The following is a 57,671-nucleotide window of genomic DNA, read 5'->3' as shown; positions in this document are numbered from 1 at the left end:
TACAGCGTCGACCGCATCCGCGACGGGCGGTCCTTCACCACCCGCCGCGTCGTCGCCGTCCAGCACGGGCAGCCGATCTTCCACCTCTCCGCCTCCTTCCAGAGTCACGAGGAGGGCATGGAGCACCAGGCGCCGATGCCCGCCGCGCCCGACCCGGAGACCCTGCCGACGGCCGCCGAGATGCTGCCCCGGTACGCCGACCGCTTCAGCGATCCGGAGGTCGTGGACCGGCTGATCGAGGCGCGGGCCGCGGTGGACCTGCGGTACGTGGACGCGCCGCCGTTCGGCACGGTGGGCGAGGCGCGCGAACCCCGGTCCCAGGTGTGGTTCCGCACGAACGGCAAGCTCGCGGACGACCCGCTGCTGCACGTCTGCCTGGCGACGTACGTCTCCGACATGACCCTGCTCGACTCGGTGCTCCTCGCCCATGGGCGGGGCGGCTGGGCGGTCGGGGACGTGGTCGGCGCGAGCCTGGACCACGCGATGTGGTTCCACCGGCCGTTCCGGGCGGACGAGTGGCTGCTGTACGACCAGGAGTCGCCCTCAGCCTCCGGCGGTCGCGGGCTGGGCCAGGCCCGCATCCACACCGCCGACGGACGCCTCGCGATCACGGTCATCCAGGAAGGCGTCGTCCGTGTTCCCCGGGGGTGACGCGTCCCGGGGAGTACGGGCCCGGGAGGCTCCGGGGATGTCGCGTCCCCCGGGATGAGCGCCAACTGAAGCGCCATTTCGGACATACTCCCCACCATGAGTGACGTGGAAGCGGGCAGTTCGACCGATGGCGGGGATGGCGGGGAGTCCACGTTCACGGTGATCGTGGCGGCCGTCGCCAACCTCGGCATCGCCGTGGCGAAGGCCGTCGCCGGGCTGATCAGCGGCTCCAGCGCGATGCTCTCCGAGGCGGCCCACTCGGTCGCCGACACCGTCACCGAGGTCATGCTCCTCGCCGCGCTCAAGCGGAGCGAGAAGCCGGCCGACGAGGAGCACCCGCTCGGTCACGGCCCCGAGCGCTACATCTGGGCGATGCTCGCCTCCATCGCCACCTTCGTCGGCGGAGCCGTCTTCTCCCTCTACGACGGCATCCACACCCTGGTCGAGGGCGAGGAGCTGGGCGACCCGCTCGTCTCCTACCTCGTCCTCGGCGTCGCCTTCCTCCTGGAGGGCTACTCGCTGCGCACCGGGGTCAAGCAGGTGCGGCGTGAGGCGTCACGGCTGCGGGTGCCGGACGCGTACTACCTGCGCCACACCCCGGACACGGCGGTGAAGGCCGTCGTGATGGAGGACTCGGCGGCCCTGATCGGGCTGCTGCTGGCGGCGGGCGGACTGCTCGGCGGGCAGCTTTCGGGCTCGGGCGTCTGGGACGGGATCGCGTCCTGCCTGATCGGCCTGCTGCTCGTGTACGTGGCCTGGGTGCTCGGCCGCACCAACGCGCAGCTGCTCATCGGGCGGCCGCTGCCCCCGGCGATGCGGTCCGGGGTGCGCGAGGAGCTGCTGTCGGTGCCGCACATCGTGGACGTACTGGAGCTGACCACGCTCATCCAGGGGCCGTCCGAGATCCTGATCGCCGCGAAGATCGACTTCCGGGACATGGCCACCGCCACGGAGGTCGAGTGGGCCTGCGAGGAGGCGGAGGCGCAGTTGCGCGAGCGGTTCCCGTCGGTGCGGCGGGTCTATCTGGACCCGACGCCGGGGCGGGCGCAGCGGCTGCGGCGGCAGCACCCCGGCGCCTGAGGCTTGCGCCGTCGGCGCCTGAGGCCGGTGGCATCGGCTCCTGCCGCTTGCGGCGTGGGCGCCCGAGGCCGGCAGCACCCCGGCTCCTGACGCTTGCGGCATCGGCTGCGCCACCCGCCCTGCTCCCTACGGCGTCAGCTCCGCCACCGTCTTCGCGATCCGCCGCTCCCGCGTCTCCCGCGCCTTCGCTCCCTCGACGGACGTGACGTACGCCTTCTGCCGGCCGGGCGAGAGCGCGGCGAACGCATCCGCCGCCCCGGGGGCCGCGACCAGCGCCGCCGCCAGGTCCTCGGGCGGCTCCACCGTGCGGGACGCGGTGTCGAGGGTCAGCTCCACCTCGATGGCGTCCCCGCCGCCGATGCCGGTCTCCGCGCGCTTGTCGGCGCTGAACGGGATGAGGTACCGCCCGCCCATCGGGGCGATCGTCGAGCGGTAGGCGTACCCGTTGACCGTGACGTTCACCGGGGGGCGCTTTCCCTCGCCGAGGGCCTCGACCACGGCCTCCGGCACCTCGATGCCCGTGTTGTTCCCGGTCCGGAACATCGTCGTGCTGAACTTCATGGCCTGCCCCTTACGTCTGCTCACGCCTGCGGTCGTGTCAGTGAAGACGCCCGCCGGGCCCGAAACTCATCGCCGGACACGCCCTCGCCGCCCCCCTACGCGGCGGGCTCCTCCGCGGGCTCCACGGACTCCACCGGCTCCTCCTCCAGCAGCCCCGCCGCGTGCAGCAGGTAGTCCGTCATCGGGTCGTAGAAGCGCGGGTCGGTGACGTGGTCGTCCAGCGGGACCGTGACCTGGAGGGTGCCCTCCGCCTCGCCGAGGAACAGGGCCGGGTCGTTGCAGTCCGCGTAACCGATCGCGTCCAGCCCCCGCTGTCCGGCGCAGCCCGCCCAGCCGTGGTCGGCGACGACCAGGTCGGGGAGCGGGCGGCCGAGGTGGGCCATGGCGTCCAGGATGGCGGCCATCGGGGCCGGGGAGTGGGTGTGCCAGAGGGTCGCCCCGCGTTCCAGCATCGCGACATCGGCGAACTGGAAGACCATGCCCTCGTCCGCCATCAGCCCGGACGGGATACGGACGATCTCGCAACCCGCGCGGCGCAGCGCGTCCGCCGTCTGCCGGTGCACGTCCAGCATGCCGCCGGGGTGCCCGGTGGCGAACAGGACGCGCTCGCGGCCGTCCGCGGCCTTGCGCAGCCGGGCCGCCATCCGCTCCAGGGCGTCGACCGTCAGCTCCGGGTCGATGGTGTCCTGGCCCTGCCGGTGCGCCGGGTCGTCGTTGACGCCGCAGCGCTCGGCCATCACGGCGAGCACGTCCTGCTCGTCGGTCCAGCGGTCGCCCAGCTCCAGGCCCAGCCAGTAGTGGCGGTCGCCGTTGGCGAGCTTGCGGTAGTGGGAGAGGTTGTTGTCGCGTGGCGTGGCGACGTCCCCCGCGATACGCGTACGGACGAGGTGGTCGACGAGGACGGCGCGGCTGGGTATCGGCATGGACCCATTGTGCCGTCCGGTGTGCGGGGTGTGCCCGGTGTCTTGCCCGACGGACGGATGTGCCGGGTGTTCCGTCCGGCGGAGGGTCCGCTTCCGGCCGGACGTGCGGGCCGACAGCCGTTCACGCGTCCGGCCCGCACGTCCGGCCCGGCAAGTCTTCGGGGACTGTTCACCCCCGCGTGACCTGCTTCTTCCCTCGCCGGGCGGGCGTCGGGCTCGAATGGAACCACCCAGAGGTCTGGACCAATTGAGTCGCGCCAAAGCGGTGTCCGATTCTCTCCGTCGGGACGCTCTCGGATAAGTGGTCTATACCTTTGGCATTAGGGTGGGCCACCTGAAACGGGCACATACACAGCCGTGGGGGGCTTTATGACCGTGCATCACCTTCCGCAACCTCCGTCCGACGACGAGCTCTACTGGTACTTCGGGCCGCAACGCCGGTGGGTGCTGGTGAGCAGTTCGCTGGCCTTCGTCTTCACGGCGGCCACGATGTTCACCTTCGCGTTACGGACCCCCGCACTGTGGGCCTTCCTCGCGATCCTCGGGCTGAACGTCGTGGCCCTGCTGCTCTCCTCCGTGAACAGCCTCCGTCAGCGCCGGCTGACCCGGGCCTCGCACGAGGTGCTCGTCCGCGCCTGGCGGCCCGCCGGGCTGCCGGGCGTGGACCTCTATCTGCCGACCTGCGGCGAGCCGCTGCCCGTGCTCGCCAACGCCTACCGCGCGGTCGCCGCCCTCGACTGGCCCGACGCGCTCACCGTCTGGGTGCTGGACGACGCCGCCCGGGCCGAGGTGGCGGCCCTGGCGGCCGAGCACGGCTACCGGTACGTCGTACGCCCCGACCGGGGCCACCTGAAGAAGGCGGGGAACCTCAACCACGCGCTCACGCTGTCCGGGGCCGAGTACATCGCGATCCTGGACGCGGACTTCGCGCCCCGGCCGGACTTCCTGCGCCATCTGGTCCCGTACCTCGCGGACCCGGCCGTCGGCATCGTGCAGAGCCCGCAGTGCTTCGACACCGACGCGGGCATGGACTGGATCCAGCGCGCCGCCGGGGCCGCGCAGGAGTGGTTCTTCCGCTGGATCCAGCCCTCGCGGGACGCCAGCGACGCGGCGATCTGCTGCGGCAGCAACGCCGTCTACCGCCGCTCCGCGATCGACCTGGCGGGCGGCTTCGCCCGGCTCGACCACAGCGAGGACCTCTACACCGGACTCGCCCTGCACGAACGGGGGTTCCGTACCCAGTACGTCCCCGTCCTGGTCGCCAAGGGCACCTCGCCCGACACCGTCACCTCGTTCGTCAACCAGCAGTACCGGTGGGCGATGGGCAACCTGCACCTCCTCGGCACCCCCGTCCTCAAGCGCATGGGCGCGCCATGGCGGATGCGGCTCTGCTTCTACGAGGGCGTCGTCGGCTACCTGACCACGGCCGTGAACACCTTCGCCGCCCCGCTGCCGCCGCTGGTGATGATGTTCTGGTACCCGGACCACATCCGCCCCTGGCACGTGCTGCCGCTGCTCGCCCCGCTGTGGCTGTGGCATGTGCTGCTGCCCCGGATCAGCCGCACCCGGTGGCGGGTCGAGGTCATCCGCGCCAACGTCCTCACCAGTGTGGCCGCCGCCACCGCGTTCTGGCACACCCTGCGGGGCCGCAGCGCCGCCTGGGTGCCCACGGGCGTGCGGAGCAGGGGGAGTTCGGGTTCGATGGCCCGCCGGGTCGTGGGCGTCTCGCTGGTCTGGCTGATCCTGTCCAACGGGGCCGCCGCCGGGGGCCTCGCGCTGGTGGTGGCCCGCAACGGCTGGGAGCCCGCCTGGGGCCTCGGCCTCTACCTGGTGGTCCAGCTCCAGATCAATGTCCCCCTGATCCGGGACCTGCTGACCGAACTGCGGCCGGACGGCCGGGCACCCGCCGAGGCCGTCGACGTCGGGTCGCCCGCCGGCCACCGTTCGCTGACCGGGCCCCGGACTCGGACCCGGCCCCGGGCGGGTGTGCTGCCCCGCCGCTGGCCCGAGGCCCTCGCCGCCTCCGCAGTCCTCCTGCTCACCGGCCTGCTCGCCTCCGGGTGGGTCGACCCCATGCTCCCGTGGCTGAGTTGAGCCGCACCGAAAGGCGCCACCCGATGCCGTTCCTCCTCGCCCACGGCCCTCGCCGGAAGCGGTCCGCTCCCCAGCCGCCATCGGCCACGCCCCCGCGCCCGGGGACCCCCATCGGTTCGGGCAACTCGGGCAACCCGGGCAGCTCGGGCAGCGAGTCCGGGCCCAGTCCGCACCGGTCCACGTTCCGCCCCGACATCGAGGGGCTGCGCGCCGTCGCCGTCCTCGCGGTCCTCGCCTTCCACGCGCAGATACCCGGGACGGCGGGCGGCTTCGTCGGGGTGGACGTCTTCTTCGTCATCTCCGGCTATCTGATCACCGGGCTCCTGGTCCGGGAGGCGATCGCCACCGGCCGGATCCGGCTCGGCGACTTCTTCTCCCGCCGGGCCCGCCGACTGCTGCCGTCGGCCGCCGTCGTCCTCGCCGCCGTCGCGGTGGCCGGGGCGTGGCTGACCGTACCGCTGCTCCGCGCCGACCTGGAGCAGGACGTCCTCGCGGCGGCGCTGTCCGTCGCCAACTGGCGGTTCGTCTCCCAGCAGACCGACTACCTGGCCGCCGGGCACGACCAGAGTCCGCTGCTGCACTTCTGGTCGCTGGCCGTCGAGGAGCAGTTCTACCTGTTCTGGGCCCCGCTGCTGGCGGTGATCGTGCTCGTCGCCGCCCGTGCGGTCCGCCGGGGCCGGGCCGTGCGCGCGGTCGTGGCGCTCGCAACAGTTGCGGTGGCGCTCGCCTCGTTCGCGCTGTCCCTGCACTGGACGCGGGACTCCGTCTCGCTGGCGTATCTCGGAACCCCCTCGCGGGTCTGGCAGTTCGCCGTCGGCGCGCTGCTGGCGCTGCTGCCCTGGCACCTGCTGCGCGGGCCGCGCCCGCTGCGGCGGGTCTGCGGGTGGGCGGGGGCCGCGGCGATCGTCTGGTGCGTCGTGTCGTACGACGCGTCGACCCCGTACCCCGGCTACGCGGCGCTCGTTCCCACCCTGGGCACGGCCGCCGTGATCCTCGCCGCGATCCCGGGCCGGGGCGAGCGCGAGGCCCAAGGGGCCTACGGTGTCGGGCGGTTGCTGAGCGGCCGGGCCCCTCGGGCGGTCGGGCGGCTCTCCTACAACCTCTACCTGTGGCACTGGCCGGTACTCGTCCTCGCCGAGGCTCGCCTCGGGGCGCTCGGCTGGCCCGCGAAGACGGCGCTGACACTGGCCGCCGCGCTGCCCGCCCTCGCCACGATGCGCTGGGTCGAGCAGCCGCTGCGCCGCAGCCGTACGGTCTCCGAACTTCCGCGCCGGGGACTGGCGGTGGGGGTCTCCGCCATCGTCCTGCCGGTGGTGCTCGCGCTGGTCGTCGGCACGACGACCCTGCACCTGATGGGCCCGGCCACCCCCGTCGACGCCAAGGGCCTCCCGCCGGGCGCGGCCGCCGGTCCCTCGCTGCTCGCCCGGGCCGACGGCTCCCCGCTCGCGGACGGCCCGCTGGTGCCGGGGCCGGCCCAGGCGCGCAAGGACTTCCCGCCGGACGGGGCCTGCCAGGTCGCCCCGGCGGTGACCCGCAGCCCGAAGTGCCTGTTCGGGGCGGTGGACAGCCCCGACCGCGTCGTCCTGCTCGGCGACTCGCACGCCGGGCAGTGGTTCTCCCCGCTGCTCGCGCTGGCCTCCCAGCGCGGCTGGGCGCTCCAGGAGCTGGTGAAGCAGGGCTGCCCGCTACCGGAACTGACCGTGAAGAACCCCCAGTTGGGGCGCGAGTACCGGGAGTGCGACACCTGGCGGGCCGACGCCCTGGACCGGTTGCGTACGGGGCCGAAGCCCCGGCTGATCGTGATCGCCTCGCTCAACCGGTACATCGCCGACCGCGAACTCCTCGCCGCCGCCTGGGAGAAGACGCTGAAGCCGCTGCGGGCGACCGGCGCGCCGATCGTGTACATCGAGGACACCCCCGTACCGGGTACGGACATTCCCGCGTGCGTGTCCGGCGCTCCGGACTCCACTGCCGCCTGCGCGTTCAGCCGGGCGGAGGCGGTCCCGGCGGACGAACTGGCACGGCGGATCGCGGCGGGTGCGGTGCCGGGCGTGCGGTCCGTCGGCGTGAACCAGGTGCTGTGCCCGGGGGACGGCCCGACGTGCCCGGCGGTGCGGGACCGGGTCCTGCTCTACCGGGACGACGCCCATCTGACGAACGTGGCGGCCATCGTGCTGGCCCCCCGGCTGGAGCGGCTGCTGACGGAGTCGGGCGCGCTGCCCCCGGTCGGTGCCCCCGCGCCCGTGCCTTCCGCCGCGCCCGGGGCGGGCGGCTGGACCGAGCTGCTGCGGGACGACTTCGACGGGCCGGCGAACAGCCGCCCCTCCCCCGCGAACTGGAGTCACGACCTCGGCACCTGCTATCCCGGCTGCCCGGCGCCGCGTTGGGGCACCGGCGAGATCGAGACCATGACCGACTCGACCGACAACGTGCGCCTGGACGGGAGGGGCGCCCTGGAGATCGTGCCCACCAGGCGGGGTGGGCAGTGGAGCTCGGGCCGGATCACGACCGTGCGGTCCGACTTCGCGCCGCCGCCCGGCGGGGTACTGCGGATCGAGGCGTCGATCGCGCTGCCGGACGTGGCGGGGCCGAAGGCGGCGGGCTACTGGCCGGCGTTCTGGACCCTGGGAGCGCCCCTGCGCGACGGGTACACCGGCTGGCCCGGGGTCGGCGAGCTGGACGTGATGGAGTCGGTCAACGGCCGGGACGCCTTCTTCGGCTCGATGCACTGCGGGGTCCTGGAGGGCGGGCCGTGCGAGGAGCCCGTGGGGCTGACGTCGGGACCGCAGGCGTGCGCGGACTGCCGTGGGGCGTTCCGCACGTACGCCGTCGAGGTCGACCTCTCCCCCGGGGCGGAGGAGGTGCGCTGGTATCTGGACGACCGGGTGTACCACCGGGTGCGGGCCGACGCGATGGACGCCGGGACCTGGAAGCGGGCCGTGGACCACGGGGTGTTCCTGATCCTGAACGTGGCGGTCGGCGGCAAGCTGCCGGAGGCCGACGGGGCGACGGTGGGCCCCGCGACCGAGCCGGGTCACCCGATGCGGGTCGACCTGGTCAGGGTCTCGGTCAAGGGCCGGGCCGGCTGACCGGGGGCCGCCTCTCGCCCCGGCCCGTCAGAGGCTGGCCGGCTGACGGGCCGGGACGGGGCAAGGCCAGGGCCGGGCGGGACGGGCCCGAACGGGGCGAGCCGACCACGTCCGGGGCTCGGTCAGAGCCCGGGCCGGCTGACCGAAGGCGCCCCGCCGCCCGGCCTTCACGGGCTGGGGCTGAGGCCTTCGACCGCGAGCGTGAAGAGGCGGTCGGCCTGGACCGAGGGTTCGGCGTAGTGCTCGGTGGCCAGGGCGATGCCGACGACCAGGGTGATCAGGTCGTGGAAGGTGACGCCCGGCCTGACCGTCCCGTCCCGCAGCGCGCGCCGGAGCAGGGGGGCGGCCGCGCTGTCGAGCACCGCGCCGCAGGAGTGCGGCGCGTCACCGGCAGGCGCATCACCGGCGGGCGCTTCACCGGCAGGCGCGTCACCGGCAGGCGCGTCGGTCGGCGGCTCGTAGGTCAGTGCGTCCGCGAACCCCCGGGCGGAGACGGCGTACTCCACGAAGGCGCGCAGCCAGTCCAGCAGGGCGGCGCGGCTGTCCTCGGTCCGGCTCAGCTCTTCCGCGCGCCGGCCAAGGGCCTGGATGCGCTCCTGGAAGACCGCGTCCAGAAGGGCCTGGCGGGTGGGGAAGTGACGGCGCACGGTGGCGGAGCCGACGCCTGCCGTGCGGGCGACCTGTTCGAGGGAGGCGGCGGCTCCGTGCCGGGCGACCTCGGCCTCCGCCACGGCGAGGATGCGGCTGTAGTTGCGGCGGGCGTCCGCGCGCTGACCGGTCACGTTCTCACTCCAGTTGCTAAGTGGTGGGCCCCGCCATATCGTAGCCGGGAGGAAACGGCGGGCCCCGCCGTTTCGCGTTCCCCGGTTCGCGAGGAGACACCCCCATGGCATCACGTACCGCCCCTGTACTGGTCACCGGCGCCACCGGCCGCCAGGGCGGGGCCACCGCACGGGCCCTGCTGGCCGCCGGCATCCCGGTGCGCGCCCTCGTGCGCGACCCGCACACGCGGCGCGCGAAGGACGTCGAGGCGTTGGGGATCGAGCTGGTGACCGGGGACCTGGCCGACCGGTCCTCGCTGGACGCGGCCTGCGCGGGCGTCCGGGCCGTGTTCTCGGTGCAGATGCCGCCGATGAGCGAGAGCGGCGTCGACTTCGCCGGGGAGCTGGCGCAGGCGACGCACCTCATCGGGGCGGCGCGGGCCGCGGGCGTGCCGCAGTTCGTGCAGTCCTCGACCAGCGGGGTCGGCGTGCACACGGAGACGCCGGGCTGGGCGGAGGGCCGCTGGGCGGCGATGGAGCCCTACTTCGACACCAAGCAGGCCATCCTGGAGGCGGTGCGCGGGGCGGGCTTCGCCCGTTGGACCGTGGTCAAGCCCGCGTTCTTCATGGAGAACCTGCCCCAGCTGGCGCCGGACGGCCCCGGCGGCGGTCTCGCGACGGTGATCCGGCCGGACACGACCCTGGCGCTGGTGGCCTGCGAGGACATCGGCGCGGCCGTCGCCCACGCCGTACGGGAGCCCGACCGCTTCCACGGGGTGGAGCTGGAACTCGCGGGCGACCGGCTCACGATGGAGCAGGTGGCCGGGGCGCTGTCCACCGCGTGGGGCGTGCCGGTGGAGGCCCCTTCCATGGATCTCGACGAGGCCCTCGCTGCGGGGATGCCGGCCTGGGGCGCCGGCCACCTGTGGAGCAACGCCATCACGCAGCCTGCCCGCCCCGAACTCGCCACGGAGCTGGGGGTTCCGGTGACCTCGTTCGCCGCCTGGGCGGACCGGCACCTGACGGCTGCGCGGGCCTGACGGCCGCCTCGGGCCCGGGCGCTTCCCAAGGGGACCGGCACGGGCGCGGCGGGAATGCGGCCCGGATGCGGCGCCCAGGTGCGGCCCTACGTCACCACGGAGAGCACCGTCACCACGGTCACCGTGGAGATCGCCGCCTGGAGGTTGCGGATCGCCTCGCCCACGCTCACGCCCGCCCAGTGCCCTTCGGCGATGTGGGCCATGCGCGGCGCGACCTGCTTCTTCGGCAGGCCGGGGAAGGCCTGGGGGTGCATGCCCGTGGCGTGCAGCAGGGCGACGAGGGAGCTGGTGCGGGCGTCCGGCTCGGCCCCGTGCAGCACCGCGGCGGCCAGCCGGGCGCGCAGCTCCCGCTCGACGGTCCCGTCGGCCTCCGGGTAGCGGCGCACGGGGAAGACGCCGAGGGCCCGGTGCTTCTCCTCGGTCACCAGGCCGCGGGCGCAGAGGCTCTCCACGACGTCCTGCGAGCCCTTGGCGTGGTCCCGGGTCAGCCAGTCGGTGACCTTGCGGCTGCTGGACGCCCCGTGGACCCAGCGCGTCAGCCGGTCGAGCCGTCCGTCCAGGAGCGGATCGCCCGTGGGGGACGGGTCGAAGACCTCGACGCGGCCGCCCTTCACCGTGACGCGGCCCGCCATGACCAGCTCCAGGAGCATGCCTGCCGCCACGCCCCAGCGGGCGGCGGTCTCCCCCTTCGCCGCGCCGGTGGTGTCGTCCAGCGACAGCAGCATGATCTCTTCGCCCAGTGAGACGGCCATGGTGCGACTCCCCGCATCGTTAGGTGTCGACCGGACAGACGCGCGAGTACGGTCCGGGGTTGCTCAGGAGGCGAAACCGCTGCTCAGGATGGTTCCGCGGCGGCGAAGGCGCCCCGGGCCAGCCGGTGCAGCAGGGCGGCGGTCACTGCCCGGCCGGGCAGGGTCTCGGGGCGGGCCAGGTGCGGGGTGGAGTTCAGCAGGCCGAAGACGGCGTGCACGGTGACACGGGCCCGGTTCTCGGCCAGCGTCGGGTAGAGGGCGCGGACGACGCCGACCCAGACCTCGACGTACTCACGCTGGAGCCGGCGCACCCGCTTGCGGTCCGTGTCGCGCAGCCGGTCCAGCTCGCGGTCGTGGAGGGTGATCAGGGGGCGGTCGTCGAGGGCGAAGTCGATGTGGCCCTCGATGAGCGCGTCCAGGAGGGCCTCCGGGGAGCCGTCGCCCCGGGCGGCGTCCTCCGACACCCGCATACGGCCGCCCTCCAGCAGCCGTTCGCTGATGCCCACCAGGAGCTCGGCGAGCATCGCGTCCTTGCCGGGGAAATGACGGTAGAGACCGGGACCGCTGATCCCGACAGCGGCGCCTATCTCGTCGACGCCGACGCCGTGGAAGCCGCGCTCGGCGAAGAGGCGGGCGGCCTCCCGGAGGATCTGCTCGCGGCGGGTGGGGGCCGCGACGCGGGCGGCGGCATGGGTGCTCATGAGGATTCATTCTAGACAGGGTCGTTAGCGCTCGTTAACCTGAGGGAAACGCGTTAACGATCACTAACAGCAGTGCCGGCACCAACAGCAGTGCCAGCGCTGACAACAGTGTCAGCAGAGACAGCAGCGGTTGACTATCGCGGTACGGGCAAGGGGGCTCGACACGATGCAGCAGGCACCGGTCCTGGCGAGCGCGGCCGATCCCGCCTCGGAGGCCTGGCAGGCCAACGAGGCGGCTCATCGCGCGCTCTCCGACGAGCTGGCGGGACGCCTCGCCACGGCACGGCTGGGCGGGGGTGAGAAGGCGCGGGCCCGCCACGAGGCGCGCGGCAAGCTGCTCCCCCGGGACCGGGTGGACACCCTCCTCGACCCGGGTTCGCCGTTCCTGGAGCTGGCCCCGCTGGCCGCCGAGGGGCTGTACGGGGGCGCGGCCCCGGCCGCCGGCGTGATCGCCGGGATCGGCCGGGTCAGCGGCCGGGAGTGCGTGATCGTCGCCAATGACGCGACCGTCAAGGGCGGCACGTACTACCCGATGACCGTGAAGAAGCACCTGCGCGCCCAGGAAGTGGCGCTGGAGAACCGTCTCCCCTGCCTCTATCTGGTCGACTCGGGCGGCGCGTTCCTGCCGATGCAGGACGAGGTCTTCCCCGACCGGGACCACTTCGGGCGGATCTTCTACAACCAGGCCCGGATGTCGGGGGCCGGCATCCCGCAGATCGCGGCGGTGCTGGGCTCCTGCACGGCGGGCGGGGCGTACGTCCCGGCGATGAGCGACGAGGCCGTCATCGTCCGGAACCAGGGCACGATCTTCCTCGGCGGCCCGCCCCTGGTGAAGGCCGCCACCGGTGAGGTCGTCACGGCGGAGGAGCTGGGCGGCGGCGAGGTCCACTCCCGTACGTCGGGGGTCACCGACCACCTCGCGGAGGACGACGCGCACGCCCTGCGGATCGTCCGCAACATCGTCGCGACCCTCCCGGACCGCGCCCCGCTCCCCTGGTCGGTCGAGCCGGCCGAGGAGCCGAAGGTGGACCCGGCCGGGCTGTACGGCGCGGTCCCGGTGGACTCCCGGACGCCGTACGACGTACGCGAGGTCATCGCCCGGGTGGTGGACGGCTCCCGCTTCCAGGAGTTCAAGGCGGAGTACGGGCAGACGCTGATCACCGGCTTCGCCCGCGTCCACGGCCACCCGGTCGGGATCGTCGCGAACAACGGGATTCTGTTCTCCGAATCGGCCCAGAAGGGTGCGCACTTCATCGAGCTGTGCGACCAGCGGGGCATCCCGCTCGTCTTCCTCCAGAACATCTCCGGCTTCATGGTCGGCCGGGACTACGAGGCGGGCGGCATCGCCAAGCACGGCGCGAAGATGGTCACGGCCGTGGCCTGCACCCGCGTGCCGAAGCTGACGGTCGTGGTCGGCGGTTCGTACGGCGCGGGCAACTACTCGATGTGCGGCCGGGCCTACAGCCCCCGCTTCCTGTGGATGTGGCCGAACGCCAAGATCTCGGTGATGGGCGGCGAGCAGGCCGCCTCCGTGCTGGCCACCGTCAAGCGCGACCAGCTCGGCGACGACTGGCGCGCCGAGGACGAGGAGACGTTCAAGGCCCCGATCCGCGCCCAGTACGAGACCCAGGGCAACGCCTACTACGCGACCGCCCGGCTCTGGGACGACGGTGTGATCGACCCCGTGGACACCCGGCAGGTCCTGGGTCTCGCGCTCACGGCCTGCGCCAATGCCCCGCTGCCCCAGAAGGACCCGGCCGGGCCCGGCTTCGGCGTCTTCCGGATGTGAGGAACAGATGACGATGTTCGACACCGTTCTGGTCGCCAACCGCGGCGAGATCGCGGTCCGGGTGATCCGGACCCTGCGGGAGCAGGGCGTGCGTTCCGTCGCGGTCTTCAGCGACGCGGACGCGGACGCCCGGCATGTACGGGAGGCGGACACGGCGGTCCGGATCGGCCCGCCGCCCGCGTCCGAGAGCTATCTGAACGTGCCCGCGCTCCTGGAGGCGGCCCGCCGCACCGGCGCGCAGGCCGTGCACCCCGGGTACGGCTTCCTGGCGGAGAACGCCGGCTTCGCGCAGGCGTGCGCGGACGCGGGACTGGTCTTCATCGGCCCGCCCGCCTCCGCGATCTCCCTCATGGGCGACAAGATCCGGGCCAAGGAGACGGTCGCGGCGGCCGGGGTCCCGGTCGTGCCCGGCTCCGCCGGAAGCGGCCTGACCGACGCCCAACTGGAGGAAGCGGCACGGGAGATCGGCGTGCCGGTGCTGCTGAAGCCGAGCGCGGGCGGCGGCGGCAAGGGCATGCGCCTGGTCCGCGACGCGGCTGTGCTGGCGGAGGAGATCGCGGCGGCCCGCCGCGAGGCACGGGCCTCCTTCGGCGACGACACCCTCCTCGTGGAGCGGTGGATCGACCGGCCGCGCCACATCGAGATCCAGGTGCTGGCCGACACCCACGGCAACGTGATCCACCTCGGCGAGCGCGAGTGCTCGCTCCAGCGCCGCCACCAGAAGATCATCGAGGAGGCCCCCTCGGTCTTCCTCGACGAGGAGACCCGGGCGGCGATGGGCGAGGCGGCCGTGCAGGCGGCGCGCTCCTGCGGGTACGCGGGCGCGGGGACGGTGGAGTTCATCGTCCCGGGCGACGACCCGTCCTCGTACTACTTCATGGAGATGAACACCCGCCTCCAGGTCGAGCACCCGGTCACCGAGCTGATCACCGGTGTGGACCTGGTGGAGTGGCAGCTGCGGGTGGCGTCCGGCGAGCGACTGCCGTACGCGCAGGAGGACATCACCCTGACCGGCTGGGCGATCGAGGCCCGCGTCTGCGCCGAGGACCCGGCCCGGGGCTTCCTGCCCTCCGGCGGTACGGTGCTGGCGCTGCGCGAGCCGCAGGGCGGCGGGGTACGGACGGACTCGGGGCTCAGCGAGGGCGTGCCGGTGGGCAGCCTGTACGACCCGATGCTGTCGAAGGTCATCGCGTACGGCCCCGACCGCGCGAGCGCGCTGCGCAAACTGCGGGCGGCCCTCGCGGACACGGTGATCCTGGGCGTCCCGACCAACGCGGGCTTCCTGCGCCGTCTGCTGGCCCACCCGGACGTGGTCTCCGGCGACCTGGACACCGGGCTCGTGGAACGCGAGGCGGAGGGCCTGGTGCCGGACGGGGTGCCGGACGAGGTGTACGCGGCGGCGGCGGCGGTCCGCCGGGAGGCGCTGGAGCCCCGGCCGGACGCGGGCGGCTGGACGGACCCGTTCTCGGTGCCGAGCGGGTGGCGGACGGGGGGTGTGCCGGCGCCGCTGCTCTTCCCGCTGCGGGTGGCGGGCGCGGACCCGGTGACGTACGGCGCTCCGGCCTCCGCGACGGTCACGGCCGACCGGGTCACGGTCGAACTCGACGGCGCCGTGGGCCACTTCCACCGCTCCGGGGACTGGCTGGGCCGGGACGGCGACACCTGGCACGTCCAGGACCACGATCCGGTGAAGGCGTCCCTGAGCGGGGCGGGCCGGGGCGGGGCGGACACCCTGGCGGCCCCGATGCCGGGCACGGTCACGGTGGTGAAGGTCGCCGTCGGGGACGAGGTCGAGGCGGGACAGAGCCTGCTCGTGGTGGAGGCGATGAAGATGGAGCACGTGATCTCCGCCCCGCACGCGGGGACCGTCACCGAGCTGGACGTCACGGCGGGCGCGACGGTCGCGATGGACCAGATCCTGGCGGTGGTGGTCCCCGTGGCGGCTGCTTCGGTCGAGGAGGGCTCATGACCACGCGCCCGCTCCCCATGGAGGTCCCGGCCCCCGGGCTGCCGGCCCGGGTCCGTATCCACGAAGTAGGCGCGCGGGACGGCCTCCAGAACGAGAAGGAGACCGTCCCCACGGAGGTGAAGGCGGAGTTCATCCGCCGGCTGGCGGTGGCCGGTCTGACGACGATCGAGGCGACGAGCTTCGTGCACCCGAAGTGGGTGCCCCAACTGGCGGACGCGGAAGCCTTGTTCCCCCTCCTCGGGGAGATCGCGGACGTGGGCGACGTCGCTCTCCCTGTCCTCGTGCCGAACGAACGCGGACTGGACCGGGCGCTGGCGCTCGGAGCCCGGTCGATCGCGGTGTTCGGCTCGGCGACGGAGACGTTCGCCGCCCGCAACCTGAACCGGACCGTGGACGAGTCGCTGGCCATGTTCGAGCCGGTGGTGGCCCGCGCCAAGGCGGAGAAGGCGTATGTGCGCGGCTATCTGTCGATGTGCTTCGGTGACCCGTGGGAAGGCGCGGTGCCCGTGGCACAGGTGGTCCGGGTCGCGAAGGCGCTGATGGATCTGGGCTGCGACGAGCTGTCGCTGGGCGACACGATCGGGGTGGCGACGCCGGGCCACGTAACGGCCCTGCTGACAGCGCTGAACGAGGCGTCCGTCCCTACCGAATCCATCGGCGTCCACTTCCACGACACGTACGGCCAGGCGCTGTCCAACACCCTGGCGGCACTCCAGCACGGGGTGAGCACGGTCGACGCCTCGGCGGGCGGCCTGGGCGGCTGCCCGTACGCGAAGAGCGCCACGGGCAATCTCGCCACCGAGGACCTCGTGTGGATGCTCAACGGCCTCGGCATCGAAACGGGCGTCGACCTCGACGAGTTGACCGCCACCAGCGTCTGGCTCGCCGGACACCTGGGCCGACCGAGCCCATCCCGCACGGTCCGCGCCCTGACCCCTTCCTCTTCCTCCCCCTCCCACAAGGAGTGAGCCACACCATGTCCCTGGACCACCGGCTGACCGCCGAACACGAGGAACTGCGCCGCACGGTCGAGGCGTTCGCGCACGACGTGGTCGCGCCGAAGATCGGCGACTTCTACGAGCGCCACGAGTTCCCGTACGAGATCGTGCGCGAGATGGGCCGCATGGGCCTGTTCGGGCTGCCGTTCCCGGAGGAGTACGGCGGCATGGGCGGCGACTACCTGGCGCTCGGGATCGCCCTGGAGGAGCTGGCCCGGGTCGACTCCTCGGTGGCGATCACCCTGGAGGCCGGGGTCTCGCTGGGCGCGATGCCGCTGCACCTGTTCGGCACGGAGGAGCAGAAGCGGCAGTGGCTGCCGAAGCTCTGCGCGGGCGAGGCGCTGGGCGCGTTCGGCCTGACCGAGCCGGACGGCGGCTCGGACGCGGGCGGCACACGCACGACGGCCGTGCTGGACGAGGCGACGAACGAGTGGGTGATCAACGGCTCGAAGTGCTTCATCACCAACTCCGGTACGGGCATCACCGAGTTGGTCACGGTGACGGCGGTGACCGGCCGCAAGGAGGACGGCCGCCCCCGGATCTCCGCGATCATCGTCCCCTCCGGCACCCCGGGCTTCACGGTCGCCGCCCCCTACTCCAAGGTCGGCTGGAACGCCTCGGACACCCGGGAACTGTCCTTCGCCGACGTCCGCGTCCCGGCGGCCAACCTCCTGGGCGAGGAGGGCCGGGGCTACGCACAGTTCCTGCGCATCCTGGACGAGGGCCGGGTCGCGATCTCGGCACTGGCCACGGGCCTCGCGCAGGGCTGCGTGGACGAGTCGGTGAAGTACGCGGCCGAGCGCCACGCGTTCGGCCGGCCGATCGGCGCGAACCAGGCGATCCAGTTCAAGATCGCCGACATGGAGATGCGCGCCCACATGGCCCGGGTGGGCTGGCGCGACGCGGCCTCGCGGCTGGTGGCGGACGAACCGTTCAAGAAGGAGGCGGCGATCGCGAAGCTGTACTCCTCGACGGTGGCGGTGGACAACGCCCGGGAGGCGACGCAGATCCACGGCGGCTACGGCTTCATGAACGAGTACCCGGTGGCGCGGATGTGGCGGGACTCGAAGATCCTGGAGATCGGCGAGGGAACGAGCGAGGTACAGCGGATGCTGATCGCAAGGGAGTTGGGGCTGCCGGGCTGATCTGCCGCCTCCCGGTACTCGGGCTGCCGACCGGCCGCCGTGGAACATTCCATGGCGGCCGGTCAAGCCCGATATGCCTCATGGTCCATGTCACGGGTGCCATTCAGCACAGTCCGCTCAACACCCTGCGGCCCAATTTCCGCGACGCGGGAGCATCTACCGGCAGCCACGCAGCATCCGTGACTTCTTCGGTCTGAGCCATGCCGACGTCGGCCTCCTCCAACGCACGCGCCGCCAGGGCATAGGCACTGAGACACGGAGCGGCTGGACTGTCGTACCCAGCCTCTATGCTCTTCACTGTGGACGAAGCCGTCGTGTGTGAAGGCATCCCGGCCTGGCGGCCGGCCCGGGGTGCCCGATCAGGTGAGGCTGAAGAAGAGCGTGTCCTGCGTGTACCAGGAAACGTGCTTCGTCGCCGTCTCCCATTCGTCGTGCTCGACATCGAGCTTGTCGATGAGTTCCTGAACGTCGTAGCGCAGGTCCGGGTCCATGCGGTCGAGGACGGCACGGTAGGCATCGGCCGCAGGCTTGGCCCTGTCCAGCGGGAGATGGCCGATGGCCGGGTACCCGTCCACCGCGTGCGGGATGTGGGGGAAGCGCGCCGGCAGACCGCCGTACAGGTAGCCGTGGGGCAGCAGGTCCAGCGGAACGCCCAGGCGCCGCATCTCCTCGTCAACCAGGCTGAAGAAGGTCGACGGCTTCGAGTAGGTGCCCAAGTGCGACGGATCGGAGGCGTTGCGGTCGATGATGATCTGCAACGCCGCGGTGTATGAGTTGCCCGCGTACTCCGCCTCGGAGGAGGTGTGTCCCGCGACGAGGTGATCGAGAGCCTCCGGGATGGACAGCCCCCAGTCGATGCCCTCGTGGTCGAGACCATCCTGACGCGACTGCGCGAACTTCAGCATATTGCCAAGGCGCCGCTCCTGATCTGCGGTCAGCGAGCGGCTGTTGCCCAGGAAGGCCAGGACGTCGGCCTGGTCGGCAGTGGAGTAGGCAATGTTGTAACTCATGGGCGCAATGGTGCCAGCCGGGACTGACACACCCGTCGCGGATTGGCGGCGGCCAGGACGGCGGTTGCGCTCTGGTCTCCCTGGCCGAGGGTGATGTTCTCCCGGAGGGTGGCCCGGCCAGGGCGTCGCCGAGGAACTGGCGGCGGGCGGTGACCTGCTGGGACGGGTCGCCGAACAACACCTTCGATGAAATCCGGTCGATTTGGGCGCACCCGAAGGGATCATGGACGAGTGATGTCGACATCCGGTCGGCCAGCAGGAGGGCCTGCTCGATCTCTGTGTGACATGCGGGCTGCTGGGGTGGGGTGGAGGGGCGATGGCGTTGTGGCACGAAGCTCCGTGCAGCGCTTGGCCTCCGGTCATGACTGTGGATGCTGAACTGAGCACGCTGGCAGCCCAAGACGATCTCTCCCCTGATCTGGTGTGGCATCTGCTTCAGTGCCCGGAGCACCAAGTCGGAAGAGGCAAGAGGCAAGCGCCCGCCATCGCAAGTTGCTCGCCCTTCCGGCCTCAGCAGTGGCCCGGGCGTGCGTACACCGTGATCGCTGAACCATCGGCTGTGCGCACGCTGCATACCTCGAAGTGGTCAGCGAGCGTGTCCCGCTTCACGCGCGCCATGACGTCGTCTTCCACCGCGACGCCGGACGGCGAGTCGACGGCGACGATCCGGTAGCGCGTGAGCATCCGAGCGCGTAGTTCGTCGGGCGGCACCTCCGTGCCGTACAGGCTGTGCGAGGCGGCCGGGCCACGTGCCCGTGCAAGATCCACTCCGGCGCCGGGCCTGGAGTCGGCGAGTTCCCAGGCCCGGCGCTTTACCGACAGGTAGACCACGCCGGCATCGGGCCGGGTGGTCTCGCGCAGGGTTGCGGCGAGTGTGGTCATGTCGTCCGAGCGGCTCGCGGGGGTGCGCAGCTCAAGGGTGGCCGGCACCAATGCCACGCAGGCGACAACAGCCGCGATGACCGCACCCGCGCGGATGCCGGGCCCGAGCCGCAGCGCCTGGTCGAACGCGGCACCGAGGAGCAGCGCGAAGCCCGCGGCGCCGTAGACCACATATCGGTCCAGGTACAGCGGCTTGGCCAGGGACAACAGCATCAGGAGTCCGGTCGGCCCGAGGAAAAGGCTGAGGCCGAGGGCGATCAGCCGACTCTCGTGTGCGGTGCGGGTCCGCCGTGCCCATGCGAGCGCCGCCGCTGCCAGGGCCACGCCGGCCATGAGTGAGAAGCGGGCGTACTCGTCCGGCTTCGTGGCATCCAGCCAGCCCACCTGGCTGGACTGCCGCATGCTCACCAGCACAAGGGGGGCGAGCGCCACCACGACGGGCACAGCCGTCTCGGCGAAGATCCGGCGCCTCGCACGCGGCACGAACAGGGCGTGCGCGGCCAACGCGAGTACCGCGAACTCGTGCAGCAAACAGGCCGCGAGCAGCAGCCCCGCGTACGCCGCCCACATGCCCCGCCGGTCGCGCTCGACCGCTCGCACCAAGGTGTATGTCGCCCAGACAACAAGGGCGCACACCAGCGCGTACGAACGGCCCTCCTGCGCGTACCGCTGCACCCCGGGCAGCACGGCGAACACGATGCCCGCGCACAACCCGGCACGCGGCCCTGCCAGATGCACGGCGAGTGTCGCGACACCGGCCGTGGCCGCTGCCATCGCGAGCACGGAGGGCAGCCGCAGTACGACCACGTCGGTGCCGAAGACGTCGAAGAGGCAGTGCATCAACAGGTAGTAGAGACCGTGCACGGCGTCCACGCGTCCCAATGTCTGCCAGAGATCGGGCAGATCACGGCTCGCGAGCCCGATCGTCACGGCCTCGTCGTGCCATACGGCGTCACCGCGCCGAACGCCCCAGAGGCCGAGCGCGAGCGTGAGCAGCACCGGCACGACGACAACGCGTCGCCGACCGGGTGCCGCCGGCACGCGAGGGTCGGGCGCGGCGCAGGACGGTGCGGGGTGTCCGAGGACCTGAGAGGTGGCGATGACTGGCTCCTGTGTACCTCGACGGGTGGGGTAGGCCGAGTCCAGCCGCCGAGGAATTGATGCGCAGCCCCCGTCCCGAGCGCCAATCAATTCCCGGCAGGTCGCCGAGCAGCAGGAACGCCTGCCGATAGGGTCGTAGGGCTGATGGGGACGCGGCCGTGGCGGGAGAGGCGCGCATCACGTGATGGGGGAGTTACCGATGGGGCGCCACGAGAAGCCGCTCGACCCGGCTGCGGGCGCCGCCCCACGCCTCGCATACGAGTTGCGGAAATTGCGCGGGGAAGTCGGCACACCCACATATCGGGCGATGGCTGAGCACGTCGCGTTCTCGGCCCCGACCCTGTCCGCCGCTGCGTCTGGTGGACGGGTGCCGACTCTGCCCGTGCTCCTCGCCTATGTGCGTGCCTGCGGTGGCGACGAGGCGGAATGGGAAAGGCGATGGCGCACAGCCACGGCAGAGGCCGCCGAGGAAGCCGGGGCCATGGAGGAGGGGGCGGCCTCCCCCTACAAGGGCCTGGCACGGTTCGAGCCCGACGACCGGGACACCTACTTCGGGCGCGGTGAACTCGTCGCGGAACTGGCCGCCGCCGTCGCCCGCCACCGCGTCGTCGCGCTGGTGGGCGGCTCCGGCAGCGGCAAGTCCTCCTTGCTGCGCGCTGGGCTCGTCCCCGCCCTGCGCGGCGAACAGGATCCGCGGCGCAGGCCCGCCCTCGTCCGTGTCATCACCCCGTCGGAACACCCCGACCCCGCCCTGCTCTCACCGGTTGCCGCCGAGAAGGGCGACACGATCGTCCTGATCGACCAGTTCGAGGAGCTGTTCACGCTCTGCCAGGACAACTCCTCCCGCGCCCGGTTCGTCGAAGCGCTGCTCGCCGCCCGCGCACCCGGGAGCCGAGTACGCGTTGTCATCGCCGTGCGCGCCGACTTCTACGGCCGCTGTGCCGACCACGGTCCGCTCGCCGACGCCTTGCGATCCGCCACGCTCCTCGTCGGCCCGATGACGTCCGCCCAGCTCAGGGAGGCCATCATCGGGCCGGCCCAGCGCGATCGCCTTTTCGTGGAGAAGGCGTTGACCGCGCGCATCGTTGCCGACGTCGAGAGTCAGCCGGGTGGTCTGCCGCTGATGGCACACGCCCTTCTTGAGGTCTGGCGCCGGCGCCGGGGCAAGACCCTCACCGAGCAGGCGTACGACGCGATCGGGGGGATACACGGAGCCATCGCCCACACCGCGGAGGCGGTGTATGCCCGCTTCACCGACGAGCAGGCCGCCGTCGCCCGCCGGCTACTGCTGCGTCTGGTTTCGCCGGGCGACGGCACGCAGGACACCCGTCGGCCCGCGGACCGAGCCGAAATACCGTCGGCAATCGCGGAGACGGCCGTCCTGGAGGAGTTGGTGCGGGCCCGGTTGCTCACCGTCGACGGTGCCACGGTCGACCTCGCACACGAAGCCCTGCTCACCGCATGGCCACGGCTGCGAGGCTGGATCGAGGCTGACCGGGAACGGCTGCGTCTGCATCGTGCGCTGACGGAGGCCGCCCGTGTGTGGGAGGCACTGGACCGAGACCCCGGAGCCCTGTACCGGGGCGTACGGCTCTCGGCGGCTCGTGAGGCGTTTGGTGATCGGAACGACCGGGTCCGGGAGGACGCGGGCACTTCCGGCGAGCTGACGGCCTTGGAAGCCGACTTCCACCTCGCGAGCCTGGTCGCCCACGAGCAGGCGCTACGAACACGCACACGTGGTGCGCGCCGCCGCCGCTTTCTCCTGGCGGCCCTCGCGCTGCTGATGTGCCTGGCCGCGGTCGCCGGCACGGTGGCCTGGCAGCAGAGCCGTGTCAGCGACCGCCGCCACGACGAGGCCGAGGCCCGCCGTGTCGTCGCTGTCGCGACAGCCCTACGTGCCTCGGACCCGCGACTGGCCATGCGGCTGAGCGTGGCGTCCTGGCGGATCGCGGACCTGCCGGAAACCCGGGAGGCGGTGCGGGGTGCCGCTTCCCAGCGCGAGCAGTCGTCGTTCACACCGCGCGACGGCACGGGTGACCTGCAATCCCAGGGACGACTCAGTGCGGACGGCCGGATCCTGACAAAGGTCGGCAGGGACCGTGTGTATCGATGGGACTCACGCACCGGCCGCTCACTGGGCGAGGCCGAGATCCCGGGCGACGCCTTCGCGTCGGTTCTCGCCGTCAGCCGCAACGCCGGGCGGGTCGCGTATCTCGACAGCCGGGGTGCCGTCGTCGTGCGGGACCTGCACGACGGACAGCGGTCGCACCGACTCGGTCGCCTTCAGGGGGGCTATCCAGAAGCGGAGTTCGGCCCCGACGGGCGGCTGCTCCTCACCGAGGACGCCGACAAGGAGCAGAGCGGGTCCAGGGTTCAGGTGTGGGACGTGGAGACGGGTCGGCTCGTGTTCACAGCGGGATCACGCGAGGGCGACGGCCCCTTCGCCCAGCTGAGCCCCGACGGAAGGCTCTTGGCCGCCTGCGCATACGAGGGCGCCCGACTCTCGGTCTGGGACATCGAGTCGAAGCGCCGGATGCCCGCACCCTGGACCCGCGAGGCGGGCCGCGAACTGTGCGACGAGGGAGCCCGGTTCACGTTTTTGCCCGACAGCCGCGCCCTTGCCGTCGGCGTGGACGGCGGAGTCCGTACCTGGGATGTGCGGGACGGCCGGGAACGGCCCAGGATCAAGACGGGCGGAGAGGACAGGCCGGAAGCGTCTTTCAGCACCGACGGGGCGTACGCCGTCACCGCCCAGGGCCGTGACATAGCCCTGTGGCACGCCGCTCACCCGGACCGCCCGCTGACGACCTACACACCGGAAGGGCCCTACGTTGTCGAGCCACGGGTCGATCCGGGAGACGGGGTGCTGCGCTTCGTCGTCGGCGGGGCGAGCACCGTGAAGACGCTCGATGTTCGCGCCGTACTGGCGGCAACCGCATCCGGGCGGCAAGGACAGCGCTACCAGCAGGCCGAGTTCAGTGCGGACGGAGCCACGGCCGTGACGACGCGGCGGGACGGCCAGGACTGGGAGTTCCGGCTGCACGAACACGGTGGCAGGACGACCGCCCTGCCGGGCCGGGCCCGCAGGGACGCGGCACCGCACGTGGCCTTCTCGCCCGACGGCCGTACCGTCGCATACGGAGGCTCCGAGGTTCGCCTGTGGAACGTGGATCACCGGCGCGAGACCGCGCGGATCAAGGTGCCGGAACTGATCGAGACCATCGCCGTGGGCGCGGACGCCACGTCCCTGCTGTTCGCCACGTCCCGTCCGATCGGAGGGCAGAACGACGACCCGAGCGTCGTCGAGGTGTGGCGGGCCTCCGAGCAGGCCAGGAACCGCCTGCTGCGCACCCGGACCGAGACGTCCTCCGTCTTCCTGACACCGGACGCGACTGCTCTGCTCGCGTCGAACGGCGATCAGTACGACCTGGGCACCGGCCGCAGAGTCACCGGCCTGCACGGTCAGGAACCACTGCAGGCTGCGCGGTTCAGCCAGGACGGAGACCACCTGGCGGTCAGCACCCGTGATGGCCGGGTCACCCTCTGGGACACCCTCGGCCGGCACCGCAACGCGGTCCTCGCACAATCGGACCACGAGGCACGGAACGAACCGCTGCCCGTCACCTTCTCGGCCGACGGCGAGTTCGTCGCGGTCGGAACCCAGGACGGTTCCGTACGCGTCTGGGAAACCGCCTCTCCCGGCACCCCGGGCACCCTCATCCAGGTCGGCGCAGACCGGATCCTCGGCCTCGGATTCACCGACGGCAGCGACCACCTGCGCATCGCGACCCCGCACAGCGTGCACCGGGAGGTCGGTGTACTCGACCCGCGGCAGGCCGCGCGGGAGGTGTGCGAAAGGGCTGAGGGCGGGCTCGGGGCGGAACAGTGGGGCGCCTACCTGCCCGAGCTTTCCTACCGGCAGACCTGCTGAGGTAGCCAGACATCTGACGCAACTGCCCGGGGTACGTGGCTGCTCCTGGACTCTACTGACTTCCGTGGGCTTCCAAGGCCGTGGTCCGCAAGGAGTGGCTCTGCAACCGGACCGACGGCCACTACGAAAGCCCCCTCGCACCCCACGAGTTCGACACCCCGCGTAGAGCCCATAGGCCGGCCGCCGGCCCATCAATGGCTTGACCATCAAGGGGTTCGAGCACCTGTCCGGGGCGAGGTCGCGGAGGCCTCCGAACGGCTGGTCGGGGCCGGGTTCACGAGCCGGCTGATCCCGCCGCCTCCTCGATGAGGTCGGTGACCGGGCCGGGCTGTGAGGCGAGGGAGGCGTGACCGGCGTCCAGCTCGATCGTCCTGCGCGGCCGCATACGCTCGGCCATGCGGCGCTCGTTGTCGGGGTGGATCATGCGGTCGGCGGTGGAGACCTGGTACCACGTGGGCTTGGACCGCCAGGCCGGGGCGGTGACGTTGTCGCCGAAGGTGGAGGCCAGCGGCGCCTTCTGCGTCACCGCCATCACCAGTGCCTCCTCCTCGGAAAGGTCCTGGGCGAAGCTCTCGTGGAACTTGTCCTGCTTGATCCACAGGTAGCCGTCGGAGTCCGGAGCGAGGTTCTCGAACGCCGCGGGGGGCTTCTCCTGGCTGATCTGTCCGGGGCTCTCGCCGGCGTCCGGGGCGAAGGCGGCGATGTAGACGAGGCCGGTGACGCCTGGCAGGTCGCCGGCCTCCGTGATGACCGCCCCGCCGTAGGAGTGGCCGACCAGGACCACCGGTCCGTCGATCTGCCGGACCATTTTGCGCGTGCGCTCGGCGTCCTCGGCCAGGGAGGTCAGCGGGTTCTCCACCGCGTGCAGGGAGCCGAAACCGCGGCGGTGCAGTTCCGTGATGACTCCCGCCCAGTGGGCGGCGCCGCCCCAGAAGCCGTGGACCAGGACGATCGCGGGTTTGTCAGCCATCGGGCGGTGCCTTTCGAGGGGGTGACGTGGCGGAAGCCGTTCGTCCCCAGCAGACGCCCGTCCGCCCGTCGCCGCATGCGGGAGCCGTCATTCAGGTGGCCGCCCGGGCCCCGTCACGGTGAAGGCCCGGTCCCCAGCCCGATCACGGTGAAGGCCCGGTCCCGAGCCCGTGACGGTGCGGACCCGAGCCCGGTCACGGTGAAGGCCCGGTCATGGGCCCGTCAGGCCGCCTCAGCGCCAGGCGTGGCGGATCTTCAGCCGTCCGTATCCGACCGCCCCCGAGAAGCGGATGCGCGGCGCGCCGGGGCGGGTCGGCTGCCGGGGCCTGTAGCGCAGGTCCTTCCAGCCGGTCGTCACTCCCTCGACCTCGACGATCGCGTCGCGCGGCACCGTGATCCTCGCGTTGCCGGTGCCGAGGCTCAGCTCGATGTCGACGACCGGGTCCTCGATGACCGCCCGGGACAGGTCCAGACGCACCCGCCCGAAGGCGGACTCGACCTTGAGGACCCGGGGGACCCGCCAGGCACCCCGTCGCTTGATCCGTCCGCCGGCGGCGGCGATCGTCGCCGTGGCGCCCGGGCCCGCCGCCGGGAGCAGGTCGACGGCCGCCGCGAGCTCGCCCTGCGTCGTGGCGGCCAGCACCCGGCCGAGGCGCTCGTCCATCTCCTCGTGCCCGATGTGCTCATCGGCGTACGCCTCCCGCACGCGCCGCACGGCGCTCTCACGGTCGTCTTCGCGCACGCGCGAAGCGGCGTTTCCCTGGGGTGAGTTCACCGCTTCACTTTAGTGCGGCCCCGGCGCGGCGGACACGGTGAAGACCCACGGTCTCAGGAGGCCGACACCTCGGCTTCCTTGCGGGCGTCGTAGTCGGCGCGCGCCTTCGCGATCTCCTGCTGGTGGCTCTCGGTCCAGTCGACCAGGGACCTGATCGTCGTGTGCAGCGTCGCGCCCAGCTCCGTCAGCTCGTACTCCACGCGGGGCGGGACGACGGGGTAGACCGTGCGCCGCACCAGGCCGTCGCGTTCGAGCTGGCGCAGGGTCACCGTCAGCATGCGCTGGCTGATGCCTTCGATCAGCCGGCGCAGCTCGGAGAAGCGCAGCGTACGGCGTTCCAGGTGGGCGATGGCGAGGAGCGACCACTTGTCCGCGACGCGGTCGAGGATCTGCCGCACCTCGCATCCCTCGCGGACGTCCCACTGGCTGATGTCGTAGTCCTGACCGGCCCCGGTATCCGCACAGTTACTCGGTGACTTCGAAGTGCCTTCTTCCATACCTCCCCACGGTGCCGCAAGCTTCGGGTGGTTACAAGAGGGAACTGACCGGCGATTCGGTAACTCGGGTTCGATCCGGGCTGCTTGGTGCCCTCGTGTGCCACCCCTGCTTTCGTCGACCGCTGTTGCGGCTCCTCGTCATGCCTGTTTCGTCCGCGCTCAAGGAGAAGTCCCATGTCCTCATCACCGCCCCTTCCGGGATCGAGCAGTGACCGCATGACCGGCCGGGCCCGGGGCGTGCTGCTCGTCCTGTGTGGCGCGATCTTCCTGGAGGGCATCGACGTGGCCATGCTCAACGTGGCCCTGCCCGCGATCCGCGAGGACCTGGACCTGTCCACCGGCACGCTCCAGTGGGTGATGAGCGCGTACGTCCTCGGCTACGGCGGCTTCATGCTGCTGGGCGGACGGGCGGCCGACCTGTTCGGCCGCCGCCGGATGTTCGTCCTCTGGCTCGTGGTGTTCCTGCTCTTCTCCGGTCTGGGCGGGCTGGCCACCGAGGGATGGATGCTGGTCGTCGCCCGCTTCGTGACGGGGATCGCCGCGGCCTTCATGACCCCGGCCGGCCTGTCGATCATCACCACCGGCTTCCCGGAGGGGCCGCAGCGCGACAAGGCCCTCCTGGTCTACGCGGGCACCGCCGCCGGGGGCTTCTCGATCGGCCTGGTCGTCGGCGGGCTGCTCTCCGCCATCGACTGGCGCTGGGTGTTCTTCGCCCCGGTCGTCCTCTCGTTCGGCATTCTTCTCGCCGCGCTCGCCCTCGTCCCCGCCTCGCCCCGTCCGGAGCGCGCCGGGCAGGGCGTCGACCTGGGCGGAGCGGTCACCGTCACCGCCGGGATCCTGCTGCTCGTCTTCGGCGTGGAGCGGGCCACGCACGTCCCGGCCGTCCGGACCGTCGGCACGATCGGCGCGGCCCTGCTCCTCTTCCTCGCGTTCGTCCTGATCGAGCGCGCCTCGTCCTCACCGCTGGTGCGTCTGGGCCTCTTCCGCAGCGGGGCGCTGGTTCGCGCCAATGTGTCGGGGCTGCTGTTCGCCGCCGGGTTCTTCGGCTTCCAGTTCATCGCCGTGCTCTACCTCCAGGAACTACGCGGCTGGTCGTCCCTGCAGACCAGTTTCGCGCTGATCGTGATCGGCGTGGACGCGGTCCTCTCGCCGCTCCTCACCCCGAGGCTGGTGGCCCGGTTCGGCAACGCCCGGGTCATCTTCGGCGGGCTGCTCGTCGCGTCGCTGTCGTACGCCCTGTTCCTGCCGCTCGCCGCGGACCGGACGTACGCGGCGATGTTCCCGGGCCTGCTCCTCCTGGGCGTGGCCTTCTCCCTCGTTTACGGGCCCCTCACCATCGTGGCCACCAGCGGCATCGCCGAGGAGGAGCAGGGGGTGGCCGGCGGGCTGCTCTACACCTCCTTCCAGTTCGGGGCCGCGCTCGGGCTGTCCGCGGTGGCAGCCGTCAACACCGCTGCCACGGACGGAACTTCACCTGCCGCCCTCCTCGACGGGTACCGGGCGGCCCTGATCGTCCCGCTGGCCGCCGCTCTGACCGCCGCCGCCGTCAGCGCGTTCGGCCTCCGCGCCCGACGGGCGGCGGCGACGGGCGGGCCCTCGTCCGGCGACGGCCGTCGGGGCGGCGCGGCCTCGCCGGGCGGGAACGACGCGGTGGGCGGCGTCGAGCGGCCGGCCGCGATCGGTGCCTGAAGACGCGGACGGGAGGTACGGCTGGGGGGTGCGGACGGAGGCCCGCCTGCACCCCCCACAGCCGTACGCCGCCATCCCCCCACCCCACCCCGCCCCGCCCCGTATTGCGGTCGACACCTCGCGCGCAGGTCCGGCAGAGTCTCCTCATGGATCTCACGGATCTCACGGACCACCACTGGCCCCTTTACGGACTTCGCCTCCGTACTCCGCGCCTCGAACTGCGGCTGCCCGACCTCGGGCTCCTGGGCGAGCTGGCCTCGGTGGCGGCTCACGGCGTGCACGACGCCGACCGCATGCCGTTCAACGTGCCGTGGACCGACGGGACCCCCGACGAGGTGGGGCGGGCGGTCTTCCAGCACGTGCTGGGGACTGTGGCCGGCTGGTCCGCCCAGGACTGGACGCTCAGCCTGGCCGTCCTTCGCGAGGGAAGGGTCATCGGGCGGCAGGACCTGATGGGGCGGCAGTTCGGGGTACGACGGCAGGCCGAGACCGGGTCGTGGCTCGGGCTCCCGCACCAGGGCCGGGGACTCGGTACGGAGATGCGCGCCGCCGCCCTTCACCTCGCGTTCGCCGGGCTCGGCGCACGGTACGCGGTCTCCGCCGCCATGACCGACAACCCCCGTTCGCTCGGGGTCTCGCGGCGGCTCGGACACCTGGACGACGGACTGGAGACAGATGTCGTACGGGGGGCTCCCGTCACCCTGCGGCGGCGGCTGCGCCTGAACCGGGCACGGTGGGAGGCGCACCGGAACGTGGACGTGACCATGGAGGGACTCGCGGCCTGCCGGGCGGAGTTCGGGGTCTGAGGCGGCGGGCAAGGGCATCACACCACCCCGTCAAGCAAGGGTAGGCTAACCTTCCTTTGGATCGCCCCAGCCGGAAGCCGGGCCTGTCCGTCCGCCGCTCCGGCCCGTCCCGGAGGAGCCCCGTTGACGTCGACGACCGCCACCGCCCGCGAAGTCGCCCCGTTCCGGCTCTTCGGGCTGATCGTCCTGCGGACCAGACGGCTGGGCCCGTCCATCCTCCGGGTCACGCTCGGAGGGCCGGGAGCCGAGGGCTTCAGCGGCGGGGGCCGCGACCAGAGCCTGTCGATCCTGCTGCCCGGCCCGGGGACGAGCGAGGCGGTGGCCCCGGCGGGCGGGAGCGGGGCGCGGCACGGGGAAGGGCGGGCGCTGCCCGAGGACGAACGGGCGGTGACGCGTTCCTATGCCGTACGGGCCCAGCGGCTGCGGGCGGACGGCTCCACCGAGGTCGACCTCGACTTCGTGCTGCACGACACCGGCGGCCCCGGCTGCCGCTGGGCGATGGCGGCCACCCCCGGCGACCGGCTCACGGTGCTGGGCCCCGCGGCGGCGGACAACGCGGCCGTACGCTTCCGGCCGCCGGCCGACACCGACTGGGTGCTCATCCGGGCCGACGAGACCGCCCTGCCCGCCGCGGCCGCCGCCCTGGAGTGGCTGCCCGCGGGGATGCCGGCCCGGGTCTGGCTGGAGGTGCCGCGCACCGAGGACCGGCAGGCGCTGAACACGGCGGCGAAGGCCCGGATCAGCTGGCTCGTCCGCAACGAGGGCGCCGCCTGCGGTGTGGAGACCGTGCGCGCCGCCGAGCTGCCCGAGGGCACTCCGTACGTGTGGATCGCGGGCGAGGCGTCCGGGGTACGGGCGCTGCGTCATCACCTCGTCCAGGAGCGGGGCTTCGACCGTGAGCGGGTGACGTCCACCGCGTACTGGCGACGCGGACTCCCCGAGGAGCAGGCTCGGGAGGCCGAAGCGGAAGCGGGGGCGTAACCGCCGGAGCCACCCTCGGCCGGCCGGCGGGAAGAGGGGGCGTCGGTGATGGCGGCGGCTTGGACGACCCTCGACGGGCGTACGTGACCAGCGAAGACGCTCACTGACTGCCCGGCCACGGGTCAGGGCCCGTCCGGAGGTTCACCCGTTCCGGTGGTCGTGCCCGGAATCACCGCCCTGGGCCGCCGGGCCACCCATGATCGGCCCGGTGATCACCCACCGCGCATCCCCCGCCTCCGGGCACCGGGGGGCTCGGGCCGTCGAGGTCGGCGTGGCTGTGACGGTGACACGCAGCGATATGCGTAACTCTGAGTCATGGAACGCGAGAAGCGCGAGCCATGCGAAGTGTTTTCCACTGGAGGCGAAAGAGTGTCACGTCAGCGTCTGAGGCTGGGAGTACTGGCCCTTGCGGCACTGGTTCTGTCAGGTCCCGCGGTTGCCCCGACCGCGGCGGTAACCTCCTGGCCGGTCACAGCGAGCGTCCACGGGCAGGCCGTCCTGGCGGGCCCGTCGGCCGACGAGGACCCGGGCTTCCTCAAAAGGCGTCAGAAGGCTCAGGCCGAGGGGCTCATCGACGCCGACGGCCGAGTCCCGGGAAGTCAGCGCGAGGGAGGCCGCGCATGGCCACACGATGACACGGGCTACCGCATCCAGCCCCGGGACCTGGAGTTCCTCGGGCTGACGCAGCAGCAGGTCAGGTGGTGGCGCCACTATCGGGCGCCGTTGGGCACGACTCCCCACCAGTTCAAGCGCATGTCGGCTTCCCTGTTCAGGGCCCTGTGCTCCTCCTGCGAGCGCCCCCAGGACTATGACGTACGACTCCAGGGATCATGGGCGTTCTTCTTCTCGGGCCGCCACAAGGACTTCCCGACCGAACGGGACCTGGCGGGGCAGCCGGTGGCGCCGGCGAGGTTCCAGGAGTGGATGGGCTCCACACCTCCCGCCGAGCGCCCGGCGCGCCGCCCGTTCGACTCTCTGCACAAACTGGGGATGCTCGACGGAAACGGGAAGCCGCTCGGACCCAGCGACGGGGACTTCCACATCGCGTCCGACGTCATGGTGGCCGAGGCCCGGGCGAAGTGGGATGAACTGAAGAGCGCGGGAAAGCTCAGCGATGCGGACATCCGCACGGGATTCGTTCATCAGAAATACAGCTTCATCAACCGGACGGCGGTTCGGGAGGCCTTCCCGGAGCTCGAGAAGTGGTCGACCGTATGGGAGGAGCGGCTGGGCCGGCCCATCGCGCCGTCGCTGTTCCCCAGCTCCGGGCCCCCCGACAAGTCTCAGGAGGGCAGCGGGGTCTCCACTCACTTCCGGAACTCCGACTGGGTGGTGACCAACCCACCGAAGCACTGACCGCCCCGGGCCCGTCCCGGCCGGCCGGGACGCGGTCCACGCCCCCGACCTGAACGCCGTACACGCTCCTCGGCCGCCGCCGCTCCCGCTCCGACGGGGGCGGCGGCGGCCGTTTGCGCGGGGTCGGCTCCGGGCGTCGGCCTCAGCGCCGCCGAAGGAGTAAGAGGTGAGGGGGTGAGGGGGTGAGGGGAACGGTCGATTCCGAGTTAGGTTAGGCTCGCCTTACTTCGACATCGCGTCCTCCTCCCCCCTTCCTGCCCGGAGGGCCGCGATGAAGTTCCCCTCACCCGGGAGGATCCCTCCATGCGTTCGCACCTGCTCAACACCACGACCGCGGAGCACTATCGGCACACCGTCTCCGCAGGAGTGGAACGGGTCGCGGTGACGCTCGCCGCCACCGAGCGCCCCTTCAGCGGGATCGGTGTCGACGAGCTCTCCCCCGTCGTCGACGCGATCGACCTCGACCGGCCGCTCGGCGACGCGGCTGCCGCCCTCGACGAGCTCGGTGAGGTCTACCTCCGTGACGCCGTCTACTTCCACCACCCCCGCTATCTGGGCCACCTCAACTGCCCGGTTGTCATACCCGCCCTGCTCGGCGAGGCCGTGCTCTCCGCGATCAACTCCTCCCTGGACACCTGGGACCAGAGCGCGGGCGGCACCCTCATCGAGCGCCGGCTGATCGACTGGACCACTGAGCGGATCGGGCTCGGACCTGCCGCCGACGGCATCTTCACCAGCGGCGGCACGCAGTCCAACCTCCAGGCCCTGCTGCTGGCGCGGGAGGAGGCGAAGATCCGGCCGGAGCACCTCACCCGGCTGCGGATCCTCACCTCCGAGTGCAGCCACTTCAGCGTGCAGAAGTCCGCCAAGCTGCTCGGCCTCGGGCCGGACGCCGTCGTCTCCATCCCCGTCGACCGCGACAAGCGGATGCGGACCGTGGCCCTCGCCCGCGCCCTGGAGCGTTGCGCCGCCGAGGGAACCGTCCCCATGGCCGTCGTCGCCACCGCCGGCACCACGGACTTCGGTTCCATCGACCCGCTGCCCGAGATCGCCGCACTCTGCGAGCAGTTCGCCGTCTGGATGCATGTGGACGCCGCGTACGGCTGCGGGCTGCTCGCCTCCCGTGTGCGGGGCGGACTGCTCGAAGGCATCGCGCGCGCCGACTCGGTCACCGTGGACTACCACAAGTCCTTCTTCCAGCCGGTGAGTTCATCGGCGCTGCTGGTCCGCGACCGGGCGGCCCTGCGGCACGCGACGTACCACGCGGAGTATCTGAACCCGCGCCGGATGGCCGAGGAGCGGATACCCAACCAGGTCGACAAGTCGCTCCAGACGACCCGCCGGTTCGACGCGCTCAAGCTCTGGATGACGTTGCGCGTCATGGGCGCGGACGGCATCGGTGAGCTGTTCGACGAGGTCTGCGACCTGGCCGCCGAGGGGTGGCGGCTGCTCGTTGCCGACCCACGCTTCGACGTGGTCGTCGAGCCACGGCTCTCCACGCTCGTCTTCCGCTACATCCCGCCCGGTGTCACCTCCCCCGACGAGATCGACCGCGCCAACCTCCATGCCCGCAAAGCGCTGTTCGCCTCCGGGGAGGCCGTCGTCGCGGGCACCAAGGTGGGCGAGCGCCAGTACCTGAAGTTCACCCTGCTCAACCCCGGGACGACCGTGCACGACATCGCCGCGGTCCTCGATCTGATCTCCGGCCACGCCGAGAAGTACCTGGGAGACTCCGTTGACCGCGCTTCCTGAGCCCCACGACTTCATCGGGATCGGGCTCGGCCCGTTCAACCTCGGCCTGGCCTGCCTGACCGAGCCGATCGACGAGCTGAACGGCGTCTTCCTGGAGTCCAAGCCGGACTTCGAGTGGCACGCCGGGATGTTCCTCGAAGGGGCCCATCTCCAGACGCCGTTCCTGTCGGACCTGGTCACGATGGCCGACCCGACCTCGCCGTACTCGTTCCTGAACTACCTCAAGGAGCGCGGCCGGCTCTACTCCTTCTACATCCGGGAGAACTTCTACCCGCTGCGGGCCGAGTACAACGACTACTGCCGCTGGGCCGCCGCGAAACTGGGCAGCATCCGGTTCGACGAGACCGTCGAGACCGTGACGTACGACGAGGGCTCGGGGCTCTACACCGTGCGCACCGCCTCCGGTGAGCTGTTCCGCTCCCGGCACCTGGTCCTCGGCACCGGCACCCCGCCGCACATCCCGGAGGCCTGTCAGGGGCTCGGCGGGGACTTCCTGCACAACTCCCGTTATCTGGACGGGAAAGCCGGCCTCCAGAAGAAGAAGTCGATCACCCTGGTCGGCAGCGGGCAGAGCGCGGCGGAGATCTACTACGACCTGCTCTCCGAGATCGACACGTACGGCTACCGGCTGAACTGGGTCACCCGCTCCCCGCGGTTCTTCCCGCTGGAGTACACCAAGCTGACGCTGGAGATGACCTCCCCGGAGTACATCGACTACTTCCACGCGCTGCCCGAAGAGACCCGCTACCGGCTGGAGACCGGTCAGAAGGGGCTGTTCAAGGGCATCGACGGGGAGTTGATCGACGCGATCTTCGACCTGCTCTACCAGAAGAACATCGCCGGGCCCGCGCCGACCAGGCTGCTGTCCAACTCGGCCCTCGTCAGCGCGCGTTACGACGCGGAGGGCGGCGCGTACAGCCTGGGGCTGCGCCAGGAGGAGCAGGGCAAGGACTACGAGCTCACCACCGAGGGCCTGGTCCTCGCCACCGGTTACCGGTACGAGGCGCCCGCCTTCCTCGCGCCCGTCACCGGGCGGCTGCGCCACGACAGCCGGGGCCGCTTCGACGTGGCCCGCAACTACAGCATCGACACCACCGGGCGCGGGGTCTTCCTCCAGAACGCCTCGGTGCACACCCACTCGATCACCTCGCCCGACCTCGGCATGGGCGCCTACCGCAACGCGTACATCATCGGCGAGCTGCTCGGCCGCGAGGTCTACCCGGTCGAGAAGTCCATCGCCTTCCAGGAGTTCGCCGTATGAGCCGCCCCGGCAGCCGTCGCCCCGACCAACCCTGCCCCGACACACTCGGCGCCTTCGCCGTCCGCCCGCTGGACCCCGCCACCGACGCCGCACTGGTCCACGGCTGGGTGACCCACCCCAAGGCCGCGTACTGGCTGATGGGCGACGCCGGGCTCGCGGACGTGCAGCGGGAGTACCGGTCCATCGCCGCCCACCCGCACCATGACGCGTTCATCGGGCTGCACGACGGCGTGCCCGCCTTCCTGATCGAGCGCTACGACCCCACCGAGGTCGAGCTGAAAGGGCTCTACGAGGCGGAGCCCGGCGACATCGGGATGCACTTCCTGGTCGCCCCCACCGACACCCCGGTGCACGGCTTCACCCGGGCCGTGATCACCACCGTGATGGATTTCCTCTTCGCCGACCCGTCGGTGCGCCGGGTCGTCGTCGAGCCCGACGTCACCAACAGCGCCGTGCAGGCCCTCAACAAGGCCGTCGGTTTCGACGTGCTCCGGGAGATCGCCAAACCGGAGAAGAACGCCCTGCTCAGCGCCTGCACCCGTGCGCAGTTCGAAGCAGCAACCGGAGGTAACGACCGATGACGACCACCCTCACCGAGAGCGTCGCCCACCTCTCCCCGGGACGCTGGGCCACCGCAAACCGACTGCTGGTGCGCAAAGCACTGGCGGAATTCAGCCATGAACGGCTGCTGACCCCCACGCCGCTCGGCGGCGGCCGCTACACCGTCCGTAGCGACGACGCCTCCACCGAGTACCGCTTCACCGCGCGCCTCTTCGCCCTGGACCACTGGCAGATCGACGCCGAGAGCATCACCCGGCACCGGCACGGCTCCGAACTCCCCTTGGACACACAGGAGTTCCTCATAGAGCTGCGGCACACCCTCGGGATCTCCGCGGAGGTCCTGCCGGTCTACCTGGAGGAGGTCTCCTCCACCCTGGCCGGAACCGCCTACAAACTCACCAAGGAACCGATGACCTCCGGCCAGCTCGTCGCCGCCGGATTCCAGGCCATCGAGACCGGGATGACCGAGGGCCACCCGTGCTTCGTCGCCAACAACGGGCGGCTCGGCTTCGGCGTGGACGAGTACCGGACGTACGCCCCCGAGACGGCCTCGGAGATTCGGCTCGTCTGGCTGGCCGCCCACCGGGACCGGGCCACCTTCACCGCGGGCGCCGGCCTCGACCACGACGCGCTGGTCAAGGACGAGCTGAGCGAGGCGACCCGGGAGCGGTTCGACGGCACGCTGCGCGGGCTCGGCCTCGACCCGGGCGACTACTTCCTGCTGCCCGTCCACCCCTGGCAGTGGTGGAACAAGCTCGCGGTCAGCTTCGCCGGAGAACTGGCGGCGCGGCACCTGGTGGTGCTCGGCGAGGGCGAGGACGGCTATCTCGCCCAGCAGTCGATCCGCACGTTCTTCAACACCGACCACCCCGAGAAGCACTACGTCAAAACGGCGCTGTCGGTCCTGAACATGGGCTTCATGCGCGGTCTGTCCGCCGCGTACATGGAGGCCACTCCCGCGATCAACGACTGGCTGGCCGGTCTGATCGAGCGCGACGACCTGCTGCGCGGCGCCGGGTTCTCGATCATCCGGGAGCGGGCCGCGATCGGCTACCACCACCGGTCCTACGAGGCGGCCACCGTCAAGGGCTCCCCGTACCGGAAGATGCTGGCCGCCCTGTGGCGCGAGAGCCCCGTGCCGGGGCTCCGGTCCGGCGAGCGGGTCGCGACGATGGCCTCGCTGCTCCACACCGACCACGAGGGCGGCTCGGTGGCCGGGGCGCTGATCGCCGAGTCGGGCCTGGAGCCGCGGGTGTGGCTGCGGCGCTACCTGGACGCCTATCTGGTGCCGGTGCTGCACAGCTTCTACGCCTACGACCTCGTCTACATGCCGCACGGCGAGAACGTGATCCTGGTCGTGGAGGACGGTGTCGTCACCCGCACGATCTTCAAGGACATCGCCGAGGAGATCGCGGTGATGGACCCGGACGCGGTGCTGCCGCCGCAGGTCGAGCGGATCCGGGTCGAGGTCCCCGAGGACATGAAGGCGCTGTCGGTCCTCACCGACGTCTTCGACTGCTTCTTCCGCTTCCTGGGCGCGGGCCTGGACACCGAGGGCGTCCTGGACGAGGACACCTTCTGGCGGACGGTCGCCGCCTGCGTGCGCGACTACCAGGCATCGGTGCCGTACCTCGCGGAGAAGTTCCGGAGTTACGACCTGTTCGAGAAGGAGTTCGCGCTCTCCTGCCTCAACCGCCTCCAGCTGCGCGACAACCAGCAGATGGTCGACCTCGACGACCCGGCCGGAGGACTCCAGTTGGTGGGACGCCTGAAGAATCCGATCGCCGGGTTCTGAGCCCGGCCGCCGGATCACGGCGGCCTCCCGACCGGTGAGCGCCCGGGGACGGTCCCCCGGGCGCTCACCTTCCTCGGCGCGGCCCGGAGGCGGGCTGGCAGAATCACGGGCATGGCAGAGATCATCCAGCGGGACGGAACATGGACGTTCGACGGGGACACCGTGCGCATCGTGCCGGGGGGCAAGGCGCACCCGGTCCGGCAGGAGCTGGGTGAGATAGCCGTACCCGTGCAGGCGGTGGCGGGCATCTCGTTCGAACCGGACCGCAAGGGCGGGCGGCTGCGGCTGCGGCTGCGCGGCGGCGCCTGCCCGGTACTGCGGGCCGCCGACGGCCGGCTCAAGGACGGCGCCGACCCCTACGTACTGACCGTGGAGAAGGACCGCACGGGGGTCGCCGAGTACTTCGTCGACGAGCTCCGCAACGCCCTGCTGATCGAGCAGGTGCCGGACGGCCCCGTGGACCGCTTCCTGCTGCCGGGACCCGCGCTGCCCGTCTCCGGCGGGGGCGGCGACGGCACGGCGTCCTTCGACGGCGAGAGCGTCCGGCTGACCTGGAACTGGAAGGCCGAGGAGTCCAAGACCGCCGGGGGTCCGACCACCTTCCCGCTGTCGCGGATCGCCGGCGTGCGGTGGATGCCGTCGATCGGCCTGGAGAACGGCTATCTGCGCTTCGAGCCGGTCGAGGGGCCCGTCTCGGCCCCGCCGAAGTACGACACGTACGCCCTGGACCTGTGGGGGATGTCCAAGAAGGAGCACACGGCGGTCCTGGTCGCCGCGGCGGTGCTGATGCGGCTGCCCGGGGCCCGCGCGCTGCCGGCCGCCCCGGAGCCGGCCCCGGCCCTGGCCAAGGCGGCCGAGCCGGCCCCCGCCGCCCCGCCCGCCGCCCCGCCCGCCGGCGACCACGACGCGCTGCTGCGACGGCTGCGGGAGCTGGGCGAGCTGCACCGGGCCGGAGTGCTCACCGACGAGGAGTTCAGCACCGCGAAGCAGGCCGTTCTGCGCAGCATGTGACGCGACCGAACAGTCTTTCCCGTCCCCCCTGCCCGATATCGGGCAGATTTCTTGCATAAGCACGCCTCGGCAAGCAATATCGACGGGTGCTTGAACGCCGCTCGTCCCATGACGACCTCATCGATCACCTCGTACGCTCCACCGCGCTCCAGCGCGGCGAGGCGGCCCGGGTGATCCTCGACGTGCTGGCGTACTTCGACGAGAGCACCGACGACTTCGTCCGGCGCCGCCACCGCGAACTGCAGTCCGGCGGCCTGGTCAACACGGAGATCTTCGAGCGGATCGCGGCCGAGCTGCCGCACCGCGCCGTGGCGCCGCCGGAGCTCTCGCTCCGCCAGCTGCGCCGCATCGTCTACGGCTGACCGGCCGCGGCCGGCCACCGGGCGCCCGTGCGGGGCGTCGAACGGAAATGCGTGTACGTCGATGGAGGGGCAGAGAACACATGTGCGGAATCGTCGGATACATCGGTAGGCGTGACGTCGCTCCGCTGCTGCTGGAAGGCCTGCAGCGGCTGGAGTACCGGGGGTACGACTCCGCGGGCATCGTCATCACCGGCAAGGCGGCGGCGGGCAAGCCGGGCACGCTGAAGATGGTCAAGGCCAAGGGCCGGGTCCGCGAGCTGGAGGCCAAGGTCCCCAAGCGCTTCGCCGGCACCACCGGCATCGCCCACACCCGCTGGGCCACCCACGGCGCGCCGAGCGACGAGAACGCACACCCGCACATGGACGCGGAGAACAAGGTCGCCGTCGTCCACAACGGGATCATCGACAACGCCTCCGAGCTGCGCGCCAAGCTCACCGCCGACGGCATCGTCTTCCTCTCCGAGACCGACACCGAGGTGCTGGTCCACCTGATCGCCCGCGCCCAGGCCGAGACCCTGGAGGAGAAGGTCCGCGAGGCGCTGCGCCACGTCGAGGGCACCTACGGCATCGCCGTGCTGCACGCCGACTTCAACGACCGCATCGTGGTCGCCCGCAACGGCTCCCCGGTCGTCCTCGGCATCGGCGAGAAGGAGATGTTCGTCGCCTCGGACGTCGCCGCGCTGGTCGCCCACACCCGCCAGGTCGTCACGCTGGACGACGGCGAGATGGCCACCCTGAAGGCCGACGACTTCCGTACGTACACCACGGAGGGCTCGACCACGACGGCCACGCCGACCACCGTGGAGTGGGAGGCCGAGTCGTACGACATGGGCGGCCACGACACGTACATGCACAAGGAGATCTCGGAGCAGGCCGACGCCGTGGACCGCGTCCTGCGCGGCCGGATCGACGACCGGTTCTCCACCGTGCACCTGGGCGGGCTCAACCTGGACGCCCGCGAGGCGCGCGGGGTGCGCCGGATCAAGATCCTCGGTTGCGGCACCTCGTACCACGCGGGTCAGATCGGCGCCCAGCTGATCGAGGAGCTCGCCCGCATCCCCGCCGACGCCGAGCCGGCCTCCGAGTTCCGCTACCGCAACCCGGTCGTGGACCCCGACACCCTGTACGTCGCGGTCTCCCAGTCGGGCGAGACGTACGACGTGCTGGCGGCCGTCCAGGAGCTGAAGCGCAAGGGCGCCCGGGTCCTCGGCGTGGTCAACGTGGTGGGCTCCGCCATCGCCCGTGAGGCCGACGGCGGCACGTATGTCCACGCGGGGCCGGAGGTCTGCGTGGTCTCCACCAAGTGCTTCACCAACACCGTGGTCGCCTTCGCGCTGCTCGCCCTGCACCTGGGCCGGATCCGTGACCTCTCGGTCGCGGACGGCAAGCGGATCATCTCCGGGCTGCGCAGGCTGCCGGAGCAGATCAGCGAGATCCTGGCGGGCGAGGACGAGATCAAGCGGCTCGCGGCGGAGTACGCGGACGCCAAGTCGATGATGTTCATCGGCCGGGTGCGCGGCTACCCGGTGGCCCGCGAGGCCTCCCTGAAGCTGAAGGAGGTCTCGTACATCCACGCCGAGGCCTACCCGGCCTCCGAGCTGAAGCACGGCCCGCTCGCGCTGATCGAGCCCGCGATGCCGACCGTGGCGATCGTGCCGGACGACGACCTGCTGGAGAAGAACCGCGCCGCGATGGAGGAGATCAAGGCCCGCAGCGGCCGCATCCTCGCCGTGGCCCACCAGGTGCAGGAGAAGGCCGACCACACCATCGTCGTGCCGAAGAACGAGAACGAGCTGGACCCGATCCTCATGGGCATCCCGCTCCAGCTGTTCGCGTACCACACGGCCCTCGCGATGGGCCGCGACATCGACAAGCCGCGCAACCTGGCGAAGTCCGTGACGGTCGAGTAGACGGCGGTGCACAGACCTTGGGCCCCGTACCGTCGCGAAGACGGTACGGGGCCCAACGCGTGCCGCTACAGGGCCTCCTGGCGGCCCCTCAGAAAGCACGGGGCGCCCCTTCGGGCACCTCGGGGTCCTCAGGTCAGGGAATGACGATGACGGGGCGTTGCGCCCGGCGGGCGAGGCGGCCGGCCACGGACCCGAAGATCCGGCCGACGATGCCGTGCGTGGAGCCCACGACGATGGCGTCGGCGGCGTACTCCCGGCCGACCTCCTCCAGTTCGTGGCAGATGTCGCCCCCGCGCTCGACCAGCACCCAGGGCACCTCGGAGAGATAGTCCGCGCAGGCCAGCTCCAGGCCGAGGACCTCGGTGCGGTGATCGGGGACGTCGACGAAGACGGGGGGCTCGCAGCCCGCCCAGACCGTGGTCGGCAACCGGTTGGCGACGTGGACGATGATCAGTCCGGAGCCCGACCGGCCGGCCATGCCGATGGCGTAGGCGAGAGCCCGCTCGCTCGACGTGGAGCCGTCGAAACCGACCACGACTCCGTGCCGGAAGGCGGGATCGCACGCATGGCGTGCTTCTTCGACCGTCCGCGGCTCCGACCCTGGGTCGGCTACCGGCTTGCGGTCTTTGGGTTCAGGGATTTCGTGACCGGCCATCGGTGTCTCGGCGAAGAGAATCCTCGTGAGGAGGGAACGGTTTCGAGAGGTGCATCAGCTGGTGGTGAAGCTCTGTCCGGGAATCATCTTCCCAACCCCATACCCCCAAGGGTACGGCGTCACTCCTCCACCACCCAGACCCCCGCAAAAGCGTGCGCGACGCTGGAGGGAGCATGCCCGAGCCTGTCCGCGATGGCAATGCCGGTTGTGTCGTACACGGGCCTCGGAGGGGGCGAACACCGTCGGCCGTCCTGTTTTTCGCGACGACCGGCGGCCGCCCGGCGGACCCGGCGGCGAGGCCCTCACCCGGTCCCTGTTGGCCACACCGCCACCGGGCCGCCACCCCGGGACAGGACGCCGCGGCGCGACCCCCGCGATCGCGGTTCGAGCCGAACCCGGCGACGACGCTCTGACCGGCGGACGACGGGGCCGGGACCGCCGGCCGGCCGGGACCGCCCGACCGCCCCCGACCGAGGCCCGACACCCGCGGTTCTCGTGCCCCACGGCCCATCGGTCGGTAATCGGGCCCGGCGGAACCTCGCCCCGGTCCACGCCGCAACGGACCGCCACACCCCTCCGCGGCGGTCCGAACACGCCATGGTTCACGGCGGCGAGGGAGCGCACCGGCGCGGCAGTCAGGCGGCGGTTGTGCGCCCGGCGTGACCGGATACAGCACACGCAACCGATGGTTTTAAGCCAACTTCACCTGGGTGCCGAACCCTTCGCTGGATGGCCGGACACCCCACCGCCCACCAGGCAGGAACGGACCGCGCGGTACGCTTTCACCCGACGCGGACGGGCCACGTTGGCGAAGGGCACTTCCCTGTGCGCTTCGCGAGTGAAACGCTTCGTGATCGAACGCTTCACGCCACGTTTCCTTATCGACATTGAGCTGGTGGGGGAAGGTGTCACAGCGGGACCACGCGACGCAGTAGATTCGATCTTGGAAATCGGAGACTGGGGACACGTGCGACACCGAGGGGAAACGTGCAGGAGCGACAGGCCCGTAAGGACCAGGGAGACGCGAACACCGAGGGGGGCTTAGCGTCATGAGCCAGGACTCCGCCGCCGCGACGGAGGCCGCACGCAAGCTGACCGGGCGGCGACGCCGGGAAGTCGTTGCCGTGCTGCTGTTCAGCGGCGGCCCTATCTTCGAGAGCTCCATCCCGCTCTCCGTTTTCGGAATCGACCGGCAGGACGCGGGAGTTCCCCGCTACCGCCTGCTGGTCTGCGGCGGCGAGGAAGGACCGCTGCGCACGACCGGTGGGCTCGAACTCACCGCGCCGTACGGCCTGGAGGCGATCAGCAGGGCCGGCACCGTGGTGGTGCCCGCCTGGCGGTCGATCACCTCGCCGCCGCCCGCCGAGGCACTGGACGCGCTGCGGCGCGCCCACGAGGAGGGCGCCCGCATCGTCGGTCTGTGCACGGGAGCCTTCGTGCTCGCGGCCGCCGGCCTGCTGGACGGCCGGCCGGCCACCACACACTGGATGTACGCGCCGACGCTGGCCAAGCGCTATCCGTCGGTGCACGTCGATCCGCGCGAACTGTTCGTGGACGACGGGGATGTGCTCACCTCCGCCGGCACCGCCGCCGGGATCGATCTCTGCCTCCATATAGTCCGCACCGACCACGGCACGGAAGCCGCGGGGGCACTCGCCCGCCGGCTCGTCGTGCCGCCGCGGCGCAGTGGTGGGCAGGAGCGCTACCTGGACAGGTCTTTACCGGAGGAGATCGGCTCCGACCCGCTCGCCGAGGTCGTGGCCTGGGCCCTGGAGCATCTGCACGAGCAGTTCGACGTGGAGACGCTCGCCGCACGGGCCTACATGAGCAGACGGACCTTCGACCGCAGGTTCCGTTCGCTCACCGGCAGCGCACCGCTGCAGTGGCTGATCACCCAGCGGGTGCTCCAGGCTCAGCGGCTGCTGGAGACCTCCGACTACTCGGTCGACGAGGTCGCCGGCCGCTGCGGCTTCCGCTCCCCGGTCGCGCTGCGCGGGCACTTCCGCCGCCAGCTCGGCTCCTCCCCCGCCGCGTACCGGGCCGCCTATCGGGCCCGTCGTCCGCAGGGGGTGGCGGAGAGCGCCGCGACGGTGGTCGAGACGATGGTGCCCAGCCAGGGGCCACCGTCCGGACGCCGGGGCTCGCCCCTGTCCTCCGCGGCCGTCGCCGTGGCGGCGTCGGTGGGGGCCGGGGAGCTGTCCCTGCCGGGCCCTGACGCGTACGTCCCCGGACGCCCGGCCCTGCCGGGACAGCGGAGCGCCCCGTAGGGTGGGGCGCATGAACGACCGCATGGTGTGGATCGACTGCGAGATGACCGGGCTCTCGTTGGCGGACGACGCACTCATCGAGGTGGCCGCCCTGGTCACCGACTCGGAGCTGAACGTGCTCGGCGAAGGGGTGGACATCGTGATCCGCCCGCCGGACGCGGCCCTGGAGACCATGCCCGAGGTGGTGCGGCGGATGCACACCGCCTCGGGTCTCCTCGACGAGCTGGCCGGGGGTACCACCCTGGCGGACGCCGAGGAGCAGGTCCTGGCCTACGTCCGTGAGCATGTGAAGGAGCCCGGCAAGGCCCCGCTCTGCGGAAACTCGGTCGGTACCGACCGGGGGTTCCTGGCGCGGGACATGCGGGAGCTGGAGGGCTACCTCCACTACCGGATCGTGGACGTGTCCTCGGTCAAGGAGCTGGCCCGGCGCTGGTATCCCCGGGCGTACTTCAACAGCCCGGCCAAGAACGGCAACCACCGGGCGTTGGCGGACATCCGTGACTCCATCACGGAGCTCCGCTACTACCGGGAGGCGGTCTTCGTGCCGCAGCCCGGCCCGGACTCCGAGCGCGCCAAGGAGATCGCGGCGCGCTGGTCGGCTCCGGCCGCACCGTAGGAACCCGCTGGTCACGGGCGCGAAAGCGCCCGTGGACCGGCCCCGGGAAACGGGGGCGCGAGCACCCTCCCGGACCCTGTACACTTTTTCTCGGCCGGTCGGAAACGACCGGGCGACATGGTGGGTATAGCTCAGCTGGCAGAGCACCTGGTTGTGGTCCAGGATGTCGCGGGTTCAAGTCCCGTTACTCACCCTGAGGGAAGGGCCCCGGTCTTCGGACCGGGGCCCTTCTTCATGTGGTGCGGGGCGATGTGCCGCCCGGTCGCCCGGTCGGCTCAGAAGGTGACGTCGGAGCAGGCGTAGAAGGCGTTGCCGGTGTCCGCGATGGTCCAGACGCCGAGGATCAGGTGCTTGCCCGACTTCTGCGGCAGGTTGCCCGCGTGCGTGACCGTCGCCCCGGGCTGCCGGCCACCGAACGGCACGGTGAGGAACGGCTGCGGGTCCAGGTCGGCCCGGGTCAGGGGCTTCGACGGGTCGTAGCCGTCCTTGGTGACGTAGTACCGGAAGTCGGTGGTGGCGTGCCGGGCGGTGATCCGCCAGCGGAACGTGTGGCTCGCCCCGGCGCTCACGTCGGAGGCGGGCCAGGCTCCGCCGCGCGGGTCGTCCAGTTCGGCGAACCGCTGGTTGCCCCCGGCGCAGATCAGACCGTCGCGCGGACCGCGCGCCGGGAAGCCCTTGAGGCCCTCGACGCTCGGCGGCTCCCACTGGATCTGCCCGCAGTCGCGGACGGTGCCGTTGCCGCAGAGCTGCTGCCGGCTGATGGGCGAGTCGGTGTACCCGTGGCTCTGCGCGCTGCCGGAGGTGGCCAGCAGGGAGACCCCGGCGACGCCGAGGCCGAGGAGTAAGGAGGTGATCTTTCTGCGCATGTGGTGCTCCTGGGGTGAGGGGTGGAGCTTGCGGACAGATGGACCGGGCGCGGCGGCTCACCGCGTCTTGGTCTAGACCAAGACGGAGGCTAGTCCTGTCTTTTGGTCATGTCCATACCACTGAAGGGCACCGAACGGCCGGCCCCGGCCGGCTGTCACGACGAGTCGCGGACCACCAGCTCCGTGGGCAGCACCAGCGAAGGGCGCTCGTCGCCCGGGGTCCGGCCCGCGATCTCGTCCAGGAGGAGCCGCGTCATCCGGCGGCCCATCTCCTCGATGGGCTGGCGGACGCTGGTGAGGGCCGGGTGCATGTGGCGGGCGACCACCGAGTCGTCGAAGCCGATCAGGGCCACGTCCTCGGGGATGCGGCGGTCCGCCTCGCGCAGGACCTGGCGGGCGCCGGCGGCCATCACGTCGGAGGCGACGAAGACCGCGTCGAGGCCGGGGCGGCGGGCCAGAAGGTCGCGCATGGCCCGCGCGCCGCCCTCCTCGGTGAAGTCGGCGGGGGCGATGAGGCGCTCATCAGGGGCCAGGCCGGCGGCGGAGACCGCCGCGCGGTAGCCGTCCAGGCGGCGCTGGGCGCCGTAGACCTCCAGGCGGCCGGTGATCGTGGCCACCTGGCGGCGGCCCCGGGAGACCAGGTGCTCGACGGCGGCCCGCGCGCCCCCGAAGTTGTCGGAGTCGACCGAGGGCAGCGTCTCGGCCGCGTGCCGGGCGCCGCTGATCACACAGGGCATGCCCAGCTGCTCCAGGAGCTCCGGCAGCGGGTCGTCGGCGTGCACGGCGACCAGGAGGACCCCGTCGACGCGGTGGGCGGTGAGGTACTGGGCGAGCCTGCGGCGCTCGCGGTCGTTGCCGACGAGGGTGAGGAGCAGCTGCATCTCGGTGTCCGCCAGGGCCGCGCCGACGCCGCGCACTATCGCGGAGAAGTACGGCTCGGCGAAGAAGCGGGTCTCCGGCTCGGGCACCACCAGGGCGATGGCGTCGGTGCGGTTGCCCGCCAGGGCGCGGGCGGCCCGGTTGGGGACGTACCCCAGGTCGGCCACGGCCGCCTCGACCGCCTGCCGGGTCGCGTCGCTGACGCGGGGCGAGCCGTTGATGACCCGTGAGGCGGTGCCCCGGCCGACCCCGGCCCGTGCCGCTACCTCTTCGAGCGTGGGCCGCCCGCCGCTCCGTACTCGCGCTGCCGCCATGGCCGCCTCCCCGTTCCCGGTCAATTTCTCACAGCCGTACAGTCAATCCAAGTCCTGGACCGATCACCCCGACGAGCGTACGGACAGTGTATTGGGAGCGCTCCCAAGCGAGGGACGAAAAGGCGGTGGGCCCGGTCGGGGTCGACCGGGCCCACCGTTCTCACCGGGTCAGGCGTCCTGGCCCTCGGCCGGGGGCAGCGCGTGGCGGGCGATCACGTCGCCGTACCAGTGGGCGCTGGACTTCGGCGTACGACGCTGGGTCGCGTAGTCGATGTACACCGCGCCGAACCGCTTCGCATAGCCGTAGCCCCACTCGAAGTTGTCCATCAGGGACCAGAGGAAGTAGCCCCGTACGTCGGCCCCGTCGGCCGCCGCCCGGCGTACCGCCTCCAGGTGGCCCCGCAGATAGGCGATCCGCTCCGGGTCGTGGACCCGGCCGTCCGCGTCCGGTACGTCGTCGAAGGCCGCGCCGTTCTCGGTGACCATCAGCGGCAGGTCCGGGTGCTCACGCGAGACGTCCATGAGGAGGTCGTACAGGCCCTCCGGCTTGACCGACCAGTTCATCGCGGTGACCGGCCGGCCCTCGGCGAGGTGGAAGGCGACGTGTTCCGAGCCGGGCCACGGGGAGTGCTCGCTGCTGCCGTGGCCGTCGTTGCGGGTGTCCCCGGCGCCGGAGGGCGACGCGCTCACGATGGTGGGCGTGTAGTAGTTGACCCCGAGCACGTCGATCGGGGCGGCGATGGCGGCGAGGTCGCCCTCCCGGACCAACTCGGCCCAGTTCACGATGCGTTCGGTGTCGGCCAGCAGGTCCTGCGGGTACGCGCCCTTCAGCATCGGGCCGGTGAAGACGCGGTTGCCCACCGCGTCGATCCGGCGGGCCGCGTCGGCGTCCGCCTCGCTGCCGGTCAGCGGGCGCACCTGGTGGAGGTTGAGGGTGACCGAGGTCTGCGCGGCGGCGGGGAGGTTGGCGCGCAGCGCCTCGGTCGCCCGGCCGTGGGCGAGGTTGAGGTGGTGGGCGGCCCGCAGCGCGGCGGCCGGTTCGGTGCGGCCGGGGGCGTGGACCCCGGAGCCGTAACCGAGGAAGGCCGAGCACCAGGGCTCGTTCAGCGTGGTCCACATGTCCACGCGGTCGCCCAGGGCGCGAGCCATGATGGCCGCGTAGTCCGCGAACCGTTCGGCCGTCGCGCGCTCGGGCCAGCCGCCCGCGTCCTCCAGCTCCTGCGGCAGGTCCCAGTGGTAGAGCGTGGCGACGGGCTTGATGCCGGCGAGCAGCAGTTCGTCGACGAGCGAGCGGTAGAAGTCGAGGCCGCGTTCCACGGCGGGCCCCCGGCCGGTGGGCTGGACGCGGGACCAGGAGACCGAGAAGCGGTACGCCTGGAGGCCGAGGCGCTTCATCAGGGCGACGTCGTCGCGGTAGCGGTGGAAGTGGTCGGCCGCCACGTCCCCGGTGTCCCCGCCGAGGGTCCGGCCGGGCGTGTGGCTGAAGGTGTCCCAGATGGAGGGCGTGCGGCCCAGCTCGGCGGCCGCACCCTCCACCTGGTACGCGGCGGTGGCCGCGCCCCAGAGGAAACCGGTCGGGAAGGGGGCCGTGGCGGCGGGGGCCTGCTGCGGGACCGTGTCAGGTCGGACGGCTGTCATGTGGGAGCGCTCCCTGGAGGAAGTGAGAGATGAGAGGTGAGGAGAAAGGGGGGTGGGAGGGGGATCAGCCCTTCACCGCGCCGGACATGATCCCGCCGACGATCTTCTTGCCGAAGACCACGAACACCACCAGCAGCGGCAGCGTGCTGATCAGCGCGCCCGCCATCACGATGGACTGGTCGGGGGTGTACGAGGCGCTGAGCTGGCCGAGGGCCACCTGAAGGGTCGGGTTCTGCTGGTTGAGGGCGAGGTAGGGCCAGAAGAAGTCGTTCCACGCCTGGACGAAGGTGAGCATCCCGAGCACCATCATCGCGGGGCGGGCCACCGGCAGCACCACGCTCACCACGATGCGGAGGTTGTTCGCGCCGTCGATCTTGGCCGCCTCGATCAGCTCGTACGGCAGCGCCTCGATCAGGTACTGCCGCATGAAGAACACGCCGAACGCGCTCACCAGCGTCGGGAAGATCACCGATTCGAGCTGCCCGCCCCAGCCGAGGCCGGACATCATCATGAACAGCGGGACGACGCTGAGCTGCGGCGGGATGGTGAGGGTGGCGATGACCGCGGTCATCAGCCAGCCGCGGCCCCGGAACCGCATCTTGGCGAACGCGTAGCCGGCGAGCGTGCAGAAGAAGAGCGTCGCGAGGGTGATCGAGGACGAGACGATGACGCTGTTGAGGATCGCCTTGCCCAGGTTGGCCTGTTCCCAGGCCGTCTGGACGTTCTCCAGCAGCTTGCCGCCCGGGAGGAACGGCGGGGTGGAGGCGAGGACCTCGTCCTGGGTGCGGGAGGCCGCGACCAGGGTCCAGTAGAGCGGCAGCAGCGAGCCGAAGCCGACGACGGCGAGCGCGATGTACGCGAACGGGCCGCCCTTCATCTGCTGTCCGGCGCCCATCTTGAAGCGGCTCGGGCGCCGCGGGGCACTGCCCTTCGGGTCCGGCGCGAGCTTCACGGGGGCGGTGTGCGTGGGGCTGGTCATGGTCATGGGTGCGCTCCCGGTCAGACCGCGGACTTGCGGACGAATCGGCCGATGAACCAGTTGGCCGCGGCGATGATCAGCAGGAGGGCGAGCATCGCCCAGGCGACGGCGGCGGCCGGACCGAGATGTCCGAGGTTCCAGCCGTAGTTGTAGAGGTAGATGCTGAGCGTCTCGTACTGGTTCTCGTTGCCGCCGGTGGCGCCCAGCGCGCCGCCCTCCAGCAGCAGCGGCTCGCCGAAGAGCTGCATGGAGCCGATGGTGGAGATGACGATGGTGAACAGGATCGTCGGCCGCAGCGAGGGGATGGTGACCTTGCGGAACTGCTGCCAGCGCGAGGCGCCGTCCAACGACGCCGCTTCATAGAGGTCGTTGGGGACGGCCTGCATCGCGGCGAGGTAGATCAGCGCGTTGTAGCCGGTCCAGCGCCAGATGACGATGATCGAGATCGCCAGCTTCGACGTCCAGTGCCCGTTGGCCCAGTTGACCGGGTCGAAGCCGACGAGGCCGAGCGTCCAGTTCAGCAGTCCGCCGTCGGCCCGGAACACCAGGGCGAAGACGAGGGCGGCCGAGGCGACCGAGGTCGCGTACGGGGTGAGGATGATCGTGCGCCAGAACGTGCTGGCCCGCAGCTTGTAGTTGAGGAGGTGGGCCAGGCCGAGGGCGACCAGGAGCTGCGGGACGGTGGAGATGACGCCGATCAGGAACGTGTTGCTGACCGAGGTCCAGAACTCGGGGTCGTGCAGGATCTTGTCGAAGTTCTCCCAGCCCACCCACTCCATCGAGTCCAGGCCGGTCATCTCCACCCGGTGCAGGGCGATCCAGCCGGTGTAGAGGAGGGGGTAGAGCCCGAAGGCCCCGAAGACGAGGAAGAACGGGGCGATGTAGGCGTACGGGGACGCCTTGTCGTCGAACCGCCACAGCCGGCTGCGCCACAACTGCCGCCGTTCGCTGGGTGGTTCCTTCTTCGGGTCACGGGGCGGGGTCGCGTACGCATCCCGGGTGGGGGTCGAGGTTGCCACGGGCGGGGAGTCCTTCCCTGGGTGCGCCGACGGACGGCCGGGGCGGCTGGAGGGGTGGGCGGCTGGGGGCGGGCGCTTGGAGGGGCGGGCGGGCGGCGGGGCGGGCGGGTGTCGCCCGCCCGCCCCGGCGCGGGTCCGGCTCGGGCCGGTCCGGTCACGTGCGGAAGGTCAGCCGATGGCCTTGTCGATCGTCCGCACGGCCGCGTCCCAGGCGTCGTCGGGGCTGGTGCCGCGCTGCTCCATGTTGTTGATCTGGGTGGAGATGGAGTCCTTGATCACGCCGTCCTTCGGGCCGAGGACCGCCTCGGGGATGGACTTCGCGCCGTCGGCGTAGATCTGGCCGATGGGGGCGTTGTTGAAGTACGGCAGGGTCGCGTTCTTCACGTCGGGCAGGTCGTAGGCGCCCTGGTTGGACGGGAAGACGCCGATCGCCTTGAAGACGGCGGCCTGCTGCTCTGGGGCGGTCAGCCACTTGACGAGCTTGGTGGCCTCGGCGACGTTCTTCCCGGACTTCGGGACGGCGAGGAAGGAGCCGCCCCAGTTGGCGGAGGTGTCGCCGGGGGCGCTGGTGATGTCCCACTTGCCCTTGTTGGCGTCACCGGCGTAGGTGGAGATCTGGCCGGCCATCCAGGCGGGGCAGACGACGGTGGCGATGGTGCTCTTGCGCAGGGCCGCCTGCCACGGGTCCTCGAACTGGGCCAGGCCCTGCGTCAGCTTCTTGGACGCGGCCTCGGCGGCGAGCTTCCAGCCCTTCTCGACGCTGGCGCTCTTGTCGTAGATCGGCTTGCCGCTCGCGTCGTAGTACTGCTCGGGGCTGGAGCTGACCACGGCGTTGAACATGGCGCTCGCGGAGTCCATGAAGTACGTGCCCTTGGGGGCCTTCTTCTTGTACTGCTCGCCCAGGGCGAGGAAGTCCTCCCAGCCGCCCTCGGTCAGCTTCGCGACCTCCGCCCGGTCGGTGGGCAGTCCGGCCTTCTCGAACAGCTCACGGTTGTAGCAGAGGGACATGGGGCCGATGTCGGTCCCCGCGCCGATGACCGCACCGCTGGGGGCGGTGGCCTGCTTCGCCTTCCACGACACCCACTCGTCCACGCCGATCGCCTTGGAGAGGTCGGCGAAGGAGTCCGCCTTGGTGTCGACGATCTCCTTGATCCGGCCGACCTCGATGCCCTGGACGTCGGCGAGGCCGCTGCCGGAGTTCAGCTGCTGGAGGAGCTTGGGGTAGTAGTTCTTCTCCTCGGCGGTGGTGTCCTCCTTGACCGTGATCTTCGGGTTCAGCTCGTGATACTTCTCGAAGAGCCCGGCCTCCTTGTAGCCGAACTGCCCGAAGTCGGCCAGGGTCAGGGTGATGTTCCCGTCCGCGTCGGCTCCCTTGTCCGAATCGGACGAGCCGCCGCATCCGGTGAGGAGGAGGGCGGTGACCGTGAGGCCCGTGGTGGCCACGAAGGCGGTTCTCCTGCGTCGACCGGCAACGCTGCGGGTGATGCGCATTCCACTGCTCCTTGTTCCGGGAAGAGGAAGCGCGCGAGACCTTCCCCCAGAGTGGGAGCGCTCCCATGCGCCGTTGCCGGAAGGTTGCTGCCTGGAGGGGGTGGGTGTCAAGAGTTGAAGACGATTCCGTTGCCGAGGGATGTCCGGCGGGTCACCGAGGGGATGTTGGGCCGCCCTCCCGTCGGAAGGTGAACGGGGGCAGGTCGGGCCGGGCGAGCTGCCGGAGGACCCCACCCCTGTTAATTTCTCCTTTATGTACCTTTTGATCATCCTGGTCGCCGACACCAGCCCCGGTGAGTGAGGCGGGATGGGCGTCCTGCGCGACCATCCCGAACTGGCTCTCTTCTTCTGCCTCGCGGCCGGCTACCTCGTCGGCAAGCTCCGCGTCGGCCCGATCACGCTCGGCGGCATCTGCGGCACCCTGATCGTGTCGCTGTTGCTCGGCACCCGGCACATCAGCGTCGACGACGACGTCAAGACGGTCTTCTTCGCGCTGTTCATCTTCTCGCTCGGCTACATGGCCGGACCGCAGTTCTTCGCCAACCTCAACCGCAAGAGCCTGCGCTTCTTCACGCTCTGCCTGATCGAGCTGGTCTGCGTCCTGGGCATCGCCTACGGGCTCGCCAAGGCCTTCGACCTGGACGTGGGCACGGCATCCGGAATCCTCGCCGGGGCGGCCACCGAGTCCGCCGTCGTGGGGACGGCGACCGAGGCCATCGGCAAGCTGGAGGACCTGACCTCCGAGCAGATCAGCCAGTACCAGGGGCACGTGGCCACCGCGTACACGGTCTGCTACCTGTTCGGCCTGATCACCATCGTGCTCTACACCAGCCAGATCATGCCGATGCTGATGCGCATCAACCTGGCGGACGCCTCGCGCGAGCTGTGGGAGAAGATGCGCGGCGGTCAGGGCGGGCTGGAGTCCGACGAGCGCGAGGCGCTGCCCGGCATGGTCGGCCGGACCTATCTGGTGACGCTGGCGGACGGGCGGACCGTCGGCGGCCTGGAGAGCGCCCTGGGCGGCCGCATCACCGTCGAGGGCGTCAAGCGCGGCAGCAAGCTGCTGACGCCCTCTCCCGGCCTTGAGCTGACGCTCAGCGACCTGATCCAGGTGGTCGGGGAGCGGGCGGCCATCATCGAGGCGGGCCGGGAGATCGGCCCGGAGACCCCGGCGGTGCCGGGGCTCGACACCCCGCTGGCCACCAGTCAGGTCGCGGTCACCGAGAAGGAGACGATCGGCGCCACGATCGACCGGCTGGAGAAGCGCCATCCGGAGTTCCGCAAGGACGGCGTCTACGTCACCGACGTACTCCGCAACGACCAGCACCTGCCCGCCAGCGGGGAGACGGTCCTCGCCCGGGGCGACGTCCTCACCCTGGTCGGTGCCCGGGGCGGGCTGAACCGGCTCGTCGCGAAGCTCGGCGCGGTGGTGAAGAACGACGCCACCGACTTCATCTACCTCGGCTTCGGCATCGTGGCGGGCTCCCTGCTCGGCCAGATCGTCGTGAAGCTCGGGGACATCCCGATGTCGCTCGGCACCGGCGGCGGCTGTCTGATCTCCGGCCTGGTCTTCGGCTGGTTCCGCTCCCGCAGCCAGACCTTCGGGGCGTTTCCGCCGCAGGCCGCGAGCACGCTCAAGGACATGGGCCTGGCCGTCTTCATCGCCTGTACGGGGCTGGCGGCGGGGCCCCAGGCCTGGCCGCTGCTGAAGGAGTACGGGGCGCTGCTGCCGTTCGCGGGCATCGCCATGGTGCTGGTCCCGGCGACGATCTCCCTGGTCGTCGGGCGCAAGCTGCTGAAGATCGAGAAGCCGCTCCTGATCGGCGCGATCGCCGGACAGCAGTGCTCGACCCCGGCGATCACCTCCATCACCCAGGTGGCCCAGAGCTCCGTACCGCTTCTCGGCTACACGATCACGTACACGCTCTCGAACTTCCTGCTGCCGCTGACCGGGCCCATCCTCGTCGGCGTACTGGGGGCGTGACGTGATCGACTTCCTGAACCGGAACATCTTCCAGCCCCACCCCGAGCTGCTCGTCTTCCTCGTGGTCGCGTTCGGCTTCCTGCTCGGGAAGGTCCGCTACCGGACGATCGCGCTGGGCGCGGTGACGGGCTGTCTGGTCGCCGGGCTGCTGCTCGGGGCCCAGTTCGAGGTCCAGATCGACGACACGGTGAAGAACCTGTTCTTCATCATGTTCCTGTTCGCCCTGGGCTACCGGGTCGGCCCGCAGTTCTTCCGGGGGCTGAAGAAGGACGGGCTGCCGCAGGTCGTCAACGCGGTGGTCGTCTGTGTGACCGGGCTGCTGGTGTCGTGGCTCTTCGCCAACCTGCTCGGTTACGGTCCCGGGCTCGGCGCCGGCCTGATGAGCGGGGCGCTGACCCAGTCGGCCGCGATCGGGGTCGCCCAGGACGCGATCGGCACCCTGCCGGGGCTCTCCCCCGACGAGGTGAAGACCCAGGAGAACCTGGTCGCCGTCGGGTACGCGGTGACGTATCCGCTCGGCACCATCCTGTGCGCGATGCTCCTGGCCAACGTGCTGCCCCGGCTCTACCGCCGTGACCTGGCGAAGGAGAGCGCGAAGCTGGCGGCGGAGCTGGACGCGCCGGACGAGAGCCCGGACGAGGGCGAGGGCTACTACGAGGTGGTGCTGCGCGCGTACAGCGTTCAGCGGCCCGATCTGGTGGGCCGCTCGGTGGCGGACTTCGAGGAGCAGCAGAAGGCGCTGGGCCGCCGGGTCTACCTCACCGGGATCCGCCGCGACGGCACGGTCCTGGAGCACGACCAGTCCCGCACGCTGCGCCTCGGCGACACCGTCGCGGTCAGCGCCATCCGGGGGGACCTGGTGGAGTTCGACGCGGTGACGCACATCGGGTCCGAGGCCGACGACGTGACGTTGCTGGGCTACCGCACCGAGACGCTGCACGTCGTCGTCTCGGAGAAGGCACAGCTGGGCCGGACCGTGGAGGAGGTGCGGCGGGAGCCGTTCATGGTCGGCGTGTACATCGACAGGCTGTACCGGGCGGGGGCGGTCTTCCCCTACCGGCTGTCCACGAAGCTGGAGCGCGGCGACACGCTCGTCCTCACCGGCCCGGAACGCCTGGTCGGACCGGCGGGGAAGGCGCTGGGCAAGCCCGTCCCGACGAGCTTCGCGACGGACATGGTCTGGGTCGGCCTCGGCATCTTCCTGGGCGGCTGCATCGGTATTCCGGCGCTGACGGCGGGCGGGGTGCCGATCTCCCTGTCGACCTCGGGCGGCGGGCTGATCATGGGGCTCGTCTTCGGCTGGATCCGCGGCAAGTACCCGACGTACGGGAACGTGCCGCCCGGCGCGCAGTGGTTCATGGACACGCTGGGGCTCTGCCTGTTCGTGGCCGTCGTCGGCATCAACGCCGGGCCCGGTTTCACCAGCGGGCTTTCCACGGCCGGCTGGGGGCTGCTGCTCCTCGGCGCGGTCGCCACCGTCGTGCCGCTGATCGTCGGGTTCCTGGTCGGGCACTACGTGCAGAAGATCCGCTTCCCGGTCCTGATGGGCGTCCTGGCGGGCGGCCAGACCACCACGGCGGCGATCGGCGCCGTCAACGAGACCTCGAAGTCCCAGATCCCCACCCTCGGTTACACCATCCCGTACGCCGTCGGCAACGTGCTGCTGACGGTGTGGGGCGCCGTGATCGTCCTGCTCAACCACTGACCCGCTACGGAGTGGACACCATGCCCAAGACCAGCATCAGCCGGGAAGAGATCCGGTCGTTCGCCCAGCTCTCCCCGTTCGAGCTGAAGGACAAGTTCATCCAGATCGCGACGGCCGCGCAGAGCGATCAGCCGGGTCAGAAGGGGAAGTCGACCCGGACGATGCTGAACGCGGGCCGCGGCAACCCGAACTGGGTGGCCACGGGGCCCCGCGAGGCATACCACGCGCTCGGTTACTTCGCGCTGTCGGAGTCCCGCCGGGTGTGGACGGCCGACAACCTGGGCGGCATGCCGGAGGAGTCGGGGTCCGCGGAGCGCTTCGAGCACTTCGTCCGTACACACCCGGAGCTGCCGGGCATCGAGCTGCTGAAGGCGAGCGTGGACCTGGCGGTGAAGCGGTTCGGTTTCGACCGGGACGCGTTCGTGCACGAGCTGGCGGACTCCTCGATCGGCGACAACTACCCCGTACCGGACCGGATCCTGCACCACACCGAGCAGATCGTGCGCGGCTACATCGCGGACGAGATGTTCGACCACCGGCCGCCGGAGGGGCAGACGTTGAGCCTGTTCGCGACCGAGGGCGGCACGGCGGCGATGTGTTACGTCTTCGACTCGCTGATGAAGAACGGGATCCTGGCGAAGGGCGACCGGATCGCCCTGATGGTGCCGGTGTTCACCCCGTACCTGGAGATCCCGGAGCTGGACACGTACGACTTCGACGTGGTGCGGGTGGAGGCGAGCCTGTTCACGGAGACCGGGGTGCGGCAGTGGCGCTACCCGGAGGAGGAGATCGCCAAGCTGGCGGACCCGTCGGTGAAGCTGGTCTGCTGTGTCAACCCGAGCAACCCGCCCTCCCTGGCGCTCTCCACCCGGGTCTCCGAGCAGATCGTCTCCATCGTCGGGGAGCGGAACCCGAACCTGATCATCGTGACCGACGACGTGTACGGGACCTTCGTGGAGGGCTTCCGCTCGCTCGCGGCGGATCTGCCGCGCAACACGCTGCTCGTCTACTCCTACTCCAAGCACTACGGGGCGACGGGGTGGCGGCTCGGAGTGATCGCGCTGCACGACGACAACGTGATCGACGCGATGCTGGCGGAACAGGACAGGGAGCAGAAGGACCGGCTGAACAAGCGTTACGGCACCCTGTCGTTGGAGCCGGAGAAGATCCGGTTCATCGACCGGCTGGTGGCGGACTCCCGGCAGGTGGCGCTGAATCACACGGCGGGTCTGTCGCTGCCGCAGCAGATGATGATGGTGCTGTTCTCGCTGTTCGACATGTTGGACGAGGGCCAGGCCTACAAGCACCGGATCCGGGCGATCGTCCAGCAGCGGCTCGAACTCCTGCTGGAGGGCGCGCACATGAAGGTCTCGGAGGACCCGAAGCGGGCGGCGTACTACATCGAGCTGGACCTGCTGGCCGAGGCGGAGCGCGTGCACGGGAAGCCGTTCGCCGACTTCCTGGAGAAGAACTACGAGCCGGTCGACCCGCTGTTCCGGCTGGCCGAGCAGACCTCGGTGGTGCTGCTCAACGGCGGCGGCTTCGACGGACCGGAGTGGTCGGTGCGGGTGTCGCTGGCCAACCTGGACGATCTGGACTACCTGAAGATCGGCCACCAGCTGCGGGCGATCTTCGACGCGTACGCCCAGGAGTGGCGGGCCTAGGGGTGTCTTGTCGATCAGGCCGGATCAGGGAGCGGGGTCCGGTGCCGTGCATCGCAAGGCGGAGGAGGGAGTCATGGCGGAGCCATGGCGAGTGACGACAACGCCGCGAGGTGCGGTGCCGGACCCCGCGAGCCCGGCCTGATCGGCAAGACACCCCCCAGGCCGGGTGAGGTGCACGCCCCGGCCGGAGGTGGGGTGGGGTCCGGCCGGGACGCGCGGTGGGGGGCGATGGTGCGGTTGGGGGGCCCGAGGGGGACGTACGGGCTACTGGGTGCCGGTTTCCCCACCGCCACCGGGGCGACCGGTGGCGGCGGGGGCCGGCGTGGGGGTCTGTACCGCCGACGAGGAGGTACGAGGAACACGCTAGCGGCAACGGAACGGACAAAGACGGCGTTACGGACCGCAGTTGATGTTCTTAGGACGGGCTTAAGGAACCCATCGGCGCGGGTTAATGCTGGGGGCCGGGGGCGGGCGTGGTCCGGGGTTCCTTACGCCGCTGCCAGCCGGCCCGGCGGCCGACCCGGCGGCCGTGACCGCGCCGGCCGCGCTCGGGGCGGCTGCCGTACAGGCCGATCCAGATCCGGACCTCCGTGCCGCCGAGGACGGACCGGCCGATGCGCAGGTCGCCGCCGGTGGACTCGGCGACCCGGCGCACGATGTCGAGGCCGAGGCCGGTGGAGCCGACGGACCCGCTCGCGGCGTCGCGCCCGCTGGTGCCCCGGGCGAGGGCGGCCTCCGGGTCCGAGATCCCGGGGCCGGCGTCGGAGACGAGCACGATGACCGCGTCGCCGCTGTGGTGGACGTCGACGGAGAAGGCGGTGCCCTCGGGGGTGTGGCGGAAGACGTTGCCGAGCAACGCGTCCAGGGCGGCGGCCAGTTCGGGGCGGGCCACGGGGATGCGCACCGTACGGTCGACTCCCGCGAGGCGCACCTCGCGGCCCTCGTCCTCCGCGAGCGCCGACCAGAAGCCCATGCGTTCGCGGATCACCTCGGAGGCGTCGCAGCCCGCCCCCGCCTGCCCGCCCGGGGACTGCGGGCGCTGCTCGCGGGCCGTCCGGATGATCGTGTCGACCTCGCGCTCCAACTGCTGGACCGCCGCCCGGGTCTGTTCGGCCGCCGGACCCTCGCCGAGGGACGCGGCGTTCAGCCGGAGCACGGTGAGCGGGGTGCGCAGCCGGTGCGAGAGGTCGGCGGCCAGCTCGCGTTCGTTGGCCAGGAGCTGGACGACCTGGTCGGCCATGGAGTTGAACGCGACGGCGGCGGACCGTAGTTCGGTGGGGCCGTCCTCGGGGACCCGGGTGCCCAGGCGGCCCTCCCCCAGGTCCTGGGCGGCGCTCGCGAGGTGCTGGGCGGGCTGCACCATCCGTACGCCGAGCCGGTCGGCGACCGCGA

General features: G+C 71.4%; 44 protein-coding genes and 1 tRNA gene (2 of these 45 running past the window's edge). 27 read left to right on the top strand and 18 right to left on the bottom strand.

Features of this window, described 5'->3' with window-relative positions; all coding sequences use genetic code 11:
* Both AB0F29_RS25620 and AB0F29_RS25615 read left to right on the top strand, forming a co-directional pair.
* Positions 1–651 carry the 3' portion of an acyl-CoA thioesterase II gene (locus AB0F29_RS25620; protein ID WP_361876166.1) on the top strand. It extends 234 nt beyond the left edge of the window, so 651 of the gene's 885 nt are visible here — the last part of the coding sequence; the start codon falls outside the window, past its left edge; its stop codon occupies positions 649–651.
* A gap of 96 nt (positions 652–747) precedes the next feature.
* Entirely contained in the window at positions 748–1,731 is a 984-nt protein-coding gene (locus tag AB0F29_RS25615) for a cation diffusion facilitator family transporter (protein WP_361876163.1), read from the top strand.
* A gap of 126 nt (positions 1,732–1,857) precedes the next feature.
* On the opposite strand, the gene AB0F29_RS25610 is transcribed toward AB0F29_RS25615, so the two are convergent.
* Positions 1,858–2,292, bottom strand: coding sequence for a YdeI/OmpD-associated family protein (locus AB0F29_RS25610; protein WP_361876160.1), 435 nt, complete (start codon positions 2,290–2,292; stop codon positions 1,858–1,860).
* Between the two features lie 95 nt (positions 2,293–2,387).
* Positions 2,388–3,215, bottom strand: a complete 828-nt coding sequence (locus tag AB0F29_RS25605; RefSeq protein WP_361876157.1) for a phosphatase — start codon at positions 3,213–3,215, stop codon at positions 2,388–2,390.
* Positions 3,216–3,584: 369 nt separating this feature from the next.
* Between AB0F29_RS25605 and AB0F29_RS25600 the strand changes: the two genes are divergently transcribed.
* Positions 3,585–5,309: a cellulose synthase catalytic subunit gene (locus AB0F29_RS25600; RefSeq protein ID WP_361876154.1), complete on the top strand. Its 1,725-nt coding sequence runs from the start codon at positions 3,585–3,587 to the stop codon at positions 5,307–5,309.
* A 23-nt stretch (positions 5,310–5,332) separates the two neighbouring features.
* Positions 5,333–8,398 (top strand): acyltransferase family protein, encoded by a 3,066-nt coding sequence (locus AB0F29_RS25595; protein ID WP_361876390.1) that lies wholly within the window; start codon positions 5,333–5,335, stop codon positions 8,396–8,398.
* A gap of 167 nt (positions 8,399–8,565) precedes the next feature.
* On the opposite strand, the gene AB0F29_RS25590 is transcribed toward AB0F29_RS25595, so the two are convergent.
* On the bottom strand, positions 8,566–9,180 hold the full coding sequence (locus AB0F29_RS25590; RefSeq protein ID WP_361876151.1) for a TetR/AcrR family transcriptional regulator: 615 nt from the start codon (positions 9,178–9,180) through the stop codon (positions 8,566–8,568).
* A 104-nt stretch (positions 9,181–9,284) separates the two neighbouring features.
* Between AB0F29_RS25590 and AB0F29_RS25585 the strand changes: the two genes are divergently transcribed.
* On the top strand, positions 9,285–10,199 hold the full coding sequence (locus AB0F29_RS25585) for an NmrA family NAD(P)-binding protein (RefSeq protein ID WP_361876148.1): 915 nt from the start codon (positions 9,285–9,287) through the stop codon (positions 10,197–10,199).
* Between the two features lie 86 nt (positions 10,200–10,285).
* Here the strand turns inward: AB0F29_RS25585 and AB0F29_RS25580 are convergent, their stop codons facing one another.
* Entirely contained in the window at positions 10,286–10,951 is a 666-nt protein-coding gene (locus AB0F29_RS25580; RefSeq protein WP_018959389.1) for a GPP34 family phosphoprotein, read from the bottom strand.
* An 83-nt stretch (positions 10,952–11,034) separates the two neighbouring features.
* Complete coding sequence (locus AB0F29_RS25575; RefSeq protein ID WP_361876144.1) at positions 11,035–11,652, bottom strand: TetR/AcrR family transcriptional regulator; 618 nt, start codon at positions 11,650–11,652, stop codon at positions 11,035–11,037.
* Positions 11,653–11,818: 166 nt separating this feature from the next.
* Between AB0F29_RS25575 and AB0F29_RS25570 the strand changes: the two genes are divergently transcribed.
* From AB0F29_RS25570 to AB0F29_RS25555, 4 genes are read left to right on the top strand one after another with little or no spacing between them, the layout of a single operon-like run.
* The gene (locus AB0F29_RS25570; RefSeq protein WP_361876141.1) at positions 11,819–13,441 is read left to right on the top strand and encodes a carboxyl transferase domain-containing protein; all 1,623 of its coding nucleotides are present in this window, start codon (positions 11,819–11,821) and stop codon (positions 13,439–13,441) included.
* A gap of 7 nt (positions 13,442–13,448) precedes the next feature.
* Entirely contained in the window at positions 13,449–15,410 is a 1,962-nt protein-coding gene (locus AB0F29_RS25565) for an acetyl/propionyl/methylcrotonyl-CoA carboxylase subunit alpha (protein ID WP_361876138.1), read from the top strand.
* Positions 15,407–16,378: a hydroxymethylglutaryl-CoA lyase gene (locus AB0F29_RS25560; protein ID WP_361876131.1), complete on the top strand. Its 972-nt coding sequence runs from the start codon at positions 15,407–15,409 to the stop codon at positions 16,376–16,378. Before AB0F29_RS25565 ends, AB0F29_RS25560 begins: the two co-directional genes overlap by 4 nt.
* Before the next feature lie 8 nt (positions 16,379–16,386).
* Positions 16,387–17,553 (top strand): acyl-CoA dehydrogenase family protein, encoded by a 1,167-nt coding sequence (locus AB0F29_RS25555; protein WP_361876128.1) that lies wholly within the window; start codon positions 16,387–16,389, stop codon positions 17,551–17,553.
* 359 nt (positions 17,554–17,912) lie between these two features.
* Here AB0F29_RS25555 and AB0F29_RS25550 read toward each other — a convergent pair whose 3' ends face one another.
* Positions 17,913–18,563: a hypothetical protein gene (locus AB0F29_RS25550; RefSeq protein ID WP_361876125.1), complete on the bottom strand. Its 651-nt coding sequence runs from the start codon at positions 18,561–18,563 to the stop codon at positions 17,913–17,915.
* Positions 18,564–19,073: 510 nt separating this feature from the next.
* On the bottom strand, positions 19,074–20,444 hold the full coding sequence (locus AB0F29_RS25545) for a glycosyltransferase family 39 protein (protein ID WP_361876122.1): 1,371 nt from the start codon (positions 20,442–20,444) through the stop codon (positions 19,074–19,076).
* A 409-nt stretch (positions 20,445–20,853) separates the two neighbouring features.
* Here AB0F29_RS25545 and AB0F29_RS25540 point away from each other — a divergent pair, with 409 nt between their 5' ends.
* A complete protein-coding gene (locus AB0F29_RS25540; protein ID WP_361876119.1) occupies positions 20,854–24,477 on the top strand; it encodes a hypothetical protein in 3,624 nt (1,207 codons plus the stop codon).
* 274 nt (positions 24,478–24,751) lie between these two features.
* Here AB0F29_RS25540 and AB0F29_RS25535 read toward each other — a convergent pair whose 3' ends face one another.
* The 3 genes from AB0F29_RS25535 to AB0F29_RS25525 form a co-directional block, all read right to left on the bottom strand.
* Positions 24,752–25,447, bottom strand: a complete 696-nt coding sequence (locus AB0F29_RS25535) for an alpha/beta hydrolase (protein WP_361876116.1) — start codon at positions 25,445–25,447, stop codon at positions 24,752–24,754.
* Positions 25,448–25,678: 231 nt separating this feature from the next.
* A complete protein-coding gene (locus tag AB0F29_RS25530) occupies positions 25,679–26,221 on the bottom strand; it encodes a DUF1707 domain-containing protein (protein ID WP_361876113.1) in 543 nt (180 codons plus the stop codon).
* Between the two features lie 53 nt (positions 26,222–26,274).
* Positions 26,275–26,718 carry a helix-turn-helix domain-containing protein gene (locus AB0F29_RS25525; protein ID WP_361876111.1) on the bottom strand — a complete coding sequence of 148 codons (444 nt, stop codon included), beginning with the start codon at positions 26,716–26,718 and terminating at the stop codon, positions 26,275–26,277.
* Between the two features lie 216 nt (positions 26,719–26,934).
* Between AB0F29_RS25525 and AB0F29_RS25520 the strand changes: the two genes are divergently transcribed.
* From AB0F29_RS25520 to glmS, 11 genes are all read left to right on the top strand, one after another.
* Positions 26,935–28,407, top strand: a complete 1,473-nt coding sequence (locus AB0F29_RS25520) for an MFS transporter (protein WP_361876387.1) — start codon at positions 26,935–26,937, stop codon at positions 28,405–28,407.
* A gap of 146 nt (positions 28,408–28,553) precedes the next feature.
* Positions 28,554–29,213 carry a GNAT family N-acetyltransferase gene (locus AB0F29_RS25515; protein ID WP_361876108.1) on the top strand — a complete coding sequence of 220 codons (660 nt, stop codon included), beginning with the start codon at positions 28,554–28,556 and terminating at the stop codon, positions 29,211–29,213.
* Positions 29,214–29,336: 123 nt separating this feature from the next.
* Complete coding sequence (locus AB0F29_RS25510) at positions 29,337–30,194, top strand: siderophore-interacting protein (protein ID WP_361876105.1); 858 nt, start codon at positions 29,337–29,339, stop codon at positions 30,192–30,194.
* 315 nt (positions 30,195–30,509) lie between these two features.
* Positions 30,510–31,550 (top strand): hypothetical protein, encoded by a 1,041-nt coding sequence (locus AB0F29_RS25505; RefSeq protein ID WP_361876102.1) that lies wholly within the window; start codon positions 30,510–30,512, stop codon positions 31,548–31,550.
* Positions 31,551–31,853: 303 nt separating this feature from the next.
* On the top strand, positions 31,854–33,302 hold the full coding sequence (locus AB0F29_RS25500; protein WP_361876099.1) for an aspartate aminotransferase family protein: 1,449 nt from the start codon (positions 31,854–31,856) through the stop codon (positions 33,300–33,302).
* Positions 33,286–34,563 carry a lysine N(6)-hydroxylase/L-ornithine N(5)-oxygenase family protein gene (locus AB0F29_RS25495; RefSeq protein ID WP_361876096.1) on the top strand — a complete coding sequence of 426 codons (1,278 nt, stop codon included), beginning with the start codon at positions 33,286–33,288 and terminating at the stop codon, positions 34,561–34,563. Before AB0F29_RS25500 ends, AB0F29_RS25495 begins: the two co-directional genes overlap by 17 nt.
* On the top strand, positions 34,560–35,144 hold the full coding sequence (locus AB0F29_RS25490; RefSeq protein WP_361876093.1) for a GNAT family N-acetyltransferase: 585 nt from the start codon (positions 34,560–34,562) through the stop codon (positions 35,142–35,144). Before AB0F29_RS25495 ends, AB0F29_RS25490 begins: the two co-directional genes overlap by 4 nt.
* On the top strand, positions 35,141–36,919 hold the full coding sequence (locus tag AB0F29_RS25485) for an IucA/IucC family siderophore biosynthesis protein (protein ID WP_361876090.1): 1,779 nt from the start codon (positions 35,141–35,143) through the stop codon (positions 36,917–36,919). Before AB0F29_RS25490 ends, AB0F29_RS25485 begins: the two co-directional genes overlap by 4 nt.
* A 111-nt stretch (positions 36,920–37,030) precedes the next feature.
* Complete coding sequence (locus AB0F29_RS25480; protein WP_361876087.1) at positions 37,031–37,930, top strand: DUF4429 domain-containing protein; 900 nt, start codon at positions 37,031–37,033, stop codon at positions 37,928–37,930.
* Positions 37,931–38,016: 86 nt separating this feature from the next.
* Positions 38,017–38,292: a hypothetical protein gene (locus AB0F29_RS25475; protein ID WP_003968990.1), complete on the top strand. Its 276-nt coding sequence runs from the start codon at positions 38,017–38,019 to the stop codon at positions 38,290–38,292.
* An 80-nt stretch (positions 38,293–38,372) separates the two neighbouring features.
* Positions 38,373–40,202: a glutamine--fructose-6-phosphate transaminase (isomerizing) gene (gene glmS / locus AB0F29_RS25470; RefSeq protein ID WP_361876084.1), complete on the top strand. Its 1,830-nt coding sequence runs from the start codon at positions 38,373–38,375 to the stop codon at positions 40,200–40,202.
* 133 nt (positions 40,203–40,335) lie between these two features.
* On the opposite strand, the gene AB0F29_RS25465 is transcribed toward glmS, so the two are convergent.
* Positions 40,336–40,857 carry a universal stress protein gene (locus tag AB0F29_RS25465; protein WP_026290787.1) on the bottom strand — a complete coding sequence of 174 codons (522 nt, stop codon included), beginning with the start codon at positions 40,855–40,857 and terminating at the stop codon, positions 40,336–40,338.
* A 1,049-nt stretch (positions 40,858–41,906) separates the two neighbouring features.
* On the opposite strand from AB0F29_RS25465, the gene AB0F29_RS25460 reads away from it, so the two are divergent.
* The 3 genes from AB0F29_RS25460 (at position 41,907) to AB0F29_RS25450 (ending at position 43,933) form a co-directional block, all read left to right on the top strand.
* Positions 41,907–43,124 carry a helix-turn-helix domain-containing protein gene (locus AB0F29_RS25460; RefSeq protein ID WP_361876081.1) on the top strand — a complete coding sequence of 406 codons (1,218 nt, stop codon included), beginning with the start codon at positions 41,907–41,909 and terminating at the stop codon, positions 43,122–43,124.
* Between the two features lie 10 nt (positions 43,125–43,134).
* Positions 43,135–43,740 (top strand): oligoribonuclease, encoded by a 606-nt coding sequence (gene orn, locus AB0F29_RS25455; RefSeq protein ID WP_361876079.1) that lies wholly within the window; start codon positions 43,135–43,137, stop codon positions 43,738–43,740.
* Positions 43,741–43,860: 120 nt separating this feature from the next.
* Positions 43,861–43,933: transfer RNA gene (locus AB0F29_RS25450), tRNA-His, on the top strand.
* A gap of 82 nt (positions 43,934–44,015) precedes the next feature.
* Here AB0F29_RS25450 and AB0F29_RS25445 read toward each other — a convergent pair.
* The 6 genes from AB0F29_RS25445 to AB0F29_RS25420 form a co-directional block, all read right to left on the bottom strand.
* A complete protein-coding gene (locus tag AB0F29_RS25445; protein ID WP_361876077.1) occupies positions 44,016–44,606 on the bottom strand; it encodes a lytic polysaccharide monooxygenase auxiliary activity family 9 protein in 591 nt (196 codons plus the stop codon).
* Positions 44,607–44,761: 155 nt separating this feature from the next.
* The gene (locus AB0F29_RS25440; protein WP_361876074.1) at positions 44,762–45,799 is read right to left on the bottom strand and encodes a LacI family DNA-binding transcriptional regulator; all 1,038 of its coding nucleotides are present in this window, start codon (positions 45,797–45,799) and stop codon (positions 44,762–44,764) included.
* Positions 45,800–45,967: 168 nt separating this feature from the next.
* Positions 45,968–47,437 (bottom strand): GH1 family beta-glucosidase, encoded by a 1,470-nt coding sequence (locus AB0F29_RS25435; RefSeq protein ID WP_361876071.1) that lies wholly within the window; start codon positions 47,435–47,437, stop codon positions 45,968–45,970.
* A 64-nt stretch (positions 47,438–47,501) separates the two neighbouring features.
* A complete protein-coding gene (locus AB0F29_RS25430) occupies positions 47,502–48,422 on the bottom strand; it encodes a carbohydrate ABC transporter permease (RefSeq protein ID WP_361876068.1) in 921 nt (306 codons plus the stop codon).
* Positions 48,423–48,436: 14 nt separating this feature from the next.
* A complete protein-coding gene (locus AB0F29_RS25425; RefSeq protein ID WP_361876065.1) occupies positions 48,437–49,435 on the bottom strand; it encodes a sugar ABC transporter permease in 999 nt (332 codons plus the stop codon).
* Positions 49,436–49,603: 168 nt separating this feature from the next.
* A complete protein-coding gene (locus AB0F29_RS25420; protein WP_361876062.1) occupies positions 49,604–50,926 on the bottom strand; it encodes an ABC transporter substrate-binding protein in 1,323 nt (440 codons plus the stop codon).
* Between the two features lie 307 nt (positions 50,927–51,233).
* Between AB0F29_RS25420 and aspT (AB0F29_RS25415) the strand changes: the two genes are divergently transcribed.
* The 3 genes from aspT (AB0F29_RS25415) to AB0F29_RS25405 are packed head-to-tail and all read left to right on the top strand — an operon-like array spanning position 51,234 to position 56,279.
* On the top strand, positions 51,234–52,910 hold the full coding sequence (aspT, locus tag AB0F29_RS25415) for an aspartate-alanine antiporter (RefSeq protein WP_361876059.1): 1,677 nt from the start codon (positions 51,234–51,236) through the stop codon (positions 52,908–52,910).
* A 1-nt stretch (position 52,911) separates the two neighbouring features.
* Entirely contained in the window at positions 52,912–54,615 is a 1,704-nt protein-coding gene (gene aspT, locus AB0F29_RS25410; protein WP_361876056.1) for an aspartate-alanine antiporter, read from the top strand.
* Positions 54,616–54,635: 20 nt separating this feature from the next.
* Positions 54,636–56,279 (top strand): bifunctional aspartate transaminase/aspartate 4-decarboxylase, encoded by a 1,644-nt coding sequence (locus AB0F29_RS25405; RefSeq protein WP_361876053.1) that lies wholly within the window; start codon positions 54,636–54,638, stop codon positions 56,277–56,279.
* A 448-nt stretch (positions 56,280–56,727) separates the two neighbouring features.
* On the opposite strand, the gene AB0F29_RS25400 is transcribed toward AB0F29_RS25405, so the two are convergent.
* Positions 56,728–57,671: the 3' portion of a HAMP domain-containing sensor histidine kinase gene (locus AB0F29_RS25400; protein WP_361876050.1), read on the bottom strand. Its footprint extends 490 nt past the window's final position; the window shows 944 of its 1,434 coding nt (coding positions 491–1,434); its start codon lies beyond the right edge, outside the window; its stop codon occupies positions 56,728–56,730.

The organism is Streptomyces sp. NPDC026589 (assembly GCF_040638385.1).
Taxonomy (GTDB): domain Bacteria; phylum Actinomycetota; class Actinomycetes; order Streptomycetales; family Streptomycetaceae; genus Streptomyces.
The sequence above is the reverse complement of the archived record's forward strand: the minus strand, read 5'-3'. Positions and strand labels throughout refer to the sequence as shown.

What these genes read in the sequence shown, in the direction of transcription:
- AB0F29_RS25560 (WP_361876131.1), top strand. Translation starts at nt 15,407, where the DNA reads ATGACCACGCGCCCGCTCCCCATGGAGGTCCCGGCCCCCGGGCTGCCG.
- AB0F29_RS25615 (WP_361876163.1), top strand. Translation starts at nt 748, where the DNA reads ATGAGTGACGTGGAAGCGGGCAGTTCGACCGATGGCGGGGATGGCGGG.
- AB0F29_RS25550 (WP_361876125.1), bottom strand. Translation starts at nt 18,563, where the DNA reads ATGAGTTACAACATTGCCTACTCCACTGCCGACCAGGCCGACGTCCTG.
- aspT (WP_361876059.1), top strand. Translation starts at nt 51,234, where the DNA reads ATGGGCGTCCTGCGCGACCATCCCGAACTGGCTCTCTTCTTCTGCCTC.
- AB0F29_RS25435 (WP_361876071.1), bottom strand. Translation starts at nt 47,437, where the DNA reads ATGACAGCCGTCCGACCTGACACGGTCCCGCAGCAGGCCCCCGCCGCC.
- AB0F29_RS25445 (WP_361876077.1), bottom strand. Translation starts at nt 44,606, where the DNA reads ATGCGCAGAAAGATCACCTCCTTACTCCTCGGCCTCGGCGTCGCCGGG.
- AB0F29_RS25525 (WP_361876111.1), bottom strand. Translation starts at nt 26,718, where the DNA reads ATGGAAGAAGGCACTTCGAAGTCACCGAGTAACTGTGCGGATACCGGG.
- AB0F29_RS25500 (WP_361876099.1), top strand. Translation starts at nt 31,854, where the DNA reads ATGCGTTCGCACCTGCTCAACACCACGACCGCGGAGCACTATCGGCAC.
- orn (WP_361876079.1), top strand. Translation starts at nt 43,135, where the DNA reads ATGAACGACCGCATGGTGTGGATCGACTGCGAGATGACCGGGCTCTCG.
- AB0F29_RS25555 (WP_361876128.1), top strand. Translation starts at nt 16,387, where the DNA reads ATGTCCCTGGACCACCGGCTGACCGCCGAACACGAGGAACTGCGCCGC.
- AB0F29_RS25485 (WP_361876090.1), top strand. Translation starts at nt 35,141, where the DNA reads ATGACGACCACCCTCACCGAGAGCGTCGCCCACCTCTCCCCGGGACGC.
- AB0F29_RS25605 (WP_361876157.1), bottom strand. Translation starts at nt 3,215, where the DNA reads ATGCCGATACCCAGCCGCGCCGTCCTCGTCGACCACCTCGTCCGTACG.
- AB0F29_RS25480 (WP_361876087.1), top strand. Translation starts at nt 37,031, where the DNA reads ATGGCAGAGATCATCCAGCGGGACGGAACATGGACGTTCGACGGGGAC.
- AB0F29_RS25600 (WP_361876154.1), top strand. Translation starts at nt 3,585, where the DNA reads ATGACCGTGCATCACCTTCCGCAACCTCCGTCCGACGACGAGCTCTAC.
- AB0F29_RS25405 (WP_361876053.1), top strand. Translation starts at nt 54,636, where the DNA reads ATGCCCAAGACCAGCATCAGCCGGGAAGAGATCCGGTCGTTCGCCCAG.
- AB0F29_RS25540 (WP_361876119.1), top strand. Translation starts at nt 20,854, where the DNA reads ATGGCTGAGCACGTCGCGTTCTCGGCCCCGACCCTGTCCGCCGCTGCG.
- AB0F29_RS25535 (WP_361876116.1), bottom strand. Translation starts at nt 25,447, where the DNA reads ATGGCTGACAAACCCGCGATCGTCCTGGTCCACGGCTTCTGGGGCGGC.
- AB0F29_RS25585 (WP_361876148.1), top strand. Translation starts at nt 9,285, where the DNA reads ATGGCATCACGTACCGCCCCTGTACTGGTCACCGGCGCCACCGGCCGC.
- AB0F29_RS25570 (WP_361876141.1), top strand. Translation starts at nt 11,819, where the DNA reads ATGCAGCAGGCACCGGTCCTGGCGAGCGCGGCCGATCCCGCCTCGGAG.
- AB0F29_RS25465 (WP_026290787.1), bottom strand. Translation starts at nt 40,857, where the DNA reads ATGGCCGGTCACGAAATCCCTGAACCCAAAGACCGCAAGCCGGTAGCC.
- glmS (WP_361876084.1), top strand. Translation starts at nt 38,373, where the DNA reads ATGTGCGGAATCGTCGGATACATCGGTAGGCGTGACGTCGCTCCGCTG.
- AB0F29_RS25520 (WP_361876387.1), top strand. Translation starts at nt 26,935, where the DNA reads ATGACCGGCCGGGCCCGGGGCGTGCTGCTCGTCCTGTGTGGCGCGATC.
- AB0F29_RS25430 (WP_361876068.1), bottom strand. Translation starts at nt 48,422, where the DNA reads ATGACCATGACCAGCCCCACGCACACCGCCCCCGTGAAGCTCGCGCCG.
- AB0F29_RS25575 (WP_361876144.1), bottom strand. Translation starts at nt 11,652, where the DNA reads ATGAGCACCCATGCCGCCGCCCGCGTCGCGGCCCCCACCCGCCGCGAG.
- AB0F29_RS25440 (WP_361876074.1), bottom strand. Translation starts at nt 45,799, where the DNA reads ATGGCGGCAGCGCGAGTACGGAGCGGCGGGCGGCCCACGCTCGAAGAG.
- AB0F29_RS25565 (WP_361876138.1), top strand. Translation starts at nt 13,449, where the DNA reads ATGACGATGTTCGACACCGTTCTGGTCGCCAACCGCGGCGAGATCGCG.
- AB0F29_RS25505 (WP_361876102.1), top strand. Translation starts at nt 30,510, where the DNA reads ATGGAACGCGAGAAGCGCGAGCCATGCGAAGTGTTTTCCACTGGAGGC.
- AB0F29_RS25610 (WP_361876160.1), bottom strand. Translation starts at nt 2,292, where the DNA reads ATGAAGTTCAGCACGACGATGTTCCGGACCGGGAACAACACGGGCATC.
- AB0F29_RS25515 (WP_361876108.1), top strand. Translation starts at nt 28,554, where the DNA reads ATGGATCTCACGGATCTCACGGACCACCACTGGCCCCTTTACGGACTT.
- AB0F29_RS25490 (WP_361876093.1), top strand. Translation starts at nt 34,560, where the DNA reads ATGAGCCGCCCCGGCAGCCGTCGCCCCGACCAACCCTGCCCCGACACA.
- AB0F29_RS25420 (WP_361876062.1), bottom strand. Translation starts at nt 50,926, where the DNA reads ATGCGCATCACCCGCAGCGTTGCCGGTCGACGCAGGAGAACCGCCTTC.
- AB0F29_RS25595 (WP_361876390.1), top strand. Translation starts at nt 5,333, where the DNA reads ATGCCGTTCCTCCTCGCCCACGGCCCTCGCCGGAAGCGGTCCGCTCCC.
- AB0F29_RS25580 (WP_018959389.1), bottom strand. Translation starts at nt 10,951, where the DNA reads ATGGCCGTCTCACTGGGCGAAGAGATCATGCTGCTGTCGCTGGACGAC.
- AB0F29_RS25460 (WP_361876081.1), top strand. Translation starts at nt 41,907, where the DNA reads ATGAGCCAGGACTCCGCCGCCGCGACGGAGGCCGCACGCAAGCTGACC.